We start from the raw sequence: 54,189 nt of genomic DNA, 5'->3' as shown, positions 1-54,189 counted from the left end.
CGGCGAGTTCCGTCGCCAGTACCCCGGCATCGAGCTGGAACTCAACACCGACGACCTGATCATCGACCTGCTGGAGCAGAGCACCGACGTGGCCATCCGCATCGGTGAACTGGCCGACTCCAGTCTGCATGCCCGCTCGCTCGGCTGCAGCCCGGTGCAGGTGCTGGCGAGCCCGGAGTACCTGGAGCATTACGGCACGCCGGAAAAGGTCGAAGACCTGAACAACCACTGCCTGCTCGGCTTCAGCCAACCTGAGTCGCTCAACCAGTGGCCTCTGCGTCATGCCCAGGGTGACCGCTGGGGTATCCGCCCGGCACTGATCGCCTCCAGTGGCGAGACCCTGCGTCAGCTGGCGCTGGCCGGGGAGGGCATTGTCGCCCTGTCGCACTTCATGACCCACGAAGACATCCGCGCCGGCCGCCTCAAGGTGCTGCTGAGCGAGGCCAGCAACGGCTATCGCCAGCCGATCCACGCGGTGTACTACCGCAACACGCAGCTGGCCCTGCGCATCCAGTGCTTCCTCGATTTCATCCAGCGCAAGCTGGCCATGTACGCTTGCTGAGTTGCCTGAACGCGACAGATCCTGTCCACAGGCGGCGAAACTTCCTACGTTTGATTGCACAGTCAGAGCGCTTCGGCCTTACTGACTGCTCAACAAAAACAACACCAAGGAAGTGTCATGCGTATTGTCCCGTTCCAGTACCTGGCTCTGGCAGCCGCGATCCTGAGCTGTTCCTCGGCTTATGCCGCCACGTTGGAAGGCGGCGCGGTGGCCGCACCCGATCAATATGGTGCACAGGTAGCCGCCGATATTCTCAAGAAGGGCGGCAACGCAGTGGATGCTGCGGTAGCGACGGCGTTCACCCTGGCGGTGACCTACCCCGAGGCGGGTAACATCGGTGGCGGCGGTTTCATGACCCTGTTCGTCGACGGCAAGCCGTATTTCCTCGACTACCGCGAAGTGGCGCCCAAGGCCGCCACGCGCAACATGTACCTGAACGACAAGGGCGAGGTGATCGAGAACCTGAGCCTGGTCGGCGTGCGCGCCGCCGGCGTGCCTGGCACGGTGATGGGGCTGTGGGAGGCTCATCAGAAATTCGGCAAGCTGCCCTGGAGCGAGCTGCTGACCCCGGCCATCGGCTATGCGAAGAACGGCTTCAAGGTCGCCGAAAAGCAGTACCAGTACCGCAACGATGCCCAGGGCATGTTCAAGACGGCGACCAACTTCAACGATTACTTCGGCAACATGAAGGTCGGTGAGCTGTTCAAACAGCCGGAAATGGCCCAGACCCTCGAGCGTATTGCCGACAAAGGCGTGAGCGAGTTCTACCAGGGCAAGACGGCCGACCTGCTGGTGGCGCAGATGCAGGCCGACAAGGGCCTGATCACCAAGGAAGACCTCAAGGACTACAAGGCCGTGTGGCGCGAGCCGATGGCCCTGAGCTGGCGCGGCAACGTGGTCTACACCGCGCCGCCGCCCAGCTCCGGCGGGGTAGCCCTGGCCCAGCTGCTGGGCATCAAGGAAGACCGTGCGGCAGACTTCAAGGGCGTGGCGCACAACTCGGCGCAGTACATCCACCTGCTGGCAGAGATCGAGAAGCGTGTGTTCGCCGACCGTGCCGATTACCTCGGCGACCCGGCTTTCACCCAAGTGCCAGTCGAGCAGTTGGTGGCCAAGGACTACCTGGCCAAGCGTGCCGCGCAGGTCAACCCGAAAGCCATTTCCGAGACTGACAAGGTCAAGCCAGGCCTGGAACCACACCAGACCACGCACTTCTCGATCGTCGACAAGCAGGGCAACGCGGTCAGCAACACCTACACCCTCAACCTCGATTACGGCAGCGGCGTGGTAGTCAAGGGCGCGGGCTTCCTGCTCAACGACGAGATGGACGACTTCAGCGCCAAGCCGGGCGCAGCGAATGCCTTTGGCGTGGTTGGCGGTGACGCCAACGCCATCGCGCCGGGCAAGCGCATGCTGTCGTCGATGAGCCCGAGCCTGATGACCCGCGACGGCAAGGTCGAGCTGGTGATCGGTACCCCGGGTGGTTCGCGAATCTTTACCTCGATCTTCCAGGTGATGAACAACCTGTATGACTACGGCATGCCGCTGGAGAAGGCTGTGGCGGCGCAACGTGTGCACCATCAGTTGCTGCCCAAGGACACCATCTACTTCGACAGCTACGCGCCGCTGACCGGTCCGGTGGCTGATGAACTGAAGAAGATGGGCTATGTGCTGGAGGATCAGGGCTGGGAGATGGGCGATATCCAGGCGATCCGGGTCAACGGGGCGCAGCTTGAGACCGCTTCGGATCCGCGTGGGCGTGGGGTGGGGATGATCGTTAAATAGTTCTGCATTGGCGGAGCTGACGTATTCGCGGGGCAAGCCCGCTCCCACAGGTTCACCGCTCTTCGGAAGGCAGCGGTAATCCTGTGGGAGCGGGCTTGCCCCGCGAATGCTATCTAAAGGTCAGACGCGGAACTGGCTGACCAGCATCTGCAGGTGACCACCCAGGCGCGCCAGCTCGACGCTGGACGCGGCTGTTTCATCACTGGCCGCAGCGGTCTGCTCCGACACATCTCGCACGTTCAGGATACTGCGGCTGATCTCTTCAGCCACCGCACTCTGCTGCTCGGCCGCCGCAGCGATCTGCTGGTTCATCGACTGGATGCTCGACACCGTGCCGGTGATGTTCTCCAGCGAAGCACCTGCCTTGCGCGCCAGCTCGACACTGCTGTCGGTCAGCGTGCGGCTGCCCTGCATGGCGTTGGCCACCTGCTGGGTACCGTGCTGCAGGCTGGCCACCAGCTCTTCGATCTCTTCGGTTGACTTCTGCGTGCGCTGGGCCAGGCCACGCACTTCGTCGGCAACCACGGCGAAGCCACGGCCGGCTTCACCGGCACGGGCCGCCTCGATCGCGGCGTTGAGCGCCAGCAGGTTGGTCTGCTCGGCCACCGACTTGATCACGTCCATCACGCTGCCGATCTTCTGGCTTTCCTGCTGCAGCAGGTTCATGGCCTCGGTGGAACGGTGCACTTCCGCGGCCAGGCGCTCGATCTGGCTGATTGCCTCGCCTACCACACGGTCACCGGCACGGGCCTCGTCGTCGGCACCGGTGGCCGCGTGCGAAGCCTGCTCGGCGTTGCGCGCCACTTCCTGAACGGTGGCTGCCATTTCGTGCATCGCGGTAGCCACCTGGTCGGTCTCGATCTTCTGGCTGTTGGCGCCGGCACTGGTCTGCTCGGTCACTGCCGACAGCTCTTCGGCGGCGCTGGCGATCTGGGTGACGCCGTCACGGATGCCGCTGATCAGCTCGCGCAGGGTGGTGCCCATGCGCGCGATGCCTTGTTGCAGCACGCCGATTTCGTCGCGGCGAGTGACGCGCAGCTCATGGGTCAGGTCGCCAGCGGCAATGCGTTCCACGGCTTGTAGGGTGTCGCGCAGCGGGCGGGTGATCTGCCGGGTGATGATCACGGCGGCAATCACGCCCGCCAGCAGCGCCAGCAGCGTGGCGATGGTCTGCAGGCTACGTGCCTGGGTGCTCTCGGCGTCGCGGCGTTCGAGCTGGATCTTGTACAGCGCGTCGCTGCGCTTGACGATGTCGGCACCCTGCACGGTCATTTCCGCACGGGCAACGGTGATCGCGGCGACCGCATCGCGGAATTGGCGCACGGCATCGCGGTAGGCCAGCACCGACTGCTCGAATTGCTGTACGCGGGTGGCTTCAGCGGGCAGCTGGCGCTTGAGGTTGTCGATGTCGGCCAGCGCACTGTCCAGCTGACGCAGGGCGGCCTGCTCGTTGGCGGCGGTGTTGTCGGCGATGTAGCCGCGCACATCGATGCGCACTTGCAGCAGTTGCTGGCGCGCCTTGCTGATCAGCTGGTACTGGGCCAGGCGCACGCTGTCAGCCTCGGGGCGGGACATGACGTCCTGGCTGAGGGTTTCCATGGCGTCATCGGCCTTGGCCGCCGACACGTTCATGGCGTCACGGGCGGCCAGCGAGCTCTTGTAGCCGGCACGCATCTTGTTCAGCGACACCTTGTACTCGCTGATGGTCTGCCCCAGCTCCTTGAGCAGCACGACGTTGGCCGGGCTGGTGAAGGTGGTGACCAGGTATTCCTGCTGCTTGCTGAAGGCGTCGAGCTTGGCCTGGGTGTTGGCCGCAGCGGCGTCATCGCCATTGGCGATCATGTACTGCAGGCGCGCCACGCGCAGGTCGGTCAGGTCCTTGTTGAGCTGGCCGATGTCGCCCATCCAGTTGCTGCGGTCGATCAGGCTGCCCAGGCTGGTCCAGCCAGTCAGGGCCAGCAGGCCAGTTAGAAACAGCACCAGGCCGAAGCCCAGGCCGAGTTTGAGGTTGACGCTGATGTTGGCGAACCAGCTGTTCATGCACGCTCTCCAGAAAATTCATTCGCTCACTTGATCATCGATCGCAGGGCGTTGTTGTTCTGGGAGCCCGCTGATTCGTGCTGCTGTTATCGGCACGACGAACGGAAAGCTGAATCGCTTTTTCAGCTGATTTGTAACTTAGCGAAAACGTTTGCTTTTTGCAGATCGCGGAGGCTGTTTGGCAGCCCATCGCCGGCAAGCACGGCTGCCACAGATGCTGCGCCAGTTTGTGGAAGCCGCAAAGCGGCCCAGGATCTCAAAGGCTACGTGCGCTGAAGGTATCGCAGCTGTTCACATTACCCTGGGCAAAGCCGGCCTTGAACCAGCGCACCCGCTGCGCCGAGGTGCCATGGGTGAAGGAGTCGGGCACCACGCGCCCCTGGCCCTGCTGCTGCAGCCGGTCATCACCAATGGCATTGGCCGCGTTCAGTGCCTCCTCGACATCGCCAGGCTCCAGCCAGTTCAGCCGCTTCTGCGCCTGATACGCCCACACCCCGGCCAGGCAGTCAGCTTGCAACTCCTGGCGCACCAGCAGGCCGTTGTCGCCTTCCATGCGCTGGCCGCCACGCCGCGCAGCATCGACCTTGGCCGACACACCCAGCAAGGTCTGCACGTGGTGGCCGATCTCGTGGGCGATCACGTAGGCCTGGGCGAAGTCGCCGGCCGCAGCGAAGCGGGTTTCCATCTCGCGGAAGAACGACATGTCCAGGTAGACCCGTTGGTCCGCCGGGCAGTAGAACGGCCCGACCGCCGCAGAAGCAAAGCCGCAGGCGGAGTTCACCTGGCCGCTGAACAGCACCAGTTTGGGATCGCGGTATTGCTTGCCAGCCTGAGCGAACAGGGCCTTCCAGGTATCCTCGGTGTCACCCAGGATCGAGGCAACGAACTGAGCCTGTTCGTCATTGGCCGGTGGCGCCTTGCCGCCGGCGCCATTCGGCGCAGCCTGCTGTTGCTGCTGGTCCATCTGCCCGGCGAGCTGGCCAAGGATCTGCAGCGGGTCCTGGCCGGTGAGCCAGCCGATGCCGACGATCAGCAGCACTGCGCCAAGCCCCAGGCCCTTGCCGCCGCCAAAGCGCATACCGCCGCCGCCGCCTTCGCCACGGGCATCGACCACGTTGTCGCTGCGTCGGCCTTTTCGCCATTCCATGAGGTGCTCTCCAGAGCGTGAAACATGGGGATAAATACTAGATCACCCCAGCCAAAGGCACTAATACATAACCATTAGGTTATGTATTGGGTGGCTGATTTCAATATTCATCACGCGCGACCTATCTGAAACTGCAAGTCCGCCTGCCGTGTACAGGCGTTCTCATAATTCCAAGAGAGGAATCCGGCATGCCCGCCCAGGACAACAGCCGCTTTGTGATCCGTGATCGCAACTGGCACCCGAAGGCCCTGACGCCCGACTACAAGACTTCCATTGCCCGCTCACCGCGCCAGGCACTGGTCAGCATCCCGCAGTCGATCAGCGAAACCACCGGCCCGGACTTTTCCCACCTGGGCTTCGGTGCCCATGACCATGACCTGCTGCTGAACTTCAACAACGGTGGCCTGCCGATCGGCGAGCGCATCATCGTTGCCGGCCGCGTCGTCGACCAGTACGGCAAGCCTGTGCCGAACACCCTGGTGGAGATGTGGCAAGCCAACGCCGGCGGCCGTTACCGCCACAAGAACGACCGTTACCTGGCGCCGCTTGATCCGAACTTCGGTGGTGTCGGCCGCTGCCTGACCGACCGCGACGGCTACTACAGCTTCCGCACCATCAAACCGGGCCCGTACCCATGGCGCAACGGGCCGAACGACTGGCGCCCGGCGCACATCCATTTCGCCATCAGCGGCCCTGCGATCGCCACCAAGCTGATCACCCAGCTGTACTTCGAGGGTGACCCGCTGATCCCGATGTGCCCGATCGTCAAGTCGATCGCCAATCCGCAAGCCGTGCAGCAGTTGATCGCCAAGCTCGACATGAGCAATGCCAACCCGATGGACTGCCTGGCGTATCGCTTCGACATCGTGCTGCGCGGCCAGCGCAAGACCCACTTCGAAAACTGCTGAGGACCCCGCCATGCCAATCGAACTGCTGCCGGAAACCCCCTCGCAGACCGCCGGCCCCTACGTGCACATCGGCCTGGCCCTGGAAGCGGCCGGCAACCCGACCCGCGACCAGGAAATCTGGAACCGCCTGGCCAAGCCGGACGCTGCCGGCGAGCACATCCTGCTGATCGGTCACGTGTATGACGGCAACGGGCATCTGGTGCGTGACTCGTTCCTGGAGCTGTGGCAGGCCGATGCCAACGGCCAGTATCAGGATGCCTACAACCTGGAAAACGCCTTCAACAGCTTCGGCCGCACCGCCACCACCTTCGATGCCGGCGAGTGGACCGCGCACACGGTCAAGCCAGGGGTAGTGAACAACGCTGCAGGCGTGCCGATGGCGCCGCACATCAACATCAGCCTGTTTGCCCGGGGGATCAACATCCACCTGCACACGCGTCTGTACTTCGATGACGAGGCCGAGGCCAATGCCAAGTGCCCGGTGCTCAACCTGATCGAGCAGCCGCAGCGCCGCGAGACCTTGATTGCCAAGCGTTGCGAAGTAGATGGGAAAACGGCCTATCGCTTCGATATCCGTATTCAGGGGGAAGGGGAGACGGTCTTCTTCGACTTCTGAGTGAAGCCTGGGGCTGCTTTGCAGCCCATCGCCGGCAAGCGCGGCTCCCACAGGTAGAGTGCAAACCTCGAGGTTGGCGCTGTACCTGTGGGAGCCGCGCTTGCCGGCGATGGGCCGCAAAGCGGCCCCCGCAATCTATCGGTCAACGCCGAACCAGCAGGACGCCACTTTCCATGTGGTGGGTATAGGGGAACTGGTCGAACAACGCACAACGCTCGATGCGGTGCGTGTCCTGCAACTGGGCAATGTTCGCCGCCAGTGTCTCCGGGTTGCACGAGATGTACAGGATCCGCTCGAATCGCCGGGTCAGCTCGCAGGTATCCGGGTCCATCCCCGCACGCGGTGGATCGACGAACACCGTGCCGAACTCATAGCTTTTCAGGTCGATCCCTTCCAGCCGCCGGAACGGGCGCACTTCATTCAGCGCCTGGGTCAGTTCTTCCGCCGACAGGCGCACCAGCCGCACGTTATCCACAGCGTTTTCGTCGAGGTTGCTCAGCGCGGCATTGACCGAGGTCTTGCTGATCTCGGTGGCCAGCACCTGGCGCACGCGGGTGGCCAGTGGCAGGGTGAAGTTGCCGTTGCCGCAATACAGCTCCAGCAAGTCGTCCTCACGCTCGCCGATGGCCTCGAAGGCCCAGCTCAGCATCTTCTGGTTCACCGCGCCGTTGGGCTGGGTGAACGCGCCTTCCGGTTGCCGGTAGCTGAACACGCGACCGGCGACTTCGAGCTTTTCCACCGCGTAGTCGCGGCCGATCACCAGGCGCTTGCCCTTCGAGCGGCCGACCAGGCTCACGCCCAGGTCTTCGGCCAGCTGCCGGGCCGCCACTTCCCAGGCTTCGTCCAGTGGGCGGTGATAGCACAGGGTGACCATGGCATCGCCGGCCAGGGTGGTGAGGAACTCCACCTGGAACAGGCGGTTGCTCAGCGCCTCACTGGCCTGCCAGGCGGCTTTCAGGCGCGGCATCAACTCGTTGATGCGCTGGCTGGCGATAGGGAAATCGTCGATCAGGATCGCCTTGTGCTTCTCGCCCGGGGCGAACATCGCATAGTGGCGCTGGCCGTCCTCGCGCCACAGGCGGAACTCGGCGCGTAGCCGGTAATGCTCGCGCGGCGAGTCGAAAACGGCCGGTTCCGGCGCGCCAAAGGGCGCCAGCAGCTCGCGCAGGCGAGCGACTTTGCCCTCGAGCTGGGTGTCGTAGGCGGTGGGGTCGAAGACAGCACTCATGCGTTGAACCAGCCCAGCTTGATGACGAACAGGATGGAGAGGATCACCAGGGCCGGGTTCAGGTCGCGGTGGCGGCCAGAAATCAGCTTGACGGCGGTCCAGGAGATGAAACCGAAGGCGATGCCGTTGGCGATCGAGTAGGTCAGCGGCATCGCCAGGGCGGTCACCACCACCGGGGCGGCTTCGGTGACATCGTCCCAGTTGATTTCCGCCAGGCCCGAGGCCATCAGCACGGCGACGAACAGCAGCGCCGGGGCGGTGGCGAAGGCTGGCACGCTACCGGCCAGCGGGGCGAAGAACAGGGCCAGCAGGAACAGGATGGCGACCACGATGGCGGTCAGGCCGGTGCGGCCCCCGGCGCTCACGCCAGCTGCGGATTCAATGTAGCTGGTGGTGGTCGAGGTGCCCAGCAAGGAACCGGCCATGGCCGCGGTGCTGTCGGCGATCAGGGCACGGCCCATCTTCGGCATGTGGCCGTCCTTACCCATCAGGCCGGCGCGCTTGGCGACGCCAATCAGGGTGCCGGAGTTGTCGAACAGGTCGACGAACAGGAAGGCGAAGATCACGCTGACCAGGCCCACGTCGAGGGCGCCCTTGATGTCCAGCTGGAGGAAGGTCGGCGCCAGCGACGGCGGCATCGACACTACGCCGCCGAACGGCGTCACGCCCATCAGGATCGAGGCGATGGTCACGGCCAGGATGCCGATCAGCACCGCGCCACGGACCTTCAGCGACTCGAGGCCGACGATCAGGAAGAAGCCCAGGGTGGCGAGAATTGGCGCCGGCTGCTTGAGGTCGCCCAGGCCCACCAGGGTCGCCGGGTTATCGACGACGATACCGGCGTTATGCAGGGCGATGAACGCCAGGAACAGGCCGATACCCGCGGCAATCGCCGAACGCAGCGGCAGCGGGATGCTGTTCACGATCCATTCGCGGATGCGGAAGATCGACAGCAGGAAGAACATCACCGCCGAGAGAAACACCGCGCCCAGTGCCACCTGCCAGGTGTGGCCCATGTGCAGGACCACGGTGTAGGTGAAGAACGCGTTCAGGCCCATGCCCGGCGCCAGGGCGATCGGGTAGTTGGCGATCAGGCCCATGGTGGTCGAGCCGATGGCGGCGGCCAGGCAGGTGGCGACGAAGATCGCGCCTTTGTCCATGCCGGTCTCGCCGAGGATGCTCGGGTTGACGAACAGGATGTAGGCCATGGCCAGGAAGGTGGTGACGCCCGCAAGAATCTCGGTGCGCACGTTGGTGTTGTGTGCTCTTAGTTGAAACAGCCTTTCCAGCATGCCCGCTCCCCAGGGCGCCCTCGCGCCGTGAATGTATCGACCCCATCAGCAAAGCACAGACCGTAGCGGATGCCGTGGTTTTGTGTGGGGCGGAAAAAAGCCGCGCATCATACCAGCATGCTCGGCGGGGGCCTATCGCCGTTGGGGAATGGCTTATCTTTAGCCTGTACCGGCCTCTTAGCGGGCAAGCCCGTTCCCACAGGGATTGCAGGTTTCGAGAGCTGCACCGTACCTGTGGGAGCGGGCTTGCCCGCGAAGAGGCCGGCACCGGTAAACGCATCATTCGTTGTGCAACCGGTCGCGCTTGGCCAGTGTGGGGAACAACTTTATCCACACCCCGGTCACCACCAGCGTACCGACGCCTCCCAGCACCACCGCCGGCACCGTGCCGAACCAGTGCGCCGTCACCCCGGACTCGAACTCACCCAGCTGGTTCGACGCGCCGATGAACAACCCGTTCACCGCGCTCACCCGTCCGCGCATTTCGTCCGGCGTTTCCAGTTGCACGAAGGCGCCGCGGATGACCATGCTGATCATGTCCGCCGCGCCCAGCACCACCAGCACCGCCAGGGAGAACCAGAACGAAGTCGACAGGCCAAAGGCAATGGTCGCCACGCCGAACAACCCGACGGCGGTGAACATGGTGCGGCCAACCTTGCGCTCGACCGGGAACCGCGCCAGCCACAGCGACATCAGCAGAGCCCCCACCGCCGGTGCCGAGCGCAGCAGGCCCAGGCCCCATGGGCCGGTGAGCAGGATGTCCTTGGCGAACACCGGCAGCAAGGCGGTAGCACCACCGAGCAGCACGGCGAACAGGTCCAGCGAGATGGCCCCGAGGATGTCTGGGCGGCTGCGGATGAAGCGGATCCCGGCCATCAGCGACTCGATACTGGCGCGGCCGCGCTGCGGCACCTGCTGGCGCGAGTCGAGGCTGAGCATCAACAGGCAGGCGATGGCGTACAGCGCTACGGTCGGGCCATACACCCAGATGCTGCCGAATGCGTACAGGAAGCCGCCCACGGCCGGGGCGACGATGGTGGCTGCCTGGGTCGCCGAGGCTGAAGCGGCTACCGCCCGCGGGAACAGCCCGGGAGGCACCACGTTGGGCAGCAGCGCCTGGGTCGCCGGCATCTCGAACGAGCGGGTGGCACCGAGCAGGAAGGCCAAAGCGAAGATAAGTTCGCGGCTGACGTTGTCGGTGGCGCTGCCCACGGCCAGCGCCAGGGCGATCAGCCCCTGCAAGGTCTGGCACAGTGCCGCGACCTTGCGTCGGTCATAGCGGTCGGCGACGTGCCCGGTGTGCAGCATGAACAGCACTCGCGGGGCGAATTCGACCAGGCCGACCAGGCCCAGGTCGAGCACGTTGCCGGTCAGCTGGTAGAGGTGCCAGCCAATGGCCACGGTGAGCATCTGGAAGCCGCTGGCGGTGAACACCCGAGCCAGCCAGAAGGCGATGAAGGGGCGGTGGTGACGCAACAACTGCGGTGCGGAATCGGACATCGGAAACCTGTTGGCCTCGGCGCAGTAGAGGGGCCCGCAGCGTATCATCTGTTTGTAACAAACGGTTACTGTTTGCCGTGATCGGCACTTTTAAACGCTTCGCGAAAGAGGGTGGGGCAACCGGTCACGCGGCAAACAACCACACCGCCCTGCGGGCCATTCGGGACTATGCTTCCTAAACGTCGTTGATCTGGATCAATCGTTGCTTTTGCAACGAACGGGCAACGAACGGGCAACGAATTGGCCCTTGGGCCGGAATCCCTGCGATCGAACAGAACAATTCCAACGTGCCGCACTCGACTACCGTGGGGGCAGTGGGCGACGGGGCCACAAGCCCGGACGCCGGATTATCTGAAGAGGAAGCACCATGTTCGGAATAGAGGCCTTAGAGCTCGCCCGAATGCAGTTTGCCTTTACCGTGTCGTTCCACATCCTGTTCCCGGCCATCACCATCGGCCTGGCGAGCTACCTGGCAGTCCTCGAAGGCCTCTGGCTGCGGACCAACAACCAGGTTTACCGTGACCTCTACCACTTCTGGTCGAAGATCTTCGCCGTCAACTTCGGCATGGGCGTGGTCTCTGGCCTGGTCATGGCCTACCAGTTCGGCACCAACTGGAGCCGATTCTCCGACTTCGCTGGCGCCATTACCGGCCCGTTGCTCACCTACGAGGTGCTGACAGCCTTCTTCCTCGAGGCGGGCTTCCTGGGTGTCATGCTGTTCGGCTGGAACCGTGTCGGCCGTGGGCTGCACTTCTTCTCCACGGTGATGGTGGCCCTTGGCACCCTGGTATCGACTTTCTGGATTCTGGCTTCCAACAGCTGGATGCAGACCCCGCAGGGCCACGAGATCATCGATGGCCGGGTGGTGCCAGTGGACTGGCTGGCGGTGGTGTTCAACCCATCGTTCCCTTATCGCCTCATGCATATGGCCACCGCCGCGTTCGTGTCCACGGCGTTCTTCGTCGGTGCCTCGGCAGCCTGGCATCTGCTGCGCGGGCGTGACAACCCGGCAGTGCGCAAGATGCTGTCGATGGCCATGTGGATGGCCCTGATCGTTGCCCCGATCCAGGCGGTGATCGGTGACTTCCACGGCCTCAACACGCTCAAGCACCAGCCGGTGAAGATCGCCGCGATCGAAGGCCACTGGGAGAACGTGCCCGGTGAGCCGACCCCGCTGATCCTGTTCGGCATCCCCGACATGAAGGCCGAAACCACCCGCTTCAAGGTCGAGATCCCGGCGCTTGGTAGCCTGATCCTGACCCACAGCCTGGACAAGCAGGTGCCGGCAATGAAGGAGTTCCCGCCTGAGGACCGGCCCAATTCGACCATTGTGTTCTGGTCGTTCCGGGTCATGGTCGGGCTCGGTTTCCTGATGATCTTCGTCGGCCTGTGGAGCCTGTGGCTACGCAAGCGCGGCACGCTCTACACCTCGCGGCCGTTCCTGTACCTGGCCCTGTGGATGGGCCCGTCCGGCCTGATCGCGTTGCTCGCCGGCTGGTTCACTACCGAGATCGGTCGCCAGCCGTGGGTGGTGTATGGCCTGTTGCGTACCGCCGATGGCGTGTCCAACCACAGTTATGCACAGCTTGGCTTCACCCTGGTGGCGTTCGTGGTGGTGTATTTCGCCCTGTTCGGTACCGGCCTCGGCTACATGATGCGCCTTGTGCGCAAAGGCCCGCAGACAGGCGAGGGCGACGAGCATAACCCCGGTGGCCCTGGCACCACTCGTACGCAGGCGCGGCCACTGTCCGCCGCCGATGATTCCGCCAGCCTGAGCAAGGGGAACTGAGCCATGGGTATCGACCTTCCGCTGATCTGGGCCGTGATCATCATCTTCGGCGTCATGATGTATGTGGTGATGGATGGTTTCGACCTGGGTATCGGCATGCTCTTCCCCTTCGTCAAGGGCGAGCGTGACCGCGATGTGATGATGAATACCGTCGCCCCTGTGTGGGACGGCAACGAAACCTGGCTGGTACTGGGCGGCGCCGGGCTGTTCGGGGCATTCCCGATGGCCTACGCGGTGGTGCTCGAGGCGCTGTACCTGCCACTGATCCTGATGCTGATCGGCCTGATCTTCCGGGGCGTGGCCTTCGAGTTCCGCTTCAAGGCCACGGCCGACAAGCGCCATCTGTGGGACAAGGCGTTCATCGGTGGCTCGCTGGTCGCCACGTTCTTCCAAGGTGTGGCGCTGGGGGCCTTCCTCGAAGGCTTCAAGGTGGTCGACCGGCACTTCGCCGGTGGCACCCTCGACTGGCTGACACCGTTCAGCCTGTTCTGCGGCCTGGGCCTGATCGTCGCATACACCCTGCTGGGCTGTACCTGGCTGATCATGAAGACCGAGGGCGACCTGCAATTGAAGATGCACGACCTCGCCCGGCCGCTGGCGCTGGTACTGCTGGCAGTGATCGGCATCGTCAGCCTGTGGACCCCGATCGCGTATCCACAGATTGCCGACCGCTGGTTCAGCATGCCCAACCTGTTCTGGTTCATGCCCGTGCCGCTGTTGGTGCTGGTGACCTTCTATGGCCTGCTCAAGGCGGTGGCGCGCAATGCGCACTACACGCCATTCCTGCTTACCCTGGTGCTGATCTTCCTGGGTTACAGCGGGCTGGGCATCAGCCTGTGGCCGAACATCATCCCGCCGTCGATCTCGATCTGGGATGCCGCAGCGCCGCCGCAAAGCCAGGGCTTCATGCTGGTGGGCACGTTGTTCATCCTGCCGTTCATCCTCATGTATACCTTCTGGAGCTACTATGTGTTCCGCGGCAAGGTGACCCATGAAGACGGCTATCACTAGGAGGGCCGCATGATGACCGGTAAACATGGCCTGGAAGACAAGAAACCGCTGTGGCAGCGCCTGGGCTGGCTGGTGCTGATCTGGGCAATGAGCGTGGCAGCCCTGGGCGTGGCGGCCTGGGTGATGAGGCTGTTCATGGGGGCCGCAGGCCTGACCACGCATTGAGAGAAAGGGGGCGCCTGGCGCCCCCTTTCTTTATTTGCGGGCCTTGAGGATCACGAACTTCGGCGTTGCCGCTACCTGTTCCACGCCACGGAACAACCGCGCCAGTTTGCTGTGGTAGCCCAGGTGGCGGTTGCCGACGATATACAGTGCGCCGCCCACCACCAGCGCCTCGCGCGCCTGCTGGAACATGCGCCAGGCGAGGAAGTCACCCACCACTTGCTGCTGGTGGAACGGCGGGTTGCACAGCACCACATCCAGCGACTGTTTTTCCACCCCGGCCAGGCCATCCCCCGGCATCACCACCACTGGCCGCTCACCCAGGGCAGCCTGCCAGTTCTCCTGCGCCGACTGCACCGCCATGTACGACTCGTCGACCAGGGTGAAGTGTGCGTCCGGGTTGGCCAGCGCACTGGCAATGGCCAGCACGCCGTTGCCGCAGCCCAGGTCGGCGACGCGGGCGTTGCCCAGGTTGCGCGGCAAGTGGGGCAGGAACGCACGGGTGCCGATATCCAGGCCCTCGCGGCAGAACACGTTGGCATGGTTGAGCAGTTCCAGTGCCGGCGCGTCGAGCAGGTAGCGGGTCGGGTAGGGCGACTTTGCGGCCGGCCGGTCGGCGACCGTGGCGGTCAGCAAGCGCGCCTTTTTCTGTGCCAGCGAGGCTTGTACCGGGCCGATGTACTTCTCCATCAGGTCGCCCGCCGCGCGTGGCAGGTGCTTGATCATGGCACCTGCAATCACCTGGGCGCCGGGTGCCAGGTGGCCTTGCAGGCGGATCAGTTGTTCTTCAAGCAGTGCCAGGGTCTTGGGCACGCGTACCAGCACGCGGTCGAACGGGCCTTGCCAATGCTCGCTGGCCGGCACGAAGGGCACACTGTCGTAGGCCTTGCCATTGCGTACAAGGTTCTTCTCCAGGGCCATGCGCGCCAGGTGCGAGTCGCCGCTGCTGACCACCTGCAGGTGCCCGGCCAGGCTGGTGGCCAGTGCGCCGAAGCTGTCGTTGAGCACCAGCACGCGGCTGCCGGCTTGCAGGCCTTGCGCGTGCAGTTGCTCGAGCAGGTATTCATCGGCGGCATCGAAGGCCTGCAGCGGGTCGTTGGCCTGGTCCGGCTGGCGGATCAGGTCGAGTTCGGCGTAGGGGGTGGTCAACAGGGGCATGGCGTCTGGCTCGGGTACGGATCTGCCCACGGCGGATCGCCGCAAGCTTTGCTGGGCGATTCTACAGGGCTTTGCCCGAGGCCGCAGGCCTGGCTACTGCTCGATCAGGCCGCGCATCATGGCGATGGCGATGGCACCGGCCTTGTTGGCGGCGTTGGTCTTGGTGATCACGCTGCGGATATGAAAGTTCACCGTGCTCTGCGACAGCGACAGGATGCAGGCCACATCGGCTGCGGTCTTGCCGGCTGCCGACCACTTGAGTACTTCGATTTCGCGGTTGCTCATCTTCAGCGGCACACTGAGCTTGGCCAGATGATGTTCACTGATGATCGCGTGCAGGGTATGGCACAACCATTGTACCTTGCCGGCCTTGTCATAAAGCTCGGGGATGTTCACTTCGCCCCGTGGCCTACACACGCTGACCTGGCTCTCATTGTGCTGAAGGTCATGCAGGGATTGCGTCCAGCCATGGCGCAGGCCATGTGCACAGGCTTGTTCGCGGTAATGAGGCACCTCGCGGTACAGCTCGTCGGTCCATAGCACCGGCATGGTCGACGAATGGCTACGGGTCGCGGCAGCGTCTTGCTTGTAGAAGTCGTCGCGCTGGTAGCGCTCGATCCACTCAGTTGGGTAGTTGCTGTACAGGTATTGCCGGGGAGATTGGGCAGCGAGTTGAATGCGAACCTTGAACCCGAGAAATTCCATGCCCAGGTCTTGTGCCAGATGCACTGCGAGATCGAACACCTTTTGTGGGGTGCTTTCGCTGATCAGCTTATGTAGATGCTCATAATTCCATTGAAGCATCTCTCATACTCCTTCGGTTTTCGGGATCCAACCCGTTTGCATACGGGGAAGATTGTAGGAAAAGACTGAGTGCTATGTTGGGATTTTTTGTTATAGCAATCAGGTTTTCATGTGCCGTTGGTGGGGGCGCCGTGATGTGTCCCTACACTCCGGCGGTTTTTATCCTGGCTGCTTTGCGCGACACTGGGCGCACGCCATCTTTGGAGCCCGACATGACCGCCAGCGCCGACAAATTTACCCGTCAGACCCTGCTCGACGTTCAGCCGCTGACGCCGAACCTGTTCAGCCTGCGGGTTACGCGCGATCCAGGGTTTCGTTTCCGGGCCGGCCAGTTTGCCCGGCTGGGCGTGACCAAGGCCGATGGCAGCGTGGTCTGGCGTGCCTATTCGATGGTCAGTGCCCCCCATGACGAATACCTCGACTTCTTCTCAATCGTGGTACCGGGAGGGGAGTTCACCAGCGAGCTGAGCCGCCTGGGCGTGGGCGATACCTTGTTGATCGACCGTCAGGCGTTCGGCTACCTGACCCTCGACCGCTTTGTCGGCGGCCGCGACCTGTGGCTGCTGGCCACCGGGACCGGCATTGCGCCCTTCATGTCGATCCTGCAGGATTTCGAAGCCTGGGAGCGTTTCGACAACATCAAGCTGGTGTATTCGGTCCGAGAGTCGAAAGAGCTGGCGTATGTAGACGACATTGCCGGCTTGGAGCAACGTGATTATCTGGCGGAATTCGCTGGCAAGCTGCAGTTCATTCCAGTGGTGACCCGTGAGCAGCATCCTGGGGCGTTGGGTGCGCGCATCACCACGCTGATCGAGAATGGCGAGCTGGAAAAAGCGGCGGGGCTGGAACTGTCGCCCGAGCATTCGCGAATCATGCTCTGCGGCAACCCGCAGATGATCGACGAGACACGCAAGGTGCTCAAGGCCCGTGACCTGCAGCTGAGCCTGAGCAAGCGGCCGGGACAGGTGGCGGTGGAAAACTACTGGTGATGCAAAGGGGCCGCGCTGCGGCCCCAGCTGTTTCAGGGCAAGCGGTTCTGGTTCTGCGCCTTGAGCAGGTCGCGGATCTCGGTCAGCAAGGTTTCCTGCGGTGTCGGCACGGGTGGTGTGGTCGGTGCCACGGCTTCTTCGCGCTTGAGCTTGTTGATCGCTTTCACGCCCATGAAGATGGCGAAGGCGACGATGATGAAGTCGATCACGGTCTGGATGAACTTGCCGTAGGCCAGCACTACGGCTGGTACATCACCTTCGGCAGCCTTCAAGGTAATGGCCAGGTCGCTGAAGTCGACACCGCCGATCAGCAGCCCCAGTGGTGGCATGACCACGTCGCCAACGAACGAGGAGACGATCTTGCCGAAGGCCGCGCCGATGATGATACCGACCGCCATGTCGACGACATTCCCTTTGACCGCGAAGGCCTTGAACTCACTGAGCATGCCCATGTTTGATTCCTTGTAACAAATGGTGAGGTAAACGCAGTGTAAGCCACTTGAACGCTTCATGCGTTGGCTTCAGGGGTAGGGACTGCGGTTAGAACGAATAGTTTTGTCGCATCTCGACGCGTTCGAGACACGTCGCCCTCGGCTATCATGGCGGTTTTTTCCAGGAGACCCTGCCCATGGCCAAGGCCAAGCGTTTGTATGGCTGCACCGAGTGTGGCGCGACCTTCCCCAAGTGGGCCGGCCAGTGCGCCGATTGCGGGGCCTGGAACACCCTGGTCGAAACCATGATCGAAAGCGGTGGTGCGGCGGCCCCCAGCGGCCGCGCCGGCTGGACCGGGCAACAGGCGCAGATCAAGACCCTGGCCGAAGTCAGCGTCGAAGAGATCCCGCGCTTCACCACCAGCAGTACCGAACTCGATCGCGTGCTCGGCGGTGGCCTGGTCGATGGCTCGGTGGTGCTGATCGGCGGTGACCCGGGCATTGGCAAGTCGACCATCCTGCTGCAGACACTGTGCAACATCGCCGTGGGCCTGCCGGCGTTGTATGTCACTGGTGAAGAGTCGCAGCAGCAGGTGGCCATGCGCTCGCGGCGCCTGGGCCTGCCCCAGGACCAGCTAAAGGTGATGACCGAGACCTGCATCGAAACCATCATCGCCACCGCGCGGGTGGAAAAGCCCCGGGTCATGGTGATCGACTCGATCCAGACCATCTTTACCGAGCAGTTGCAGTCCGCCCCTGGTGGCGTGGCCCAGGTGCGTGAGAGCACGGCCCTGCTGGTGCGTTATGCCAAGCAGAGTGGCACGGCGATCTTCCTGGTCGGCCACGTCACCAAGGAAGGCTCGTTGGCCGGGCCGCGGGTGCTGGAGCACATGGTCGACACCGTGCTGTACTTCGAGGGCGAATCCGACGGCCGCCTGCGGCTGTTGCGGGCCGTGAAGAACCGCTTCGGCGCGGTCAACGAGCTGGGCGTGTTCGGCATGACCGATCGTGGCCTGAAAGAGGTGTCCAACCCGTCGGCGATCTTCCTCAACCGCACCCAGGAAGAAGTGCCGGGGAGTGTGGTCATGGCCACTTGGGAAGGCACCAGGCCGATGCTGGTCGAGGTGCAGGCGCTGGTCGATGACAGCCATCTGGCCAACCCACGGCGGGTTACCCTGGGCCTGGACCAGAACCGCCTGGCCATGTTGCTGGCCGTGTTGCACCGGCATGGTGGCATTCCCACCCATGACCAGGACGTGTTCCTCAACGTGGTCGGTGGGGTTAAGGTGCTGGAAACGGCCTCGGACCTGGCGTTGTTGGCGGCGGTGATGTCCAGCCTGCGCAACCGGCCGTTGGCCCATGGGTTGCTGGTGTTTGGCGAGATCGGCTTGTCGGGCGAGGTGCGGCCTGTGCCCAGTGGCCAGGAGCGCCTGAAAGAGGCGGCCAAGCATGGCTTCAAGCGCGCCATCGTGCCCAAGGGCAATGCGCCGAAGGAGCCGCCAGCGGGGTTGCAGGTGATAGCGGTGACCCGGTTGGAGCAGGCTCTGGATGCCTTGTTCGAATAAATGAAAAAGGGGAGCCGACGATGCGCATCGGCTCCCCCCACCTCACCGCTCAGTCAGCGGTCAATGTTCGGCAACTGCACTGCGCCTGGGCGCCTGGTTGCCGTGCTCGTCCAACTCCATCACCGGCACTTCGGTGCCTTCGGCATCGAACAGCTTGCCATCCTTGAAGTAGTCACCATCGCGCAGGCAGGAGATGTCCGAGTACTGGATGGTGCGTTCGTAGGCGGCGGCGAATACCGACTGGTTCTCCGAGTTGCCCGTCTTGAAGTGGTTGAACAGCAGGTTCAGCAAGATGGCCATGATGGCCGCCGAGCTGATGCCCGAGTGGAAGATGGTCTCGAACCAGTTCGGGAACTGGTGATAGAAGGTCGGCGCGGCGATCGGGATCATGCCGAAGCCCAGCGAGGCGGCGACGATGATCAGGTTGACGTTGTTCTTGTAGTTGACCTTCGACAGGGTGCGGATCCCGCTGGCGGCCACGGTGCCGAACAGCACGATGCCTGCGCCACCCAGTACCGGGGTCGGCACGGCGGCAATCACCCGGCCCATCACCGGCAGCAGGCCGAGCACTACCAGGATCACACCACCTGTGGCCACCACATAGCGGCTCTTGACCCCGGTCACGGCCACCAGGCCGACGTTCTGGGCGAAGGCGCTCTGGGTGAACGAGCCGAAGATCGGCGCCAGGATGCTCGATGCCATGTCGGCCCGCAGGCCGTTGCCCAGGCGCTTGGAATCGACCTTGGTGTCGATGATCTCACCGACGGCGAGGATGTCGGCCGAGGTTTCCACCAGGGTCACCATGATCACGATGCACATCGACAGGATCGCGGCGATGTGGAATTCCGGCATGCCGAAGTGGAACGGGGTGGGGAAGGCAAACAGCGGGCCCTGGCCGACCTTGCTGAAGTCGGTCATGCCCAGTGCCCAGGCGATCAGCGTGCCGACCACCATGGCCAGCAGGATCGACAGGCGCGAGATGGTGGCACTACCGAGCTTGCTCAGCACCAGGACGATGGCGAAGGTCAGGGCGGCCAGGCTGATGTTGGCCACGCTGCCGAATTCCGGCGAGGCACTGTTGCCGCCCATCACCCAGCGCGCGGCGACCGGCATCAGGGTCAGGCCGATGGTGGTGATGACGATGCCGGTCACCAGTGGCGGGAAGAACTTGGTGATGCGCGAGAACACCGGGGTGATCAGCAAACCGATCAGCGAAGCCGCCATGACCGCACCGAGCACGCCCGGCAGGCCACCACCACCCTCGCTGCTGAGGATCGCGCCCATGGTCGCCACGCCGGCGAACGATACGCCCTGCACCAGCGGCAGCTGGCAACCGAAGAACGGGATGCCCAGCGTCTGCAGCAAGGTTGCCAGGCCACCGGCAAACAGCGAAGCGGCGATCAGCATGCCGATCTCGGCGCCGGTGAGGCCGGCTGCCTGGCCCAGGATCAGGGGTACCGCGACGATCCCGCCATACATGGTCAGCACATGCTGCAGACCATAGGCCAGGTTGGCACCAAGCCCGAGGTTTTCATCCTCGGGGCGTTTGGCGGGAGACGTGCTAGGGGACGTAGTCATGGAGCAGGCTCTCTGTTTATTGTTGTGGCACTACTGTAGACATTTCCTACAAATGATTGCTACATAAATTGTATACAATATTTTGATCGGAGCGCAGACAGCTGGCCTTGCAATGTGTGCAAGACGCTAATGCAGATCGCGTACCAAGTCGGCAGAGACGGTGCTAGAGGGCTGTGTACAAAGCGCCAGTTCCCGGGCAGAAAGCTGTCTGGGTAGACAAGAAACAATCGGTGGGGGTGCTGTTAGCTAGCTAAGAGATTCCATTATTCGATCAGTTCGCGCAGCTCACGCATCATTTCGGTGCTGTCGGCCACGTTCAGTTCCACAAGACGGTGCAAGTGACTCATCGATTCGACGTCGATATAGAGGCAGATGAAACCGAGGCGCGTGTCTTCTTCGTGGCGCAGTTCCACCTGCATCTGCACGCGGACATTGCTGTCGAGGTGGATGATCGCATCGAAATCCTGGGTCAGGTCCGCGTCCCAAGGGGAGGGGCGTTCGATCAGCAGGCCCTTGAGCGACAGGTCCAGCAGCTTTACCGGCCAGCGGCGATCGCCCTGGCGCAGTTCGGTAGGGGCGTCGAAATCGATGCGCTGGAAGCGGCGGCGGTCGTCGGCAGAAGTGGTCATGGCAGGCCCCTCGTCAGTTGCACTGACTATAGACCAGTCATGGGCATTTCTGCCGGGTAGAGGGCGACGAGAGGCGACTTGCCGGAAACGATGCCCATGCCGCTCTAGCGTGCCTGCTGGCGGCCTGGCGCTGATCGCAATTCGAGATGGTAAAGCTGCCAAGCAAGCCCTAGACTCAAGGGGCTGTCTATTCCAACCACTTAGCTGGAAGCATGCCATGAACAACAATAACAGCCTGCTACGCCACATCCCGTGGCTGGCGCTGGCGGTCATAGGGGCCTGCGCGCTGGGTGTCGTCGCCCTGCGTCGCGGCGAGGCGATCAATGCCTTGTGGATCGTGGTCGCCGCGGTGGCCATCTACCTGGTCGCCTACCGTTACTACAGCCTGTTCATCGCCACCAAGGTGATGCAACTCGACCCTCGCCGAGCCACCCCTGCGGTGCTCAACAACGACGGTCTGGACTATGTTCCGACCAACAAGCACATACTCTTCGGTCACCACTTCGCCGCCATCGCCGGCGCCGGCCCCTTGGTTGGCCCGGTACTCGCCGCACAGATGGGCTACCTGCCTGGTACGCTGTGGCTCATAGCCGGCGTGGTGCTGGCCGGTGCAGTGCAGGACTTCATGGTCCTGTTCCTGTCCACCCGCCGCAACGGCCGCTCGCTGGGCGACATGGTTCGCGAGGAGATGGGCCGTATTCCCGGCACCATCGCCCTGTTCGGTTGCTTCCTGATCATGATCATCATCCTTGCGGTGCTGGCGCTGATCGTGGTCAAGGCCCTGGCCGAGAGCCCATGGGGCATGTTCACGGTGATGGCGACCATCCCGATCGCGATGTTCATGGGCATCTACATGCGCTACATCCGCCCGGGCCGTATCGGCGAGATCTCGGTGGTGGGCGTGGTCCTGCTGCTGGCCTCGATCTGGCTGGGGGGCCAGATTGCTGCCGATCCGGTCTGGGGCCCGGCGTTCACCTTCACGGGCGTGCAGATCACCTGGATGCTGGTGGGTTATGGTTTCGTCGCTGCCGTGCTGCCGGTATGGCTGGTACTGGCGCCGCGTGACTACCTGTCGACCTTCCTCAAGATCGGCACCATCATCGCCCTGGCCATCGGCATCCTGGTGACCATGCCCGAGCTGAAGATGCCGGCACTGACCCAGTTCACCGACGGCACCGGCCCGGTGTGGAAGGGCACCCTGTTCCCGTTCCTGTTCATCACCATCGCTTGTGGCGCGGTGTCGGGCTTCCACGCGCTGATCTCCTCGGGGACCACGCCGAAGCTGCTGGACAACGAAGCCAACGCCCGCTACATCGGCTACGGCGGCATGCTGATGGAATCGTTCGTCGCCATCATGGCCATGGTTGCCGCCTCGGTGATCGAGCCGGGCGTGTACTTCGCCATGAACAGCCCCGCCGCCGTGGTCGGTGCCGACGTTGCTTCGGTTGCGCAAACGGTCAGCAGCTGGGGCTTCATGATCACCCCTGAGCAGCTCGAAGCGGTGGCCCGCGACATCGGCGAGCACACCGTGCTCGCCCGTGCCGGTGGAGCACCGACCCTGGCGGTGGGTATCGCGCAGATCCTGCACCAGGTGCTGCCGGGTGAAAACACCATGGCCTTCTGGTACCACTTCGCGATCCTGTTCGAGGCGCTGTTCATCCTCACCGCCGTGGACGCCGGTACCCGTGCCGGTCGTTTCATGCTGCAGGACCTGCTGGGCAGCTTCGTACCAGCCCTCAAGCGCACCGAGTCGTGGACTGCCAACCTGATCGGTACCGCCGGTTGCGTGGCGCTGTGGGGCTACCTGCTGTACCAGGGCGTGATCGACCCGCTGGGCGGTATCAACACCCTGTGGCCGTTGTTCGGTATCTCCAACCAGATGCTGGCCGGTATCGCCCTGATGCTCGGCACCGTGGTGCTGATCAAGATGAAGCGCGAGCGCTACATCTGGGTCACCCTGCTGCCAGCGGCCTGGCTGCTGATTTGCACCACCGCGGCGGGCCTGATCAAGCTGTTCGACCCGAACCCGGCTGTCGGCTTCCTGGCCCTGGCCAAGAAGTACAGCACTGCGCTGGACGCCGGCCAGGTTCTGGCCCCGGCCAAGGACATTGGGCAGATGCAGCACGTGATCTTCAACGCCTACACCAACGCCGGCCTGACCATTCTGTTCCTGCTGGTGGTGTTCAGTGTGCTGTTCTTCGCCCTCAAGGTCGGCTACGCCGCCCTCGGCCGCAAAGAGCGCACCGACAAGGAAACCCCGTTCCAGGCCCTGCCTGACGCTTGAGAGGACTGCAGCGATGTTCAACGACCTGGGTCGACTGGGTAAATACCTGGGGCAGGCAGCCCGCCTGATGGTCGGCATGCCCGACTACGACAACTATGTCGAGCACATGCAGACCAAGCACCCGGACAAGCCGGTGATGACGTACGAGGCGTTCTTCCGCGAACGCCAGGAAGCACGTTACGGCGGCAAGTCCGGGCCCAAGTGCTGTTGAATCCAATGCCGGCGCGGTCCATGTAGGAGCGGCCCCGGCACTATCTGCTGCGAAGCTGGAACCTGGGGCCGCTGTGCGGCCCTTTTCGCGACACAAGGCCGCTCCTGCAGGATTGCGGCCTTTCTTTTTCTACTGTGCAGGAGATGTTCTGCGTGCAGACGCCAATTCCCGTTACTGTCCTCACCGGCTTCCTCGGTGCAGGCAAGACCACCCTGCTCAAGCACATGCTCAAGGCTGAGCATGGGCTGAAGATCGCCGTGATCGAGAACGAATTCAGCGAGGCCGGTATCGACAGCCAGCTGCTTGGCGACGAGCCGGTACAGGTCATGACCCTGGCCAACGGCTGCGTGTGCTGCAGCATCCATGGCGACCTGACCCGAGCCCTGTACCTGCTGCTCGAACGCCTGGACGCCGGCGAGATCGCCTTCGACCGCCTGGTGATCGAATGCACCGGCCTGGCCGACCCGGCGCCTGTTGCGCAGACCTTCTTCGTCGACGAAGAATTGCGTGATCGCTACATCCTCGACGGCATCATCACCCTGGTCGATGCTGCCCACGCCGAGGTGCATCTGACCCAGACCATTGCCCAGGCCCAGGTTGGTTTTGCCGATCGCCTGCTGCTGAGCAAGACCGACCTGGTCGAGCCGGCCGCGGTGGAGGCCTTGCGCGAGCGCCTGGCGCGGATCAATGGGCGGGCGGCCATCCGGGTGGTCGAGCATGGCCGTATCGACCTGGCCGAGCTGCTCGATGTGCGCGGTTTCAACCTGAACCCGGACCTGGGCGCCAACCTCAAGCCGAGCCTGCGTCCGCTGCTCAAACCAGCTACCCCTGATCGGATTTCAACCTTGGTGCTGCGCACCGAAACCGCACTGGACATCGACCGCCTCAGCGATTTCATGAACGAGCTGCTGGAGGCCCACGGCAAGCAGTTGCTGCGCTACAAGGGCGTACTGAATATTGCCGGCGAGGACCGTCGCCTGGTGTTCCAGGGCGTACTCAAGCTCTACGGCTTCGACTGGGATGCCGAATGGGCAGCAGATGAGAACCGCGAGAGCGTGATGGTGTTCATCGCCGATGAACTGCCCGAAGCTAAGATTCGGGCTGGGTTCGAGGCGCTGGCTGCGGGCTGAGCCGGCGCGGCGGCTGGGCCTCGAACCACTGTGGCCATGAGCTGCGGTGGCGTGTTTCGACGTCGATGCACGGGATCAGTCGCTCGCTGAGCACGGCGGTTTGCCGCACGGCCTTGGCGGTGCGGTATTTGACGCTGTGGATGCATTCGCGGTCGCCAAACTCGCAGCGGTTGAGCGCGGTGCCACCGCAAGGGCCGTTGGCCAGGCCTTTGGGGCAGGTTTCCGGGCAGGTGTAGAGGGTATCTTCCAGACGGCAGCGGCCGCAGGTGTCGCAGCCAACCAGCGGGCGTTTTACCAGCCGTTCCAGCCCATGCAGTACACCGGCCCCACGTGGTGTTGCCCAGAGTGGCTGGCGCACGGCCCAACCGAACGCCTTGCTGAGCCAGTTGGTACGGCTGAACAGCAGCGAATGGGCGGTGTGCAACACGTGGTAGCGGATTTTTTCCTTGCCCGAGGCACTGACGCTCGATTCGCCCTGGCGCCAGTTGCCCTGCGGCGGATGGAACGCAACGATGGGCAGGCCTGGCATTTGCCAGCTATCGGCCCAGGCGGGCGCCCATTGTTCCAGTGAGTGGATCTGCGTCTGCCAGTGCTGCAAGCGTTGCTCCAGCGCCAGCAGCTGCTTGAGCTCGTGAATACCCGACAGGTGAACCCCCGCGTAACCCATCAGCTTTACACCGATGATCTGCAAGGCCAGGCGGTCGACGCTGCGCGCCAGGGCAAAGGCCTTGGACACCTTGCTTTCGGCTTCGAGCATGTCGCGCATCGAGGGCGACACCGTTACCCCCGCCACGTGCTCGAGCATCGTCGCGCGGCCTTGGGTCAGGCTCATCAGGCAGGCCAGCATCGGTTTGGGTGAAGCCTGGCGCTGCATCCAGCGCATGGCTTCCTGGTGCTTGCTGGCATCGAAGCCCAGTTGCAGGGTGAGGAAGTCGGCGCCGGCGGCGAGCTTTTTCTCCGCCTTGAAGTATTGTGCGCCGCCTTCTTCCTCGTGGTACTTGAACGGGTTAAGTGCCGCACCGAGCAACCAGTGCGGGCAAGCCTGGCGCGCAATCAGCAAGGCCGCGACCGACTCCAGGTAGCGCACCGGGCGTTCACCGGGCTGGTGGCCGGGCAGGCGGTCGCCGGTCAGCAGCAGCAACTGGTCGAGGCCGGCGGCATCCATGCGCTGCAATTGAGCCAGAAGATGATGGCGCTCGCGATCCTTGCCGGAGAAGTGCGGCAAGGCCGGCAGCGGGGTGCTGAAAGAGGCCAGGGCGTCCAGTGGCGACATGTCCAGCGGGCTGCCCACGCGGTCGCCGATGGCGACGGTCATGGGCCAGCCGCACAAGTGCCCGCGGGCCATGATCGCCTCCATCGCGGCGAAGCGTTCCGCCGAGGTCTTGGGGACGAATTCCATGACGCAGACGAAGTGTTTTTCGCGCAGCGCGGCTTTCAGCAGGCTCATGGCTCGAGGGCACCTGGAGTATTCAGGTTGGCATTGTGCGCCAGGTTGTCGGTTGGGCTCATGTCTGTATACGTAGGGTGCTGCTCTGATCAAGACATTCAGTTTCACCGGCATCATGAGCAATTCTTGAGTTCATCTCAAATTTAATGAGTTTGTCTCAGCAAATCGCTGACCGGAAAATGCCCTCATTCATTTCGGTACTTTTTCGGAACTCTGAGGGACAAGACATGGCACTGGCACACAACCTGGGGTTCCCCCGTTTCGGCCGCGACCGCGAGCTGCGTGCCCGCCATTGGCAAGTGCAGAAAGACGCCGGCATCGAGCTGCTGCCAGTCGGCGATTTTGCCGGGTACGATCAGGTGTCGCCGCTCAGCACTGATGACCAGCCTTTTGCCCAGGCCTGGGAACAACTGTTCGAAGAGGTGATAGAAGCCAAGGCGCTGGGCCATGCGGTCAAACCGGTGGTGATCGGCCCGTTGACCTGCCTGTGGCTGAGCAAGAACCCCGAGGGTGACCTCGACGAACTGGCGCTGGAGCGCCTGCTGCCGCTGTATGACCAGGCCCTCAACCGTTTGGCTGCCCTGGGGGTCGAATGGGTACAGATCGATGAGCCGATCCTGGCTCAGGAACTGCCGCAGGACTGGAAAAACGCCTACGAGCGCGTCTACAACATCCTTCAGCGTGCGCCGCTGAAGAAGCTGATCGCCACCTGTTCCGGTGCCCTGGAAGGCAACCTCGGCCTGGCCGTCAACCTGCCGGTCGATGGCCTGCACATCGACTTGGTGCAGGCCCCCGACCAATACTCGACCATGCTCGATCGTCTGCCGGCCTACAAAGTGCTGTCGCTTGGCCTGGTCGACGGCCGCAACGCCTCGCCTTGCGACCTGGAAAAGACCCTGGACCTGCTGCGCGATGCTCACGACCGTCTGGGTGAGCGGCTGTGGGTGGCGACTTCCTGCTCTTTGCTGCACAGCCCGGTGGACCAGGCCGTGCAGAAGTGTCAGGAAGTAGCGCTGCTGGCCAGGGCCATCAATGAGGCAGCTGCCTGCGAGTTGCGCGCCACTGCCTGAAGCTTGCGCAAGCAGCAGCCGATCAGCGCTCGATCGCCAGGGCGACGCCCTGGCCACCACCGATGCACAAGGTGGCCAGCCCCTTCCTGGCATCACGCTTGATCATTTCGTGCAGCAAGGTCACCAGCACCCGGCACCCGGAGGCGCCAATCGGATGCCCCAGGGCAATCGCGCCGCCATTGACGTTGACCTTGCTGGCATCCCATTCCAGCGCCTTGCCCACTGCCAGTGCCTGCGCGGCGAAGGCTTCGTTGGCTTCGATCAGGTCAAGGTCAGCCAGCTGCCAGCCGGCCTTGTCCAGGCAGCGCTGGGTCGCCGACACCGGGCCGATGCCCATGATTGCCGGGTCCACCCCCGCGCTGGCATAACTGGCAATCTTCGCCAGCACCGGCAGCCCCAGGGCGTGGGCCTTGCTGGCGCTCATCAGCAGCACTGCGGCGGCGCCGTCGTTGAGGCTGGAGGCGTTGCCGGCGGTGACGCTGCCGTCTTTCTTGAACGCCGGGCGCAGTTTGGCCAGCGATTCGGCGGTGGTGTCCGGGCGCGGTTGTTCATCACGGTCGAAGACTTTCGGCTCGCCTTTTTTCTGTGGCATCACGATCGGAGTGATCTCGTCCTTGAAGCGGCCTGCTTCGATCGCAGCAACGGCCTTGCGCTGCGACTCGGCGGCGAAGGCGTCCTGTTGCTCGCGGCTGAGGCCGTACTTGTCCACCAGGTTCTCGGCGGTGATGCCCATGTGGTAGTCGTTGAAGGCATCCCACAGGCCGTCGCTGATCATGCTGTCGATCAACTGGCCATGGCCCATGCGCTGGCCGGTACGTGCCGAAGGCATCACGTACGGGGCCAGGCTCATGTTCTCCTGGCCACCGGCGATCACCACCTCGGCGTCACCGCAGCGGATCGCCTGGGCCGCCAGGTGCAGGGCCTTCAGGCCCGAGCCGCAGACCTTGTTCAGGGTCAGCGCCGGTACGCTATAGGGCAGGCCAGCCTTGATCGCAGCCTGGCGCGCCGGGTTCTGCCCGGCACCGGCGGTGAGCACCTGGCCGAGGATCACTTCATCGACCAGGGCCGGGTCCAGCTGGGTCTGTTCCAGCAGCTGTTTGATCACCGCTGCACCCAGGTCGACGGCAGGCACGCTGGCCAGGGCTCCCTGGAAGCTGCCGATGGCGGTACGGGTTGCGGCGACGATGACCACGTCGTTCATGTTGTTGTTCTCCGGGCAATGGGCATAGTGCTGCCAGCATCGGCGGGTTTGGTTGATTTGTTAAGTTTGTTTTTCTTTGTGATTGATGTGAAAAGCAAATCAATGGGGTTGCTAGAGGGTATGTCGTCGGATATTCCGCGCCTATGAGATCGAGCGCCGCCCGCGCGGCGCATCGCGAGCTGCGCTCGCTCCTACGTTTGTTTCGGGCCAGTAACGCCTGTGACAGGCGCGCGCGACCGCCTTGTTGGCACGACGCGATATAGCGCCATGCGCCCAGGCATTCGCGCGCAAATCCCCCAGGAATCATTGGCCCGAAACAAACGTAGGAGCGAGCGCAGCTCGCGATGCGCCGCGCGGGCGGTGCTCGATCTCACAGGCGCCGAACTTCTGTCGACATGCACCTGGCGGCCTTCACACAGCCGGGCACTGGTGGGTGACGCAATGAATCCCCCCACCCCCGGCCGCAATCGCATCGATATCCAATTGCACGATATCCCGCCCCGGGTACAACACGGCCAACAACGTCCGCGTCTTTTCATCGGCCTGCGCATCACCGAACTGCGGTGCGATGATCGCGCCGTTGATCACGAAGTAGTTGATATAACCTGCTGCGAAGTCGTTGTTGCCCTGGCTGAACCTGTTGCGCCGCCCCTGCATGGGCGGTGATACCACATGCACCTGCAATCGCCTGCCTTCGGCATCGGTGGCTTGCTTGAGTATCGCCAGGTGCTTGCGGGTCACCGCGTGATCGTAGGACTCCGGGTCGTTGTCCAGGTTGGCGATCACCACCCCCGGGCGTACGAAGCGGGCATAGAAATCCACATGCCCGTCTGTGATGTCTTCCCCGGCGATTCCCGGCAGCCAGATGATCTTGCTCAAGCCCAGGCGTGCCTTGAGCTCGGCCTCGATGTCGGCCTTGCTCCAGCCCGGGTTGCGGTTGGCATTGATCCAGCTGCTCTCGGTCATGATGCCGGTGCCATGGCCGTCCACCTCGATGGCACCGCCTTCGCCCACCAGCTCGCTGCGCTGGTAGCGGGCGCCTGCCAGGGTGGCGACGCGCTTGGCCAGCTGCGCGTCGTTGCGGTGGCGTTGCTTGCTGCCCCAGCCGTTGAAGTTGAAGTCGAGCGCAGCGAGGGCGCCGTCATCGTCGACGACGAAGTTGGCAGCGATGTCGCGCATCCAGATGTCATCCAGGTTGCATTCGACGAACTGGCTGTTGTGGCTGGCGCAGTGCCGCTCGGCCAGTTCGCGTTCGCTGGGCCGGCAGAAGACGGTCACTGGCTGGTAGCGGGCGATGGCCTGGGCGATACGGCCCAGGGCGGCTTGCACGTCGACGGTGAAGTCTTCCCAGATGGCCTTCTGGGCACCAAAGGCAATGAACGCGCGCTGCTGCGGTTCGCCTTCATCGGGCATGAACCAGCGCCCGGGCTCCTCGGCACGGGCCAGGCCCAGCGGCAGGCCAAGGCCGGTACCCAGGCCTGTGACCAGTGACAGTTGCAGGAAGGTTCTACGGCTGGGCATGGCTTAGTCCTGTGCAGTCTTGAAGCGGGTCCACACACGCATGCGCGCACGCATGTCGGCCTGTGGAATGTCGCGGCCCGGGATCAGCCGGGCGTAGGTGGCTTCGTCGAGGTAGATGTCGGGGTTGTCGCGCATGCGCGGGTCCACAGCCTGGCGCGCCTTGGCGCTGGCCGTGGGGTAGCCGGTGAAGTTGCTGATGGCGGCCATGTTTGCCGGGCGCATGACGAAGTTGATGAAACGATAGGCGTATTCCGGATGCTGGGCATCGGCCGGGATGGCCATGGTGTCCATCCATACCGTGGTGCCCTGGCGCGGTACCCGGTACTGGAAATCGAGGTGCTTGCCGGCAGAGTCGGCGGCGCGCTGGGCCTGGATCACGTCGCCGCTGTAGCCCAGCGACAGGCACAGGTTCTCGTTGACCAGCTCGGTCACCGGTTGCGACTGGAACTTGCGGATGTACGGGCGCACCGCCTTCAGCAGCTCGCTGGCGGCGGCCAGGTCTTCACGCTTGGCGCTGCGCGGTTCGCGGCCCAGATAATTGAGCACCACGGCCAGCACTTCGTCAGGCGAGTCGATGATCGAGATGCCGCAATCGGCGAACTTGGCCGCCAGCTCCGGTTTGAACAGCAGGTCGAGGTTGTCCAGTTGCGCATCGGGCATGCGCTGGCGGACTTTCTCGGCATTCGCGGTCAGGCCGATGGTGCCCCAGGTGTAGGGCACGGTCGCCTGGCTGGCCTTGGGGTATTGCGCGTGCAGCCTGCGCAGGCCGGGTTCGACATCGTCGAGTGCCTCCAGGCGGCTGGGGTCGAGTGGCTGCAGGCTGCCGGCACGCATCAGCCGTTCAGCCACGGTGTCACCGGGGAACACCAGGTCGTAGCCGCTGCGCCCGGACATCAGCTTGGCTTCGAGTACTTCGCTGCCGTCCATCACGTCATAGATCACCTGGATACCGGTTTCGGCGGTGAACTGCCTGAGGGTGTCCTCGGCGAAGTAATCGGCCCAGTTGTACAGGCGCAGGGTGGGCTGGTCGGCCTGGGCCTGGCTGGCGCAGATGGCCAGGGCCAGTGCAGCGATAACGTGGCGTTTCATGCTCAGGCCCTCGAATTGTGTGGGTGCTTGCCGTCCAGGGTCAGCAGCGGGGCGTACATTTCCGGGCGGCGGTCGCGGTAGATGCCCCAGCTCAAGCGGTCTTCGCGCATGCGTGCCAGGTCCAGGTCGTGCAGCCAGATGCCGCTGCTGTCGCGGTCGGCTTCGGCGAGCAGGGCGCCCTTGTGGTCGCAGATGAACGATGAGCCGTAGAAGCGCATGCGCAGTGATTCATCGCTATCGGCCACTTCCACACCGACGCGGTTGGCCGCCACCACGGGCAACAGGTTGGCGGCGGCATGACCGCGCATGGCGACCTGCCAATGGTCGCGCGAGTCCAGCTCGGCGCAGCCGGGCTCGGAGCCGATGGCGGTGGGGAACAACAGCACCTCGGCGCCCATCAGCGCCAGGCAGCGCGCTGTTTCGGGGAACCACTGGTCCCAGCAGATGCCGATGCCCAGGCGGCCAAAGGCGGTGTCCCAGACCTTGAAGCCGGTGTCGCCGGGGCTGAAGTACTCCTTCTCCTGGTAGCCGATGGCATTGGGGATATGGGTCTTGCGGTACACCCCTAGCAACTGGCCGTCGGCATCGGCCACGGTCAGCGAGTTGAAGAAGGCGTTGCCGGCCCGTTCGTACCAGCTCAGCGGCAGTACCACGCCCAGCTCACCGGCCAGGGCGGCGAAACGTCGGAGGATCGGGCTGTTCGGGTAAGGTTCGGCCAGCGCTTGGTGCCTGTGGTCCTGCTCGATGCAGAAGTAGGGCGTGGCGAACAGCTCTTGCAGCAGGATCACCTGCGCGCCAGCGGCGGCGGCCTGGCGTACCAGTTGCTCGGCGCGGTCCAGGTTGTCGGGCAGGTTCCAGCTGCAGGGCATCTGGGTGGTGGCGATACGCAGCAGGCTCATGCTTGCACCTGCGGCTGCTGCTGGGTGATGCAGTGGATGCCGCCGCCGCCGTGGGCGATGGCATCGATGCGCACCGGTACGATTTCGCGGCCCGGGAAGGCATGGGCGAGTTGTTCGGCGGCGTCCTGGTCGGCGGCGATGCCGTAGGCCGGCATGATGATCGCGCCGTTGGCGATGTAGAAGTTGGTGTAGGACGCGCAGAACACTTCAGCGTCCTGATCGACGGCGGCGCTGGCCTCGAACAGGTCGAGCAGTTCGAAGTGCCGGCCTTGGGCGTCGGTGGCGAGCTCCAGCGCGCGGCGGTTCTCGCGGACCACTTCGGCGTAGACCGAGCCATGCTCGTGGGTGGCATCGACCAGCAGCACACCTGGGCGGGCGAAGGCGCATACGCCGTCGACGTGGCCGTCGGTCATGTCGCCCGTGACGTATTGCGGGTCGCCGGGCAGCCAGATGGTCTTGCTGATGCCCAGATGGCGGGCGAAGCAGGCTTCGAAGTCTGCCTTGTCGATACCCGGGTTGCGGTTGGGGTTGAGCAGCACCGATTCGGTGGTGATCAGCGTGCCTTCGCCATCCACATGAATCGCGCCGCCTTCGTTGCACAACGGGGTGCTGAAACCGCCCAGGCCCAGGTGGTCGAGGATGCGTCGGCCGAGGCTGCGGTCCTGGCTGTGTTGCGATTTCCCGCCCCAGGCATTGAAGCGCCAGCTGAGCCCGGCCAGGCCGTGCTGTGGGTGGCAGATGAAGCTCGGGCCACTGTCTCGGCACCAGCTGTCGTCCACGGCCAGCTCGATCAGTTCGATGTTGGCGCCGCACAGGGCGCGGGCACTGTGCAGCGCCGATGGATCGACGACCATCTTCACCGGCTCGAAGCGAGCGATGGCGGCTGCCACGCGAGCATAATCGCGCTGCACATCGGCCAGGCTGACGCCCCAGCCGCTTTCCCACAGCGCCTGGTTGTGTGGCCAGACCATCCAGGTTGCCGCGTGGCGGGCCCATTCGGCAGGCATACGCCAGCCGCTGTCGAGGGACAGGTGCATAGTGAACTCCGATCTATTAAGGATTTTTATCAACGAAGCCCGCCGTCGCGGGTGTTGGTGTCCATGCTATGGCTATGAAGAGGTGTCGACAAACGATAGATTTAGTCGATATCTGATTAGCAGGACTTATCGATCATGCTCAAACACTGGCCACCGCTCAATGCCCTCAGGGGCTTTGAAGCCGCCGCACGGCTTGGCAGTTTCCACAAGGCCGCCGAGGCCCTGAACCTCACCCAGTCGGCGATCAGCCAGCAGGTCCGCAGCCTGGAAACCTACCTCGAACAGCCACTGTTCCACCGCAGTGGCCGCAGCGTCAGCCTGACCGATGCCGGGCATGATCTGCTCAGCACCACGCAGTCGCTGCTGCAGCATCTGGCTGTCGGCATTCGTCGCCTGGACCAGTACCGCAAGCCGAATCAACTGGTGGTCAACACCAGCCCGGCTTTCGCCCGGCACTGGTTGCTGCCGCGCCTGGCCGATTTCCATGAGCGCTGCCCGCAGGTCGATCTGTGGCTGTTCACCAGCTTCGAGGTCCCGGACATGGCCAGCGAAACCATCGACCTGGCCATTCGAGACGACCTCAGTGCCCAGGCCGAATGCAGCTTTACCGTACTGCACCAGGACACGCTTTACCCCGCCTGCCACCCTTCGTTGCTGCACGCACCTGAGCAACAGCGCACCACCTTGCATGGCGAGCGCGAAATGGACTGGAGCCATTGGCAGCTGGAAGGCGGCGAGGATGTGGGGCAGCAGGGCAAGGGGCTGAATTTTTCCGACCCTGGGCTGTTGCTGGATGCCGCGAGCGAGGGGCTGGGCGTTGCCCTGGTCAGCCAGTTGCTGGCGCAGCGGGCGGTGGGCGAGGGGCGCCTGCAGGCCCTGTCTTCACAGCGGGTACGGGGGCCGGTCTGGGCCTGCCTGGTGCACCGGGACAGCCAGGATGATCCGCTGGCCCGGCAGTTTCTGGGGTGGTTGAAAGGGGCTTTGGCTGCAGAATAGGACTGTCCAACTTTTGCAGGCCAGTCCAGGTGCTGTGCAGCATTGAGGATTTGCGCGGTCCTTGTGGGGGCGGGCTTGCCCGCGAAGAGGCCGGAGCAGGTGAACTCCGGTTTTGAATCCCTGGGCTCAGCCCTTAATATGTGTCGGATAACCTGCGGGGGTAGTCTCACCCTCTGATCAATCGGAATCGCCCCAGTGGCGCTTCCCCGGCATAAACCTGACGAGGTACAGACATTGGCCATCATTCATCCTAAGGTTCGCGGTTTCATCTGCACCACGACTCACCCGAAGGGCTGCGAGCTCAACGTCCGTGACCAGATCGAAGCCACCCGCAAGCTGGGCGTGCGCGAGGATGGCCCGAAGAAGGTCCTGGTCATCGGCGCCTCCAGCGGCTACGGCCTGGCAGCCCGCATTACTGCCGCCTTCGGCTTCAAGGCCGACACCCTGGGCGTGTTCTTCGAAAAGCCTGGTACCGAGACCAAGGCCGGTACCGCTGGCTGGTACAACGCTGCTGCCTTCGACAAGTTCGCCAAGGCCGAGGGCCTGTACAGCAAGTCGATCAATGGTGATGCCTTCTCCGACGAAGCCCGCGCCAAGGTCATCGAACTGATCAAGAACGAAATGGGCGGCAAGGTCGACCTGGTCATCTACTCGCTGGCTTCGCCGGTGCGCAAGCTGCCGCAGACCGGTGAACTGGTGCGTTCCGCGCTGAAGCCGATCGGCCAGCCGTACAAGTCGACCGCCATCGACACCAACAAAGACACCATCATCGAGGCCAGCATCGAGCCGGCCACCGAGCAGGAAATCCAGGACACCGTCACCGTCATGGGCGGCCAGGACTGGCAGCTGTGGATCGATGCCCTGGCTGGCGCCGACGTGCTGGCCGAAGGCGCGCGCACCGTGGCCTTCAGCTACATCGGCACCGAGATCACCTGGCCGATCTACTGGCACGGCGCCCTGGGCCAGGCCAAGCAGGACCTGGACGAAACCGCGCTGCGCCTGGACAAGAAACTGGCCGGTGAAGTGAAGGGCGGCGCCAACGTGGCGGTGCTGAAGTCGGTGGTCACCCAGGCCAGCTCGGCCATCCCGGTGATGCCGCTGTACCTGTCGATGGTCTTCAAGATCATGCAGGAAAAAGGCGTTCACGAAGGCACCCAGGACCAACTGGACCGCATGTTCCGCGATCGCATGTACCGCGCCGATGGCGCCCCGGCCGAAGTGGACGAAAAAGCCCGCCTGCGCCTGGACGACTGGGAACTGCGCGACGACGTACAGGACGCGTGCAAGGCCATGTGGCCACAAGTGACCACCGAGAACCTGTTCGAGCTGACCGACTACGCCGGTTACAAGAAGCAGTTCCTCAACCTGTTCGGCTTCGAGCGTGCTGACGTCAACTACGACGAAGACGTGGCGACCGATGTGAAGTTCGACTGCATCGAGCTGTAAGTCGAGCTGACATCTGAGGGGGCTGTACCGTCCTCTTCGCGGGTAAACCCGCTCCCACAAGTGCCCCACTGAGCCAGAGAGCCATGGAGTGCCTGTGGGAGCGGGTTTGCCCGCGAAGAGTACGGTACTGCCCCATTTTTTTGCTAGTTTTGGCGCACAACAACAGGAAAGCGCGCCATGAGCAGCCTCACCCAACCCGCCACCGCCTTTCGCCAGGCCACAGCCGACGGCTACAGCCTCGGCGGCTTCTGCTGGCGTCACGCCCAAGCCGACCCTCGGCGCCCGCTGGTGATCATCAATGCGGCCACTTCGGTCCGCTGCCGCTACTACTCGCGCTTTGCCGACTACCTGTTCGCCCAAGGTTGCGATGTACTGACCTACGACTATCGCGGTATCGGCGAATCACGCCCGCGTTCGCTGCGCGGCTTTCAGGCTTCATGGAGCGATTGGGGCCGGCTGGATTTCGAAGCCATGCTGGCGCACGCCGCCGTGCATTTCCCCGGTCAGCCGGTGGACGTGGTGGGCCACAGTTTTGGTGGCTGCGCCGTGGGCCTGGCACCCTCGGCCGGGCAGGTGCGGCGGGTGGTGATGGTCGGCGCGCAGTTCGCCTACTGGCGCGACTATGCCGCCGATCAGCGCTGGCGGTTGTTTGGCAAGTGGCATGTGGTGATGCCACTGCTGACCCGCGCCTTTGGCTACTTCCCCGGCAAGCGCCTGGGTTGGCTGGAAGATACCCCGGCGGGTGTAGTGCTTGACTGGACCACGCGCACGCCGCGCTATGAACAGCGCCCGAGCGCGCGCGGCCTGGCTGCGCAGCCTTTCACCCAGGTACGGGCTGCGACCTTGGCCATCAGCCTGACGGACGATCCGTTCGGCACGGTGGCCGCGACCGAGCGGTTGTTGGGGTACCTGCCAGCGGCGCAGCGGCTGCATTTGCGTATTGCGCCTGTGGATATCTCGGTCGATGAGATTGGGCATTTCGCATTCTTCCACGACCGGTTTCGCGAAAGCCTGTGGCCGATTGCGTTGCAGTGGTTGCAGGAGGGCGGGCTGGCAGACGGAGTGCCGGGGACGACTGTCCGTTGAAAAACTGGGGCTGCTTCGCAGCCCCGGCATTCTCAAGCCTTGCGCGAAAGCGGCAGCTCGGCGAACTTCACGCCGGCCAGCCCATGCTTGATCAGCGCACGGATATTGCCATGGTCACTGCCCTCCGGCGTGGCCAGCACATCACGGTAATGCTCGCCGAAAGCCAGCAGCGCTTCCTGATCGCTCAGGCCTTCCAGCAGGGCCAGGCCCAAGGTCTTGCACGAGCCTTCGTTCTGTCCGGCGGCATTCTCCACGCCGCCATTGTTGAAGGCCTGGGGCTGGTAGCTGTAGTTGCCGGCGATGAATGCCAGGGTGTCGGCGAAGACGTGTTGGCCGCTGGCCAGGCTGCTGCGCAGGGTGTTCAGATCAGTCACGAGGTTTTCCTTGTTCAAACGCCGCTTGCTGCTCGGCGCTGGCTTCTTTCTGGTATTGGGCTTTCCACTCGGCGTAGGGCATGCCGTACACCGCTTCGCGGGCGTCATCCAGGCTGATGTCGACCTGGCGCTCGTCGGCGGCGGCCTTGTACCACTTGGACAGGCAGTTGCGGCAGAAGCCGGAGAGGTTCATCAGGTCGATGTTCTGCACGTCGGTGCGTTTCTGCAGGTGTTCGACCAGGCGCCGGAATGCGGCGGCTTCAAGTTCGAGCTGTTGTTGCTCAGTCATGGCAGTCTCTCAGATCATGCGGTTCTTCAGGTGGCGGCCACCGTTGATGACCACCTGGCTGCCGGTGCTGTACTGGCTGGCAAGCAGGTACTTCACCGTCTCGATCAGTGGCCCGGCGCCGGGTTCGAATTCCAGCAGGGCCTTTTTCAGGGTCTGCTGGCGGTAGGCCTCGTCACCGCCTTCCTTGAGGATCAGCAGGCCCGGCAGGATACCGTTGACGTGCACCGTGGGCGCGTATTTTTCGGCGAATGACAGCACCATGTTCTGCAGCGCGGCCTTGGTCGCGGCGTAGCCGATGTGGCCTTTGCTGCCGCGCGAGGAGGTCTCGTCGCAGATGTGGATGATGTCGGCCTTGTCGACCTTGTTCAGCAACTCGCCGAGGGCCAGGTTGAGGTGGTACGGCGCTTCGACGTGCAGGCGGAACATGGTGTCGAGGTTGTCGAGGTCGTCGTCGAGCCACAGCGAGGCGTTGTGGATGATAGCGCGCAGGCCGTCGTAGTTGCGCTGCAGGTGGTCGATCAACGCTTCACGGTCGGCCTTGCGGCAGAGGTCGGCCTGGAACTGCACGATGTTCGGGTGCGCGGACTGCGGCTGGAGGCTACGGCTGGCACTGACCACCGTATGGCCGGCCTGAGCCAGTTCGAGGGCCAGGGCCAGCCCGACGCGCTGGCTGGCGCCGGTGACGAGAATTGGGCTGTTCATGTGCGGGCGGTCAACTTGTCTGTCCTGTCGTTGCCGCCCAGCATACCTTAAGATTTTTCCGATTGTACGGCTCGCCTCAGCGGCTGCGCAGTGCCGGGCTGGCGGATGGCGTGGCGTGCAACCAGTTGGCCAGCAGGCGGGTGGACAGCGGGATGAACAGATAGACCATTACCGGGGTCAGGGCCAGCGTGCTGAGCATGACCCGGGGCAGCAGTTCGAGCGTTGAGAGCCACTGCCCGAACACCACGTTGAACAGCAGCGAGACCGGGAAGAAGGCCAGCCAGATAGCCACAGCCTGCTTCCAGCGCGGTGGTTTTTGCACCATGTTGGTGCCAAACCAGTCGTCAATACCGCTGACGCGCCTCTCTTTGGGGCGTTCGAACAGGCCATTGCCGCGAGCCAGCCAGGCCCGGCGCGAAGCGGAATGCTCCCAGGCGTGCAGGGTGGGCTCGTCGCTGAAACGGAAAATGATCTGGAATTCGTCGCTGTCGCGGGGTGGGGCGAGGATGCCCGAGCCGAGGTAGCCGGGGAAGTCGGTGGCCAGTTGCTCGCCTTCGTGCAGCCAGGCCAGCAGGTCCTGGTAACGGCCGTGGGCGGCGCGGCGTGACACCATCAGGGTGACGGGTGGGGTAGACATCGTGTATCTCCTGGCGACGGGCTGGCGGGTAGCCGGCCCCTTGGCTGCGTGGCCCGGGGTGGTGGGCAACGCCTGCGGGCATGCAAGAATCGGGCGCGAAGCGACAACCTGATGACAATGCAGCCTTAACAATTGTTCGCAAACGGTTGCTGGCTTGCGGCCTATAGTGTCGTAGTAGAATGACTGTTCAACTTCCGCACACAGGTTACTCAGTGCAGATGACCAAACAGGGACGTAACCCGGCCATCGAGGCGGGCCTGCAACATCAGGATTTGTTCCCGATCCGTGAGGTTTCCCGCCTGACCGGCGTCAACGCCGTGACCTTGCGCGCCTGGGAGCGCCGCTACGGGCTGATCCAGCCCACGCGCACCGACAGCGGCCACCGGCTGTATTCCCAGGCGGATATCGACGACATCCGGCGCATTCTCGGTTGGCTTGAGCGCGGCGTGGCCGTAAGCAAGGTCGGCAGCATCCTGGCCCGTGGCCAGATGCTCACCCACGGTGCGGTTCTGGCTGATTGCACGGCACGCTGGCAAGCCCAGGTGCGCGAGGCGGTGCATCGCTTCGATGCCCTGGCCCTGGATAGCCTGTTCGACCAGGTGTTTGCGGCACTCAGCCAGGACCAGGTATTCAGTGAAGTGTTCATGCCCGTCTGGCACGACCTGGCGGCGGGGCAGGGGGTGTTTGGCCTGGCCAGTGAGTGGTTGTTACTCGACCAGTTCCTGCGCGGTCGGGTGTTCGCTCGCTTGCAGCTCGCTCGTCTGCCGCGTGGCCACAACGTGGTGCTGGCGCCGTTGCCCGGGCCATGCCTGGAGCTGGAGCTATTGGTGACCGGCTTGCTGTTGGCCAGCGATGAAGTGGGTGTGTGCTTGCTCATGCCTGGGCAGGTACTGGACGAGTTGCCGCTGGTGTGCGAGCGGCTCAAGCCGGATGCGCTGGTGCTGTTCGCCAATCACCCACCCGGTGGCGGCCTGGGCAAGCGCCTGACGCGCATGGCAGCAGGGCTGCAGTGCCCGTTGCTGCTGGCCGGCGAAGCGGCTGAAGGTGCCCAGGATGGCCTGGCGGGAAGCCCGGTGGCATGCCTTGGCGCAGAGGTTGAGCTGATGCGGCGGCGCTTGCGCCAGTACCTTGCCGGTCAGCTCGATACCTGATCGTGCAGCTCTGGATGGGCCTGGCGATGGGCCTGGAGGATGTACTCACGCAGCCGGTCGATTTCGCCTGAGGGGCTGCGGCTCAGGTCGTAGGCAGCCAGGTCCGGGCCAATGCGCCGGCGCAGCCGACCATGCAGACCGATCGGGCTGATGCCGTCCGGGGCGAAATACAGATCGAAGCGCGAAGGCGCCTTGGCCTGGCCTCGCACCTCAAGCAACGCGCCCTTGAACGAAATGTCCCTGACCAGCAGGCCGCTGGCCTTGCCCTGGGCATCCAGCAGTGGGCTGGGTTGCTCCATCGACAAGCGCCACGGGCGCAGCGTCGGGCCGTCGTCTTCGTAGATTTCCGGTGAACCGATCTGCAGGTGCACGGCGTGGAACTCGTCCTCCACCAGTTGCAGCGGGAAGCTGATCTGCTGGTTGTTGAACTGCGCCTGCAGGGTCACTTGCTCGTTGGCCACCAGGCGGGCGAGTAGCGACTGGATACGGCGGTCGCCATTGACCAGCAGGCTCGACATGGGGTCGGCCAGGTTCAATTGCGGGGAATGCTGCATGTCCTGGATGAAATCCAGTTCGTCCTGAGTCAGGAGCGCGTCTGCTTGCATGATCGAACTCGGTGATGACGATTTCTTCAACGGGAATTGACCGTGCTCAGGGCGCTTGGTTCAGGTACGTTCGTCGGGATTCCGACGAACGTGCATTTCTGCCAGTTCGCGCTCAAGTTCGACCTGGCGGCTGACATCTTTCTGGATGCCGATGAAATAGGTGCGCCGATCGGCATCGTGCTTCACCGGGGTGATCGACAGCTCGTTCCAGAACGCGCTGCCATCCTTGCGGTAGTTGCGCAGCACTTCACGGCAGGGACGCCCTTCGGCCAGGGCCTTGCGAATGCGTGCCCGGCCCAGCTGATCGCGATCATCGGCCTGCAGGAAGCGGCAATCCTGGTACAGGATCTCGTCACGGCTGTAGCCGGTCAGGCGTTCGAAGGCCGCATTCACGTAGATCAGGATGGTGTCGTCACCTTCCTGCTCGGCGACCACGATTCCGTCGTTGGATGCGTCGACCATCGATTGCAACAGCTGCGCGTTGATCATGTGCGGACCATGGAGGTAATGAGGGGACTTTGTTAGAGACGGCCTTTTGCCATCGCCGGATGCTAGTATCCTACGTTTTCACTCAGTTTCGGAATCCTCTTCCTGATGAAAGTCGCCATTATTTCCGGCTCGGTGTACGGCACCGCCGAAGAAGTCGCCCGGCATGCCGAGTCGTTGCTCAAGGCTGCAGGCCTAGAAGCCTGGCATGCTGCCCGCGCTACCCAGCAGGATCTCGAAGGTTTTGCCCCTGAAGCGTTGCTCGCCGTGACCTCGACCACCGGCATGGGTGAGTTGCCGGATAACCTGATGCCGCTGTACAGCAGCATTCGCGACACCCTGCCTGCGGCCTGGCGTGGGCTGCCGGGCGCGGTGATCGCCCTGGGGGATTCGAGCTATGGCGATACGTATTGTGGCGGTGGTGAGCAGATGCGCGAGCTGTTCGCCGAACTGGGGGTACGGGAAGTGCTGCCGATGCTGAAGCTCGATGCCAGTGAGACCGTGACCCCTGAGGCTGATGCCGAGCCTTGGCTGGCAGAGCTTGCTCAAGCACTGAAAGCCTGAGGTACTGCTTCAGGCTGTACTGGCCTCTTCGCGGGCACGCCCGCTTCCACAGGGGTATCACTGCCCTCAAGCCCGGTGTGGGAGCGGGCTTGCCCGCGAAGAGGCCGGTGCAGGTCAGTTCATTTCCCGCAGCAATTCGAGCCAGGCCTGCGCCGCTCGCGACAGGTAGGCTCCACGCCGCCAGATGAAGGCGATATCCCAGCGTAGATACGTCGGCGCCTTCAGCGGCAGCCGCACCACCCCGGGGCGTTCCAGTGCTTTTGCCACCACACGGGGCAGCAGCACCACGCCCTGGCCGGCCGCGACCAGCGCCACCAGGAAGTCCGCCTGGCCGCTGCGGCCACCTTCTTTCGGGGTAAAACCCTGCTGCTGGCAAGCCTTGAGCAAGCGGTCGTTGAGCACGAAGCTGCGCTGGTAGAGCAGGAACGGCGTATCCGCCAGCTGCTTCAGGTTCACCTGGTCCAGGCCGGCCAGCGCATGCCCGGCGGGTAGCAAGGCATCCAGCGGTTCATTGCAGAACGGCTGGTATTCGAACGCCGGGTCGCTCGGCGTGAGGCTGCCGCCCAGTTCCAGCTCGCCACTTCTTACCGCCTGCTCGATGCTGCGGCTGCCGCCTTCAAGCAGCTGAATGGCGATGTTCGGATGACGCCTGCGGTATTCGGCGAACAACCCGGCGAACAAGGCATCGCTGCCCAGCAGCGGCAAACCCAGGCGCAGTTCGCCGCGCGCCATCTGGCTGAGGTCGTCGAGCTCGCTGAGCAACGCTTGACGCTGGCGCAGCAGCGCCTCGCCGCGATCCAGCACGATGCGCCCGGCCGCTGTCAGATGCAGCTGCGAGGCCTGGCGCTCGAGCAGCGGCTGGCCCACATCTTGCTCGAGCTGGGCGACCTGCTTGCTCACGGCTGACTGGCTGATATGCAAGGTCTGCGCGGCTTGGGTAAAGCCGCCGCGATGGACCACTTCGATGAAGCTGCGCAGCTGTTTGAATTCCATGGTTGCGATTCCATTGTGGAATGGCGGCAAGTCTAACAATTCGCTTTTGGCCTAGGCAGCCGAATCTTAAAATGAGGGCCTATCGAGGAACCCTGGCCATGAAACCTGCGTTACTGAAAAAGCCCCTGCGCCTGCTCGCCGAGCTGACGGTTCTGCTTGCCCTGTTCCTGTTCGGTGGCCAGCTGGCCGCCTGGCTGGGCTGGCCGATCCCCGGCGGGGTGATGGGCCTGGGCCTGCTGTTGCTGCTGTTCGCCTGCGGCATAGTCAAGCCGGCCACCTTGCAACTGGGTGCAGGCTGGCTGATGGCGGAAATGCTGCTGTTCTTCATCCCGGCACTGATGAGCCTGCTCGATTACGGCAGCCTGGTGCGCAGCGAAGGCTGGCGCATCTTGCTGGTCATCGCCGTGAGTACCCTGATGGTCATGGTGGTGACCGCCGTGACCGTGGAGCTGGTGTGCCGCTGGAGGTTGCGCCATGAGTCTTGAACCCATGCCGCTGTTCTGGCTGGCACTGACCTTGGCGGCCTACCTGGCCAGCCGCTGGTTGTATCGGCGCACCGGGCGCTACCTGATGTCGCCACTGATCCTGGTCCCGGCCTTGCTGCTTGCAGTGGCGGTGCCGCTGCACACCGCCTATGCCGAGTACTCGCGCAACACGCATTGGCTGATGGGTGTGCTGGGCCCGGTGACCGTGGCCTTCGCCGTGCCGATCTGGCAGCAGCGGGCGATGCTTGCACGGCATTGGCCGGCGTTGCTGGTGGGCATGGTGGCGGGCAGTGCGGCATCGATCGCCAGCTCATGGAGCCTGGCGCACCTGCTGGCGCTGGACGACGCGATCAGCCTGTCGCTGGTGCCGCGTTCGATCACCACGCCGTTCGCCATGCCGTTGGCCCATGACCTGGGCGGCGTACCGGAGCTGACGGCCGTGTTCGTGATGTTCACCGGGGTGCTGGGGGCCATGTTCGGCGGCGTGCTGCTGCGCTGGTTGCCGCTGCGTACACCGCTGGCGCGGGGGGCACTGTTCGGGGTTGGCGCGCATGGTGCCGGGGTCAGCCGGGCCCAGGAGGTGGGCCGTGAAGAAGGCTCGGTTGCCGGCCTGGTGATGGTGCTCACCGGCCTGCTCAACCTGTTCGCCGCACCGTTGCTGACGATGCTGCTGTGACCATTCGTGCCACTGACTCGCTCAGTCATCAAGCTGGCTGGTAACGCAAGTTTCATCTGGCGGGCTGCTGATTACACTCAACCTCGACATAGAGAGCACATGTAAGTGCCGAGGTAACATGCAATGACCGCAGCCTTGCCCTATTCCGACAACACCCTTGCACCGGGACAATTCTGATGCCTATGGCCGAGATTCCATTGCGCGTCTGGCGTACCCGGGGGCAGAGTTTTTCATTCCGGGGCCAGAGCATCCGCTACTGGACCGCAGGGCAAGGAGAGCCCCTGCTTCTGTTGCATGGATTTCCCACCGCCAGTTGGGACTGGCACTACCTGTGGGCACCCCTGGCCCAGCGCTACCGGGTGGTTGCCTGCGACATGCTCGGCTTTGGCGATTCCGCCAAGCCGCTCAATCACCGTTACAGCCTGATGGAACAAGCGGACCTGCAACAGGCGTTGCTGGCCCACCTGCAGATTGACCAGCCCGTGCATCTGCTGGCGCACGACTACGGTGGCAGCGTGGCTCAGGAGCTGCTGTCGCGGCACCACGAGCAGCGTGCCGAAGTCGCCAGTTGCGTGTTTCTCAACAGCGGCCTGTTCCCGGAAAGCTGCCAGGTGCTGCTGGTCCAGAAACTGCTGCTCAGCCGCCTCGGCTGGCTGGTGGGGCGATCGTTCAGGCGCGAAGACCTGGTGCGCAACGTCACCCAGATCTACGGCCCATGTACCCACCCCAGCGAAAGCGCACTGGATGACTGCTGGAGCCTGATCGCCGCCAATTCCGGCACGCGTATCCTGCACAAGCTGGTGGGTTACCTGCCCGAGCGCAGGCTGCATCGCGAGCGCTGGGTGGGTGCGTTGCAACGTGAAGGGGTGCCGCTGCGCTTTATCAACGGCGTGGTCGACCCGGTATCCGGTGCACGCATGGTCGAACGTTACCGGCAACTGGTGCCAAACCCCGACACCGTGCAGTTGCAGGGCATCGGCCATTATCCGCATACCGAAGCGCCCGTGCAGGTGTTGCGCCACTACCTGGCCTTTCGCGAACAGCTGCTGAGCTACCTGCCGCAGAGCGTCGCCTGGTCCTGAGCCAGCGATATCGCCCGCCGTTATCGCCTGGCATTCACCCAGGGTGAGCTTGATTGTCCGCCTGTACGGGCTGGCGGACACTCGATGCATTCAACCTGACCTGGAGCCATGCGCATGAGCGAGCCGGTAAGTCTGCAAGACCGTGTAGTGATCGTCACCGGAGCCGGTGGCGGCCTGGGCCGCGCCCACGCCCTGCTGTTCGCCGCACGTGGCGCCCAGGTCGTGGTCAACGACCTGGGCGGTTCGACCCAGGGTGAGGGGGCCAATGCATCGGCTGCCGACAAGGTGGTGGCCGAAATCCGCGCAGCCGGAGGCACGGCGGTGGCCAACCACGACTCGGTGGGTGATGGTGCGCGCATCGTCGAACAGGCACTGGACAGTTTCGGCAGGGTCGATGTGCTGGTGAACAACGCCGGCATCCTGCGCGACAAAGCCTTTCACAAGATGGACGACAGCGATTGGGAGCTGGTCTACAAGGTCCACGTCGAAGGCGCCTTCAAGGTCACCCGGGCTGCCTGGCCACACCTGCGCGAGCAGAACTGGGGGCGGGTGATCTTCACCGCATCGACCTCGGGTATCTACGGCAACTTTGGCCAGGCCAACTATGGCATGGCCAAGCTGGGGCTGTATGGCCTGACCCGGACCCTGGCCATTGAGGGTCGCAAGCATGGCGTGCTGGTCAATGCCATCGCGCCGACCGGCGGCACGCGCATGACCGAGGGGTTGATACCACCGCAGGTGTTCGAGCGGCTCAGGCCCGAGTTGATCAGCCCACTGGTGGTGTACCTGTGCAGCGACCAGTGCCAGGACAGCGGCGAATTGTTCGAGGTGGGCGGTGGCTGGGTGGGCAAGGTGCGCTGGGAGCGCAGCCTGGGTGTCGGCTTCGATCCTGGCCAAGGGTTCACCCCCGAGCAGGTCGCGCAAAACTGGGCGCAGATCGGTGATTTCGCCGGGGCGGTGCACCCGCGCGACAACCTGCAGGCGTTGCAGCAGATGATGGCCAACCTGCAGAAATAAAAAAAGGCCGCTGCATACGCAGCGGCCAATCGAGACGTTAGATCAAGGAGCTTCAAAATCAACGTCGGTGAACCTCGCGGGCCTGAAAGGCGGGGGGTAGAGCCCTTCATGCCGGCCAGTGAGGTAAGAATAAGCGCTTGATCCGGTTGGAAAAATAGCCGCTTATGACATTCACCTTTACGTTTCGGGCAACAGTGCCCGGCAGGCATTTCAGGCCGCCGGCGAGTAGCCCATGCGCCAGCTGGTGTCCCGCGTTGCAGCCAGCAGACGCTGAGCTGCCGGGCCGTGTTCATCAGCATGGAAGATCGAGGTCGGGCCGACCACGGTCATCACCGCCGCGATCTGCCCCATGGCGTTGAACACGGGCGCGGACAACGCATCCACCCCAGGCATCAACAGGCCGTGTACGTGGTGCAAGCCCTGTTCGCGGATCCCTGCCAGCAAGCCGTCATAGTCGCTGGCGCTCTGTTGCAGCGCGGCCAGCTCGCGGTCACGCAGCTCCCCGGTTTCACGCTCGGGCAAATGGGCTGCAAACACCAGGCCGGTGGAGGAGCTGAGCAGCGGCAGCACCGAGCCGATCTGGGTCACCACCGTGACCGCGCGCACGGCGGGCTCGATGCTCACCACGGTGGCGCCCTGGTTGCCCCAGACCGCAAGGAAGCAACTCTCGTTGAGCTCATCGCGCAGTTGCGACAGCGGCAGCGCCGCGACTTTCAGCACATCGATGCTGCCCAGCGCCGCCAGCCCCACACGCAATGCTTCACGCCCCAGTCCATAGTGGTTGGTGGCGGCATCCTGTTCGGCAAAACCGCTGGCAATCAGCGCCTGCAGGTAGCGGTGCACTTTGCTCGCCGGCATCTGCACATGCTCGGCCAGGCGTGACAGTGAGGTGGACGGGGACAGTTCGGCGAGGGCCTTGAGGATATCGGTGCCGACTTCCGCCGAACGGACCTTCTGCTTGCCGTTGTCGGCGGGGGAGCTGGCTTTGGCCATGGGTTTCGTGGTTCCGGATTATTCGCGTCGGGCCTTTATAGCTTGACGCCTTGCCCTGAGCAAATTACGTTATTCGTAATCTGATTACGATAAAAACAATGCAGACCCGCTGCCACTCCAGCAGCCAGCTGCCCGCAATGGCTCGGCAAGAGCCCGGAGGCATCGATGAACCGCGACACGTCCCCCGACCTTCAGTACCTGAGCGGCTTCGGCAACGAATTCGCCAGCGAAGCATTGCCCGGTGCCCTGCCGGTCGGGCAGAACTCGCCACAGAAAGCCCCCTATGGCCTGTATGCCGAACTGCTGTCGGGCACGGCGTTCACCATGGCCCGCAGCGAACTGCGCCGCACCTGGCTGTACCGCATCCGCCCGTCGGCCCTGCACCCACGCTTCGAGCGCCTGCAGCGCCAGCCATTGAACGGCCCGTCGGGCGCGGTCACGCCCAACCGCCTGCGCTGGAACCCGCAGCCAATCCCCAGTGAGCCAACCGATTTCATCGAAGGCTGGCTGCCGATGGTGGCCAACTCGGCCGCCGAAAAGCCGGCCGGGGTCAGTATCTATATCTACCGCGCCAACCGTTCCATGGAGCGGGTGTTCTTCAATGCTGACGGTGAGCTGCTGCTGGTGCCGGAGCAAGGCCGCCTGCGCATCGCCAGCGAGCTGGGCGTGATGGACGTCGAACCACTGGAAATCGCCGTGATTCCGCGCGGCATGAAGTTCCGCGTCGAGCTGCCCGATGGCCAGGCCCGCGGCTACATCGCCGAAAACCACGGCGCGCCGCTGCGCCTGCCTGACCTGGGGCCGATCGGCAGCAATGGCCTGGCCAACCCGCGTGATTTCCTCACCCCGGTGGCACACTACGAAGAAGCCGAAGGGCCGGTGCAACTGGTGCAGAAGTTCCTCGGTGAGCACTGGGCCTGCGAGCTGCAGCACTCGCCACTGGACGTGGTCGCCTGGCATGGCAGCAACGTGCCCTACAAGTACGACCTGCGCCGCTTCAACACCCTCGGCACGGTCAGCTTCGACCATCCAGACCCGTCGATCTTCACCGTGCTGACGTCACCGACCAGCGTGCACGGCATGGCCAACATGGATTTCGTGATCTTCCCGCCGCGCTGGATGGTGGCCGAGAACACCTTCCGGCCCCCATGGTTCCATCGCAACCTGATGAACGAGTTCATGGGCCTGATCAGCGGTGCCTACGATGCCAAGGCCGAAGGCTTCCTGCCTGGCGGTGCCTCGCTGCACGGGGTGATGAGCGCCCACGGGCCGGATGCCGAGACCTGCGAGAAGGCCATCGCCGCCGAGCTGGCACCGCACAAGATCGACAACACCATGGCTTTCATGTTCGAGACCAGCCAGGTGCTGCGCCCGAGCCTGCAGGCACTCGACAGCCCGCAATTGCAGGCCGACTACGATAGTTGCTGGGCCACCTTGCCGAGCACCTTCAACCCGAACCGGAGATAACCCATGAACCAGACCGCCATTGCCCGTAGCTGGGTCGAGCACGCCAACGGGCACCGCGACTTCCCGCTGCAGAACCTGCCGCTGGGCATCTTCAGCCGCCCCGGTGAAGCGCAGCGCTGTGGCGTCGCCATCGGCGATGCCATCCTTGACCTGGAAGCGGTACTGGCCGCTGGGCTGTTCTCTGGCCAGGCCAAGGCTGCGGTGGAGGCCACCCGTGGCGGTGCGCTGAATGCCTTCTTCGCGCTGGGGCGTGGCGCCCGGGTAGCGTTGCGTGAGCGCCTGCAGGTGCTGTTGGGCGAACACAGCGATCAGCAGGCCGCGCTCAAGGCTGCGCTGTATCCGGCCAGCGAGTGCCAACTGCACCTGCCGGCCAAGGTCGGTGACTACACCGACTTCTACGTCGGCATTCAGCACGCCACCAACGTCGGCAAGCTGTTCCGCCCTGACAACCCGTTGCTGCCCAACTACAAGTACGTACCCATCGGCTACCACGGCCGCGCTTCGACCTTGCGCCCTTCGGGTACCGAGGTCCGCCGCCCGAAAGGCCAGACCCTGCCCGCCGGCCACACCGAGCCGAGCTTCGGCCCCTGCGCGCGCCTGGACTACGAGCTGGAACTGGGCATCTGGATCGGCCAGGGCAACGACATTGGCCAGGCCATTCCGATTGCCGAGGCCGACCAGCACCTGGCCGGCCTGTGCCTGCTCAACGACTGGTCGGCGCGGGATATCCAGGCCTGGGAATACCAGCCGCTGGGCCCGTTCCTGTCGAAGAGCTTCATCACCTCCATTTCGCCCTGGGTCGTCACCGCCGAAGCGCTGGAGCCTTTCCGCTGCGCCCAGCCGGCCCGCCCGGACGGCGACCCGCAGCCGCTGCCTTATCTGCTCGACCCGCGTGACCAGGCCCGTGGCGCCTTCGACATCGAACTGGAAGTGCTGCTGCTCACAGAGCGCATGCGCGAGCAGGGCTTGCCGGCTCATCGTCTGGCATTGAGCAACACCTTGAACATGTACTGGACCGTGGCCCAGCTGATTGCCCACCACAGCGTCAACGGTTGCCAGCTGCAGCCCGGCGACCTGTTCGGGTCGGGCACCCTGTCCGGCACCACGCCAGATGCCTACGGCAGCCTGCTGGAGACCACCGTGGGCGGCAAGCAACCGGTGGAGCTGGCCAGCGGCGAGGTACGCAAATTCCTCGAAGACGGCGACGAGATCATCCTGCGCGCCCGCTGCAAGCGCGATGGCGTGGCCAGCATCGGCTTCGGTGAATGCCGCGGCAAGATCATCGCAGCCAACTGAGGGGGCCGGCCATGGAGCTGTATACCTATTACCGTTCCACGTCTTCCTACCGCGTGCGCATCGCCCTGGCACTCAAGGGCCTGGACTACCAGGCCGTGCCGGTCAACCTGCTAAAGGGTGACCAGCGCGGTGCTGCCTACCTTGCGCTGAATCCGCAAGGTCGGGTGCCGGCCTTGCGCAGCGATGACGGTGAACTGCTGGTGCAGTCGCCAGCGATCATCGAATACCTGGAAGAGGCGTATCCACAGCCGGCACTGTTGCCAGCGGGGGCTGCACTGCGCGCCAAGGTGCGTGGCGTGGCGGCGATCATCGGTTGCGATGTGCACCCGCTGCACAACGTCAGCGTACTCAACCAGTTGCGCCAGCTGGGCCATGACGAGGCGCAGGTCAGTGAGTGGATCGCACTCTGGATCGGCCAGGGGCTGGCGGCCGTGGAGCAGTTGATTGGTGATCACGGTTATTGCTTTGGCGATGAGCCGGGGCTGGCGGATGTCTACCTGATTGCGCAGTTGTATGCGGCCGAGCGCTTCAACATCGACCTCGGCGGCTATCCGCGCATTGCCCGGGTCGCCGCCTTGGCCAAAGGGCATCCGGCGTTCGCCAAGGCGCATCCGTCCTGCCAGGTGGACACGCCGGCTCAGTGAATCGAGCGGTTCACCGTCGGTAGCTTGCCGATGCGTTCGGACAGCTTCAGGCGCTGGACCGGGTCGTCGGTCAGCAGCAGGGCATGCTCCAGGTCGAAACGTTCGGCCTGGGGGCAGTCCAGGTGCTGATACAGCGTCGCGCGGGTCATGTAGTCGCTGACCTGCGCCGGGCCCAGTTGCATTACCCGTTCGGCGTCGATCAGCGCGGCCAGGTGGTTGTCGTTGCTGATATGCAACTGGCGCAGGTTGCGTGAAAGGCGCTGCAGCATCTGCGTGGCGCTGGCACTGCGCAGGTGTTCGGCAGTCAGCGGCACATGCGGGCCGAACTGGCGCGCCAGCAGCTCGCGGCAATCATTGGGGTACAGGCGCCGCCCGCCACAAGGGTCGAGCAGGTGATCGGCACCGGGCACGCGCAGCAGGAAGTGCCCAGGAAAGGCCACGCCCTCCAGTGGTATGGACAAGCGCCTGGCCAGTTCCAGGGTAATGATGGCCAGTGCCAGGGGCTGGCCACGCCGGCGCTGCAGTACCTTGTCCAGCAGCGCCGCCTGTGGCCGCAGTGGGTGGTACTCGTCCTGCTGGAAACCGAGGGCATTGAGCTGGCGCAGTAGCGGCTGGGCCAGTTCGGCTAACGGCAGCATCGGCAGGCTGGCGCTGATCTGGCCTTGCAGGTTGTTCAGTGTGGTGAGGCAGGCAGCAGGTTCGACCAGTCGATCATGCTCGACGGCGATCCACAATGCTGCTTCCAGCAGGGCGACCGGCTCGCGTTCCAGGCAGGCCAGGCAGGCTTGACGTGGCTTCATGGGGGTTCTCCAGTCAAGCTTGAGTATTAGCCGGGGCGCGTGGATTCGTCCAGTGGTCCGCCCGCAGTACTGGCGTCTGGCGCGTGCCTATACTGATAGGAGCACCTCGTTGGGGAGCCCGCCGATGTTCGCGTTGATGCAAAGCACCCGTACCCAGTCGCTGCACCTGTTCATTGACCCGCCCACCGGCCTCAAGGCCGTCGTGGTGATTCACAGCGAGAAGTTGGGCCCTGCGGTGGGCGGTTGCCGCTACCTGCCCTATGCCGATGACGAGAGCGCCATGACCGACGCCATTCGCCTGGCCCAAGGCATGAGCTACAAGGCGGCGCTGGCGGGCTTGCCGTTGGGCGGCGGCAAGGCGGTGATCATGCGCAACCCCCATGTGGAAAACCGCGCGGCGCTGTTCGAGGCGTTCGGCCGCTTCATCGATACCCTGCAAGGGCGTTTCATCATCGCCGTGGACAGCGGTACCTCGACCCTTGACATGGACTGCATCGCCCAGAGCACACCGCATGTCACCAGTACCACGGCGTCCGGCGACCCGTCGCCGCATGCCGCCATGGGCGTGTTCGCCGGCATCCGTGCCACTTCGCAGGCACGCCTGGGCAGCAGCAACCTCGAAGGGCTGCGCGTGGCTGTGCAGGGGCTGGGCAATGTCGGCTACGCCCTGGCCGAGCAACTGCATGCGGCGGGCGCGGAGTTGCTGGTCAGCGACCTTGACCCAGGCCGGGTACGCCTGGCGGTGGAACAGTTCAATGCTCACCCGGTGACCAATGACGCCTTGATCAGCACGCCCTGCGATATCTTCGCGCCCTGTGGCGTAGGGCCGGTGCTCAATGGCCAGACGGTGATGCAGCTGCGCTGCGCGGCGGTGGCAGGGGCGGCGAACAATCAGCTCACCACGCTGCAGGTAGCAGACCAGCTGGAGGCGCGCGGCATCCTCTATGCCCCGGACTATGTGATCAATGCCGGTGGCCTGATCTACGTGGCGCTCAAACATCGCGGCGGTGACCAGGGCAGCATAACCGCGCACCTGGCGCGGATACCGACGCGGCTGACCGAGGTGTTCGGCCACGCCCAGGCAGAAAAACGCTCGCCGGCCAGGGTGGCGCAGATGCTGGCCGAGCGCTTGCTTTACGGTTGAGGCCGGGCGCTGGGTGCAACAGCCTTGGCTATACCGTCTCCGATGATACGCCGCTGTTTAGCGCCGAAGCGTTGCTACTTATTCGCCGCTTTTTTCCTGTGCATCCAGATCTGCCAATGCCGCTGCATTGTTCTTGAACGCCGCCGCGAACACCGCCCTGTTCTTGGCCATGAAGATGCTTGCCTCTTCGGCCATGTTTTCATCCAGCCCAGGTACATGTTTCACCAGAACCTGAGTAAGCACCTCGGCCAGTTCCAGCATCTGGTCATGGGCGTCTGCGAGTTTGCGGTCCAAGAACGTGGTCTCCAAATCGCGCGTGCTGCGGTAAAGAATCTCAACAGCCATACGAGGCCTCTCGGTCAGTGGTAGCAGGGGAGCGGTCGTGCGCCTTCTGCTTTGCGGTTCAGTTGCTATCCAGGCAGCCAGGCAGATTGCCGTTACCGAATACTGTATCGATGTACAGTAATGGCAGTGAGCTCATTTCGCAACCAGAAATTGTAGCCGTGCTGAAATCGCGCGCCGCCCGTGCCTTGCGGCAATCGGTCGCCTTCCAAGGCAAGGGCCTGGCCCTTTAACTGCATGGCACAAGCGTCACAGGGGTGACGCATCATCCTTCATGTCGTATCGGGGAATCGCACATCGTGGACATCAAATGGGCAGAAAAACTGCGCAAGGGCCTGCACGGCTCGGCCGACTCGCTGGGCAACCTGTGTGTGGAAGCGTTCCACTACCTGGCGCTGTTCGGCATTGGCGCGATTACCGCCTATGCGGCGGTGGTCACCTTCCTGGATATGCTCGGCAAGGGCGGGGTCAGCGTCGATGACATCCTGCTGCTGTTCATCTACCTGGAGCTCGGGGCGATGGTCGGTATCTACTTCAAGACCAACCACATGCCGATCCGCTTCCTGCTGTATGTCGCGATTACCGCGCTGACGCGCCTGCTGATCGGCGATGTATCGCACCACAAGGCGCCGGACGCCGGGCTGCTGTACGTGTGCGGCGGCATCCTGCTGCTGGCGTTCTCGATCCTGGTGGTGCGCTACGCCTCGTACCGTTACCCCTCGACCAAGGCGCTCGATGCCAGCGGCAAGGAAGTGGAGGAGGGCAAGTAGCCCTCAGTTGGCCAGGCCGACTGCGCTCAGATGCCGTGGTGCGTGGCCGGTGTCGCGGGTCAGGGCGGCGAGGACCTGCAACGGGTTTTGCCCCAGCTCGATGGCCAGGCCCAGGCGGATGCTGTCGATGACCCGTTGCAGGCGCACCGGGTCGTTGCGCTGGGCCTGGCTGATGAGGCGCTTGGCGACCACGCCGGCGTCGTCGGAAAGGGTCAGCATGATGCTGCCGTCCAGCCGTTCGATACTCAGGTTGACCCGGTATTCGGGGGCGAAGGCGGCGCTGATCTGTTCGAAGGGGTTGTGCATGGTCGGGGCCTGCAATGGAATGACTGCAGAAGTTGACCGGGTAACAGGCCGGTTGGTTCAGGCCCATTGATCGCTGCAAACGAAAACGCCCGGCACAGGCCGGGCGTTGTTGTTCAGGGTGCCGATCAGGCGTCGGGGTCGCTCAGTTCCAGTACGCCGCGCTTGCTGCGCAGTTTGCCGTAGAAGTGTTCCAGCGCATTGTTCAGCTTGCTGGCGGCACCGTCGACTGCCTGGTCCAGCGAGGTGGCGGTGTGGGTCACGGAAATCGGCTGATGGCCTTTCGGGCGAGCCTCCAACTGGCAGCGTTTGTCATGTGGGCCGGGCTTGGCGCCGTTCTCGTCGCGCAGGTGGACCTCGATGCGGGTGAGGTCGTCGTCATAGCGTTCGAGGGTGGCTTCCAGCGTACTGCGGACCCACTCGTTCAGACGGATGTTGCCTTCGATATGGTTGCTGCTGTTGACCTGGATTTGCATGATTCCAATCCTTATTCAGCTTGCTCGCATGGAGGCGTGCCTAGGCCCTTGAGGGCCTTGGAAATTCTGCGCCTCTTGACTCTAAGGTCAGGCAACGGCGCAGCGAATACAACCCCTTTTTGAAAATAAATTTTCTGTTGCAAATCTGTTGAAGGGGACTGCGTCGCAGTCCATCGCTGGCAAGCCCCGCCCCCACCGTTACGGTGCGTGCATGTTCCTTGTCGTACGGGTGTCGGGATCATGTGAAGATCGGTTGATGGCGACCACGGGTTCGCCACGACC

At 63.8% G+C, this 54,189-nt stretch carries 55 protein-coding genes (1 of these 55 cut by a window edge); 27 read left to right on the top strand and 28 right to left on the bottom strand.

Going from position 1 to position 54,189, the window contains the following annotated elements; translation table 11 throughout:
- Together OCX61_RS23335 and ggt are read left to right on the top strand one after the other, a co-directional pair.
- Window positions 1–562, top strand: the 3' portion of a protein-coding gene (locus OCX61_RS23335; RefSeq protein ID WP_261941582.1) for a LysR family transcriptional regulator. The gene continues 335 nt to the left of window position 1, outside the view; only the last 562 of its 897 coding nucleotides appear in the window; its start codon lies off the left edge, out of view; the stop codon is at window positions 560–562.
- A 117-nt stretch (window positions 563–679) separates the two neighbouring features.
- Window positions 680–2,347, top strand: a complete 1,668-nt coding sequence (ggt, locus tag OCX61_RS23330; protein WP_261941581.1) for a gamma-glutamyltransferase — start codon at window positions 680–682, stop codon at window positions 2,345–2,347.
- Window positions 2,348–2,467: 120 nt separating this feature from the next.
- Here the strand turns inward: ggt and OCX61_RS23325 are convergent, their stop codons facing one another.
- Both OCX61_RS23325 and ypfJ read right to left on the bottom strand, forming a co-directional pair.
- On the bottom strand, window positions 2,468–4,387 hold the full coding sequence (locus OCX61_RS23325; RefSeq protein WP_261941580.1) for a methyl-accepting chemotaxis protein: 1,920 nt from the start codon (window positions 4,385–4,387) through the stop codon (window positions 2,468–2,470).
- 256 nt (window positions 4,388–4,643) lie between these two features.
- Window positions 4,644–5,534 carry a KPN_02809 family neutral zinc metallopeptidase gene (ypfJ, locus tag OCX61_RS23320; protein WP_261941579.1) on the bottom strand — a complete coding sequence of 297 codons (891 nt, stop codon included), beginning with the start codon at window positions 5,532–5,534 and terminating at the stop codon, window positions 4,644–4,646.
- 188 nt (window positions 5,535–5,722) lie between these two features.
- Between ypfJ and pcaH the strand changes: the two genes are divergently transcribed.
- Together pcaH and pcaG are read left to right on the top strand one after the other, a co-directional pair.
- Window positions 5,723–6,442: a protocatechuate 3,4-dioxygenase subunit beta gene (gene pcaH, locus OCX61_RS23315; RefSeq protein WP_261941578.1), complete on the top strand. Its 720-nt coding sequence runs from the start codon at window positions 5,723–5,725 to the stop codon at window positions 6,440–6,442.
- Between the two features lie 10 nt (window positions 6,443–6,452).
- Window positions 6,453–7,058 (top strand): protocatechuate 3,4-dioxygenase subunit alpha, encoded by a 606-nt coding sequence (pcaG, locus tag OCX61_RS23310; protein ID WP_261941577.1) that lies wholly within the window; start codon window positions 6,453–6,455, stop codon window positions 7,056–7,058.
- Window positions 7,059–7,200: 142 nt separating this feature from the next.
- On the opposite strand, the gene trmA is transcribed toward pcaG, so the two are convergent.
- The 3 genes from trmA to OCX61_RS23295 form a co-directional block, all read right to left on the bottom strand.
- Window positions 7,201–8,286 carry a tRNA (uridine(54)-C5)-methyltransferase TrmA gene (trmA, locus tag OCX61_RS23305; RefSeq protein WP_261941576.1) on the bottom strand — a complete coding sequence of 362 codons (1,086 nt, stop codon included), beginning with the start codon at window positions 8,284–8,286 and terminating at the stop codon, window positions 7,201–7,203.
- Window positions 8,283–9,578 (bottom strand): NCS2 family permease, encoded by a 1,296-nt coding sequence (locus OCX61_RS23300; RefSeq protein WP_261941575.1) that lies wholly within the window; start codon window positions 9,576–9,578, stop codon window positions 8,283–8,285. The genes trmA and OCX61_RS23300 overlap by 4 nt, the downstream gene beginning before the upstream one ends.
- A gap of 279 nt (window positions 9,579–9,857) precedes the next feature.
- The gene (locus OCX61_RS23295) at window positions 9,858–11,078 is read right to left on the bottom strand and encodes an MFS transporter (protein ID WP_261941574.1); all 1,221 of its coding nucleotides are present in this window, start codon (window positions 11,076–11,078) and stop codon (window positions 9,858–9,860) included.
- Between the two features lie 367 nt (window positions 11,079–11,445).
- Here OCX61_RS23295 and OCX61_RS23290 point away from each other — a divergent pair, with 367 nt between their 5' ends.
- From OCX61_RS23290 to OCX61_RS23280, 3 genes are read left to right on the top strand one after another with little or no spacing between them, the layout of a single operon-like run.
- Entirely contained in the window at window positions 11,446–12,867 is a 1,422-nt protein-coding gene (locus tag OCX61_RS23290; RefSeq protein ID WP_261941573.1) for a cytochrome ubiquinol oxidase subunit I, read from the top strand.
- A gap of 3 nt (window positions 12,868–12,870) precedes the next feature.
- The gene (cydB, locus tag OCX61_RS23285; RefSeq protein ID WP_261941572.1) at window positions 12,871–13,878 is read left to right on the top strand and encodes a cytochrome d ubiquinol oxidase subunit II; all 1,008 of its coding nucleotides are present in this window, start codon (window positions 12,871–12,873) and stop codon (window positions 13,876–13,878) included.
- Between the two features lie 9 nt (window positions 13,879–13,887).
- A complete protein-coding gene (locus OCX61_RS23280) occupies window positions 13,888–14,043 on the top strand; it encodes a DUF2474 domain-containing protein (protein ID WP_060508707.1) in 156 nt (51 codons plus the stop codon).
- A 30-nt stretch (window positions 14,044–14,073) separates the two neighbouring features.
- Here the strand turns inward: OCX61_RS23280 and OCX61_RS23275 are convergent, their stop codons facing one another.
- Both OCX61_RS23275 and OCX61_RS23270 read right to left on the bottom strand, forming a co-directional pair.
- Window positions 14,074–15,198 (bottom strand): methyltransferase, encoded by a 1,125-nt coding sequence (locus OCX61_RS23275; protein WP_261941571.1) that lies wholly within the window; start codon window positions 15,196–15,198, stop codon window positions 14,074–14,076.
- A gap of 93 nt (window positions 15,199–15,291) precedes the next feature.
- Complete coding sequence (locus OCX61_RS23270; protein WP_261941570.1) at window positions 15,292–16,002, bottom strand: autoinducer binding domain-containing protein; 711 nt, start codon at window positions 16,000–16,002, stop codon at window positions 15,292–15,294.
- A 212-nt stretch (window positions 16,003–16,214) separates the two neighbouring features.
- Between OCX61_RS23270 and OCX61_RS23265 the strand changes: the two genes are divergently transcribed.
- Window positions 16,215–16,991 (top strand): ferredoxin--NADP reductase, encoded by a 777-nt coding sequence (locus tag OCX61_RS23265; protein WP_261941569.1) that lies wholly within the window; start codon window positions 16,215–16,217, stop codon window positions 16,989–16,991.
- Between the two features lie 32 nt (window positions 16,992–17,023).
- On the opposite strand, the gene mscL is transcribed toward OCX61_RS23265, so the two are convergent.
- Window positions 17,024–17,443: a large-conductance mechanosensitive channel protein MscL gene (gene mscL / locus OCX61_RS23260; RefSeq protein WP_261941568.1), complete on the bottom strand. Its 420-nt coding sequence runs from the start codon at window positions 17,441–17,443 to the stop codon at window positions 17,024–17,026.
- Window positions 17,444–17,619: 176 nt separating this feature from the next.
- Here mscL and radA point away from each other — a divergent pair, with 176 nt between their 5' ends.
- A complete protein-coding gene (radA, locus tag OCX61_RS23255; RefSeq protein ID WP_060485566.1) occupies window positions 17,620–18,987 on the top strand; it encodes a DNA repair protein RadA in 1,368 nt (455 codons plus the stop codon).
- Between the two features lie 60 nt (window positions 18,988–19,047).
- On the opposite strand, the gene OCX61_RS23250 is transcribed toward radA, so the two are convergent.
- Both OCX61_RS23250 and OCX61_RS23245 read right to left on the bottom strand, forming a co-directional pair.
- Window positions 19,048–20,565: a nucleobase:cation symporter-2 family protein gene (locus OCX61_RS23250; RefSeq protein WP_261941567.1), complete on the bottom strand. Its 1,518-nt coding sequence runs from the start codon at window positions 20,563–20,565 to the stop codon at window positions 19,048–19,050.
- 263 nt (window positions 20,566–20,828) lie between these two features.
- The gene (locus OCX61_RS23245; RefSeq protein WP_261941566.1) at window positions 20,829–21,194 is read right to left on the bottom strand and encodes a PilZ domain-containing protein; all 366 of its coding nucleotides are present in this window, start codon (window positions 21,192–21,194) and stop codon (window positions 20,829–20,831) included.
- A 217-nt stretch (window positions 21,195–21,411) separates the two neighbouring features.
- Between OCX61_RS23245 and OCX61_RS23240 the strand changes: the two genes are divergently transcribed.
- From OCX61_RS23240 to yjiA, 3 genes are all read left to right on the top strand, one after another.
- On the top strand, window positions 21,412–23,478 hold the full coding sequence (locus OCX61_RS23240) for a carbon starvation CstA family protein (protein WP_085674976.1): 2,067 nt from the start codon (window positions 21,412–21,414) through the stop codon (window positions 23,476–23,478).
- Between the two features lie 13 nt (window positions 23,479–23,491).
- The gene (locus tag OCX61_RS23235; protein WP_085674977.1) at window positions 23,492–23,689 is read left to right on the top strand and encodes a YbdD/YjiX family protein; all 198 of its coding nucleotides are present in this window, start codon (window positions 23,492–23,494) and stop codon (window positions 23,687–23,689) included.
- Window positions 23,690–23,841: 152 nt separating this feature from the next.
- Window positions 23,842–24,819 (top strand): GTPase, encoded by a 978-nt coding sequence (gene yjiA, locus OCX61_RS23230; RefSeq protein WP_261941565.1) that lies wholly within the window; start codon window positions 23,842–23,844, stop codon window positions 24,817–24,819.
- Here the strand turns inward: yjiA and OCX61_RS23225 are convergent.
- Window positions 24,779–26,266 (bottom strand): methylenetetrahydrofolate reductase C-terminal domain-containing protein, encoded by a 1,488-nt coding sequence (locus OCX61_RS23225; protein ID WP_261941564.1) that lies wholly within the window; start codon window positions 26,264–26,266, stop codon window positions 24,779–24,781. The genes yjiA and OCX61_RS23225 overlap by 41 nt on opposite strands.
- Window positions 26,267–26,493: 227 nt before the next feature.
- On the opposite strand from OCX61_RS23225, the gene OCX61_RS23220 reads away from it, so the two are divergent.
- Window positions 26,494–27,336, top strand: coding sequence for a 5-methyltetrahydropteroyltriglutamate--homocysteine methyltransferase (locus OCX61_RS23220; RefSeq protein WP_409260715.1), 843 nt, complete (start codon window positions 26,494–26,496; stop codon window positions 27,334–27,336).
- A 22-nt stretch (window positions 27,337–27,358) separates the two neighbouring features.
- Here OCX61_RS23220 and OCX61_RS23215 read toward each other — a convergent pair whose 3' ends face one another.
- From OCX61_RS23215 to OCX61_RS23195, 5 genes are all read right to left on the bottom strand, one after another.
- Window positions 27,359–28,537 (bottom strand): acetyl-CoA C-acetyltransferase, encoded by a 1,179-nt coding sequence (locus OCX61_RS23215; protein WP_261941563.1) that lies wholly within the window; start codon window positions 28,535–28,537, stop codon window positions 27,359–27,361.
- Between the two features lie 411 nt (window positions 28,538–28,948).
- Window positions 28,949–30,058, bottom strand: a complete 1,110-nt coding sequence (locus OCX61_RS23210) for an agmatine deiminase family protein (RefSeq protein WP_261941562.1) — start codon at window positions 30,056–30,058, stop codon at window positions 28,949–28,951.
- A 3-nt stretch (window positions 30,059–30,061) separates the two neighbouring features.
- Entirely contained in the window at window positions 30,062–31,147 is a 1,086-nt protein-coding gene (locus OCX61_RS23205; protein ID WP_261941561.1) for an extracellular solute-binding protein, read from the bottom strand.
- A gap of 2 nt (window positions 31,148–31,149) precedes the next feature.
- Window positions 31,150–32,046: an N-carbamoylputrescine amidase gene (aguB, locus tag OCX61_RS23200; RefSeq protein WP_261941560.1), complete on the bottom strand. Its 897-nt coding sequence runs from the start codon at window positions 32,044–32,046 to the stop codon at window positions 31,150–31,152.
- Window positions 32,043–33,083 carry an agmatine deiminase family protein gene (locus OCX61_RS23195; RefSeq protein WP_261941559.1) on the bottom strand — a complete coding sequence of 347 codons (1,041 nt, stop codon included), beginning with the start codon at window positions 33,081–33,083 and terminating at the stop codon, window positions 32,043–32,045. The genes aguB and OCX61_RS23195 overlap by 4 nt, the downstream gene beginning before the upstream one ends.
- 135 nt (window positions 33,084–33,218) lie before the next feature.
- On the opposite strand from OCX61_RS23195, the gene OCX61_RS23190 reads away from it, so the two are divergent.
- The 3 genes from OCX61_RS23190 (at window position 33,219) to OCX61_RS23180 (ending at window position 36,611) form a co-directional block, all read left to right on the top strand.
- Window positions 33,219–34,079 carry a LysR substrate-binding domain-containing protein gene (locus OCX61_RS23190; protein WP_261941558.1) on the top strand — a complete coding sequence of 287 codons (861 nt, stop codon included), beginning with the start codon at window positions 33,219–33,221 and terminating at the stop codon, window positions 34,077–34,079.
- Between the two features lie 234 nt (window positions 34,080–34,313).
- Window positions 34,314–35,525: an enoyl-ACP reductase FabV gene (fabV, locus tag OCX61_RS23185; protein WP_261941557.1), complete on the top strand. Its 1,212-nt coding sequence runs from the start codon at window positions 34,314–34,316 to the stop codon at window positions 35,523–35,525.
- A 177-nt stretch (window positions 35,526–35,702) separates the two neighbouring features.
- Window positions 35,703–36,611: an alpha/beta hydrolase family protein gene (locus OCX61_RS23180; RefSeq protein WP_261941556.1), complete on the top strand. Its 909-nt coding sequence runs from the start codon at window positions 35,703–35,705 to the stop codon at window positions 36,609–36,611.
- A 32-nt stretch (window positions 36,612–36,643) separates the two neighbouring features.
- Here the strand turns inward: OCX61_RS23180 and OCX61_RS23175 are convergent, their stop codons facing one another.
- From OCX61_RS23175 to OCX61_RS23160, 4 genes are all read right to left on the bottom strand, one after another.
- Window positions 36,644–36,985, bottom strand: a complete 342-nt coding sequence (locus OCX61_RS23175; RefSeq protein ID WP_261941555.1) for a HopJ type III effector protein — start codon at window positions 36,983–36,985, stop codon at window positions 36,644–36,646.
- The gene (locus tag OCX61_RS23170; RefSeq protein ID WP_054884724.1) at window positions 36,978–37,274 is read right to left on the bottom strand and encodes a DUF1244 domain-containing protein; all 297 of its coding nucleotides are present in this window, start codon (window positions 37,272–37,274) and stop codon (window positions 36,978–36,980) included. Before OCX61_RS23170 ends, OCX61_RS23175 begins: the two co-directional genes overlap by 8 nt.
- Before the next feature lie 9 nt (window positions 37,275–37,283).
- A complete protein-coding gene (folM, locus tag OCX61_RS23165) occupies window positions 37,284–37,976 on the bottom strand; it encodes a dihydromonapterin reductase (RefSeq protein ID WP_261941554.1) in 693 nt (230 codons plus the stop codon).
- Between the two features lie 76 nt (window positions 37,977–38,052).
- Entirely contained in the window at window positions 38,053–38,613 is a 561-nt protein-coding gene (locus tag OCX61_RS23160) for a putative antibiotic biosynthesis monooxygenase (RefSeq protein WP_261941553.1), read from the bottom strand.
- 218 nt (window positions 38,614–38,831) lie between these two features.
- On the opposite strand from OCX61_RS23160, the gene OCX61_RS23155 reads away from it, so the two are divergent.
- Entirely contained in the window at window positions 38,832–39,764 is a 933-nt protein-coding gene (locus OCX61_RS23155) for a MerR family transcriptional regulator (RefSeq protein ID WP_261941552.1), read from the top strand.
- Here OCX61_RS23155 and OCX61_RS23150 read toward each other — a convergent pair.
- Window positions 39,749–40,369, bottom strand: coding sequence for a hypothetical protein (locus tag OCX61_RS23150; protein WP_261941551.1), 621 nt, complete (start codon window positions 40,367–40,369; stop codon window positions 39,749–39,751). The genes OCX61_RS23155 and OCX61_RS23150 overlap by 16 nt on opposite strands.
- A gap of 60 nt (window positions 40,370–40,429) precedes the next feature.
- Window positions 40,430–40,858: a PAS domain S-box protein gene (locus OCX61_RS23145; protein WP_261941550.1), complete on the bottom strand. Its 429-nt coding sequence runs from the start codon at window positions 40,856–40,858 to the stop codon at window positions 40,430–40,432.
- A 105-nt stretch (window positions 40,859–40,963) separates the two neighbouring features.
- Here OCX61_RS23145 and OCX61_RS23140 point away from each other — a divergent pair, with 105 nt between their 5' ends.
- Window positions 40,964–41,419 (top strand): flavodoxin, encoded by a 456-nt coding sequence (locus tag OCX61_RS23140; RefSeq protein WP_261941549.1) that lies wholly within the window; start codon window positions 40,964–40,966, stop codon window positions 41,417–41,419.
- Window positions 41,420–41,533: 114 nt separating this feature from the next.
- Here the strand turns inward: OCX61_RS23140 and OCX61_RS23135 are convergent, their stop codons facing one another.
- A complete protein-coding gene (locus OCX61_RS23135; protein ID WP_261941548.1) occupies window positions 41,534–42,412 on the bottom strand; it encodes a LysR family transcriptional regulator in 879 nt (292 codons plus the stop codon).
- 98 nt (window positions 42,413–42,510) lie between these two features.
- Between OCX61_RS23135 and OCX61_RS23130 the strand changes: the two genes are divergently transcribed.
- The 4 genes from OCX61_RS23130 (at window position 42,511) to OCX61_RS23115 (ending at window position 45,672) form a co-directional block, all read left to right on the top strand.
- Window positions 42,511–42,897: a CidA/LrgA family protein gene (locus OCX61_RS23130; protein ID WP_261941547.1), complete on the top strand. Its 387-nt coding sequence runs from the start codon at window positions 42,511–42,513 to the stop codon at window positions 42,895–42,897.
- On the top strand, window positions 42,887–43,573 hold the full coding sequence (locus OCX61_RS23125; RefSeq protein WP_261941546.1) for an LrgB family protein: 687 nt from the start codon (window positions 42,887–42,889) through the stop codon (window positions 43,571–43,573). Before OCX61_RS23130 ends, OCX61_RS23125 begins: the two co-directional genes overlap by 11 nt.
- 176 nt (window positions 43,574–43,749) lie before the next feature.
- Complete coding sequence (locus OCX61_RS23120) at window positions 43,750–44,655, top strand: alpha/beta fold hydrolase (protein ID WP_261941545.1); 906 nt, start codon at window positions 43,750–43,752, stop codon at window positions 44,653–44,655.
- Between the two features lie 114 nt (window positions 44,656–44,769).
- Complete coding sequence (locus tag OCX61_RS23115) at window positions 44,770–45,672, top strand: SDR family oxidoreductase (RefSeq protein ID WP_261941544.1); 903 nt, start codon at window positions 44,770–44,772, stop codon at window positions 45,670–45,672.
- Between the two features lie 210 nt (window positions 45,673–45,882).
- Here the strand turns inward: OCX61_RS23115 and OCX61_RS23110 are convergent, their stop codons facing one another.
- Window positions 45,883–46,665 carry an IclR family transcriptional regulator gene (locus OCX61_RS23110; RefSeq protein ID WP_261941543.1) on the bottom strand — a complete coding sequence of 261 codons (783 nt, stop codon included), beginning with the start codon at window positions 46,663–46,665 and terminating at the stop codon, window positions 45,883–45,885.
- A 165-nt stretch (window positions 46,666–46,830) separates the two neighbouring features.
- Here OCX61_RS23110 and hmgA point away from each other — a divergent pair, with 165 nt between their 5' ends.
- The 3 genes from hmgA to maiA are packed head-to-tail and all read left to right on the top strand — an operon-like array spanning window position 46,831 to window position 50,072.
- Window positions 46,831–48,132: a homogentisate 1,2-dioxygenase gene (gene hmgA, locus OCX61_RS23105; RefSeq protein ID WP_261941542.1), complete on the top strand. Its 1,302-nt coding sequence runs from the start codon at window positions 46,831–46,833 to the stop codon at window positions 48,130–48,132.
- Between the two features lie 3 nt (window positions 48,133–48,135).
- A complete protein-coding gene (fahA, locus tag OCX61_RS23100; RefSeq protein ID WP_261941541.1) occupies window positions 48,136–49,428 on the top strand; it encodes a fumarylacetoacetase in 1,293 nt (430 codons plus the stop codon).
- Window positions 49,429–49,439: 11 nt separating this feature from the next.
- The gene (maiA, locus tag OCX61_RS23095; protein ID WP_261941540.1) at window positions 49,440–50,072 is read left to right on the top strand and encodes a maleylacetoacetate isomerase; all 633 of its coding nucleotides are present in this window, start codon (window positions 49,440–49,442) and stop codon (window positions 50,070–50,072) included.
- On the opposite strand, the gene OCX61_RS23090 is transcribed toward maiA, so the two are convergent.
- Window positions 50,066–50,872, bottom strand: coding sequence for a SirB1 family protein (locus tag OCX61_RS23090; protein ID WP_261941539.1), 807 nt, complete (start codon window positions 50,870–50,872; stop codon window positions 50,066–50,068). The genes maiA and OCX61_RS23090 overlap by 7 nt on opposite strands.
- Window positions 50,873–50,996: 124 nt before the next feature.
- Between OCX61_RS23090 and OCX61_RS23085 the strand changes: the two genes are divergently transcribed.
- Window positions 50,997–52,016 (top strand): Leu/Phe/Val dehydrogenase, encoded by a 1,020-nt coding sequence (locus OCX61_RS23085; RefSeq protein WP_261941538.1) that lies wholly within the window; start codon window positions 50,997–50,999, stop codon window positions 52,014–52,016.
- Window positions 52,017–52,094: 78 nt separating this feature from the next.
- On the opposite strand, the gene OCX61_RS23080 is transcribed toward OCX61_RS23085, so the two are convergent.
- Complete coding sequence (locus OCX61_RS23080) at window positions 52,095–52,361, bottom strand: YebG family protein (protein WP_261941537.1); 267 nt, start codon at window positions 52,359–52,361, stop codon at window positions 52,095–52,097.
- Window positions 52,362–52,657: 296 nt separating this feature from the next.
- On the opposite strand from OCX61_RS23080, the gene OCX61_RS23075 reads away from it, so the two are divergent.
- Window positions 52,658–53,128 (top strand): phosphate-starvation-inducible protein PsiE, encoded by a 471-nt coding sequence (locus tag OCX61_RS23075; RefSeq protein WP_261941536.1) that lies wholly within the window; start codon window positions 52,658–52,660, stop codon window positions 53,126–53,128.
- A 3-nt stretch (window positions 53,129–53,131) separates the two neighbouring features.
- Here OCX61_RS23075 and OCX61_RS23070 read toward each other — a convergent pair whose 3' ends face one another.
- Together OCX61_RS23070 and OCX61_RS23065 are read right to left on the bottom strand one after the other, a co-directional pair.
- Window positions 53,132–53,434, bottom strand: coding sequence for a DUF3509 domain-containing protein (locus OCX61_RS23070; RefSeq protein WP_261941535.1), 303 nt, complete (start codon window positions 53,432–53,434; stop codon window positions 53,132–53,134).
- Window positions 53,435–53,559: 125 nt separating this feature from the next.
- Window positions 53,560–53,907 (bottom strand): HPF/RaiA family ribosome-associated protein, encoded by a 348-nt coding sequence (locus OCX61_RS23065; RefSeq protein ID WP_167065769.1) that lies wholly within the window; start codon window positions 53,905–53,907, stop codon window positions 53,560–53,562.
- Window positions 53,908–54,189 lie beyond the last annotated feature (282 nt).

Origin of the sequence: Pseudomonas sp. LRP2-20 (genome assembly GCF_024349685.1) — a bacterium.
Classification (GTDB): Bacteria; Pseudomonadota; Gammaproteobacteria; order Pseudomonadales; family Pseudomonadaceae; genus Aquipseudomonas.
This window is presented reverse-complemented; position numbering and strand designations above follow the sequence as displayed.

What these genes read in the sequence shown, in the direction of transcription:
- ggt (WP_261941581.1), top strand. Translation starts at nt 680, where the DNA reads ATGCGTATTGTCCCGTTCCAGTACCTGGCTCTGGCAGCCGCGATCCTG.
- OCX61_RS23325 (WP_261941580.1), bottom strand. Translation starts at nt 4,387, where the DNA reads ATGAACAGCTGGTTCGCCAACATCAGCGTCAACCTCAAACTCGGCCTG.
- ypfJ (WP_261941579.1), bottom strand. Translation starts at nt 5,534, where the DNA reads ATGGAATGGCGAAAAGGCCGACGCAGCGACAACGTGGTCGATGCCCGT.
- pcaH (WP_261941578.1), top strand. Translation starts at nt 5,723, where the DNA reads ATGCCCGCCCAGGACAACAGCCGCTTTGTGATCCGTGATCGCAACTGG.
- pcaG (WP_261941577.1), top strand. Translation starts at nt 6,453, where the DNA reads ATGCCAATCGAACTGCTGCCGGAAACCCCCTCGCAGACCGCCGGCCCC.
- trmA (WP_261941576.1), bottom strand. Translation starts at nt 8,286, where the DNA reads ATGAGTGCTGTCTTCGACCCCACCGCCTACGACACCCAGCTCGAGGGC.
- OCX61_RS23300 (WP_261941575.1), bottom strand. Translation starts at nt 9,578, where the DNA reads ATGCTGGAAAGGCTGTTTCAACTAAGAGCACACAACACCAACGTGCGC.
- OCX61_RS23295 (WP_261941574.1), bottom strand. Translation starts at nt 11,078, where the DNA reads ATGTCCGATTCCGCACCGCAGTTGTTGCGTCACCACCGCCCCTTCATC.
- OCX61_RS23290 (WP_261941573.1), top strand. Translation starts at nt 11,446, where the DNA reads ATGTTCGGAATAGAGGCCTTAGAGCTCGCCCGAATGCAGTTTGCCTTT.
- cydB (WP_261941572.1), top strand. Translation starts at nt 12,871, where the DNA reads ATGGGTATCGACCTTCCGCTGATCTGGGCCGTGATCATCATCTTCGGC.
- OCX61_RS23280 (WP_060508707.1), top strand. Translation starts at nt 13,888, where the DNA reads ATGATGACCGGTAAACATGGCCTGGAAGACAAGAAACCGCTGTGGCAG.
- OCX61_RS23275 (WP_261941571.1), bottom strand. Translation starts at nt 15,198, where the DNA reads ATGCCCCTGTTGACCACCCCCTACGCCGAACTCGACCTGATCCGCCAG.
- OCX61_RS23270 (WP_261941570.1), bottom strand. Translation starts at nt 16,002, where the DNA reads ATGCTTCAATGGAATTATGAGCATCTACATAAGCTGATCAGCGAAAGC.
- OCX61_RS23265 (WP_261941569.1), top strand. Translation starts at nt 16,215, where the DNA reads ATGACCGCCAGCGCCGACAAATTTACCCGTCAGACCCTGCTCGACGTT.
- mscL (WP_261941568.1), bottom strand. Translation starts at nt 17,443, where the DNA reads ATGGGCATGCTCAGTGAGTTCAAGGCCTTCGCGGTCAAAGGGAATGTC.
- radA (WP_060485566.1), top strand. Translation starts at nt 17,620, where the DNA reads ATGGCCAAGGCCAAGCGTTTGTATGGCTGCACCGAGTGTGGCGCGACC.
- OCX61_RS23250 (WP_261941567.1), bottom strand. Translation starts at nt 20,565, where the DNA reads ATGACTACGTCCCCTAGCACGTCTCCCGCCAAACGCCCCGAGGATGAA.
- OCX61_RS23245 (WP_261941566.1), bottom strand. Translation starts at nt 21,194, where the DNA reads ATGACCACTTCTGCCGACGACCGCCGCCGCTTCCAGCGCATCGATTTC.
- OCX61_RS23240 (WP_085674976.1), top strand. Translation starts at nt 21,412, where the DNA reads ATGAACAACAATAACAGCCTGCTACGCCACATCCCGTGGCTGGCGCTG.
- OCX61_RS23235 (WP_085674977.1), top strand. Translation starts at nt 23,492, where the DNA reads ATGTTCAACGACCTGGGTCGACTGGGTAAATACCTGGGGCAGGCAGCC.
- OCX61_RS23225 (WP_261941564.1), bottom strand. Translation starts at nt 26,266, where the DNA reads ATGAGCCTGCTGAAAGCCGCGCTGCGCGAAAAACACTTCGTCTGCGTC.
- OCX61_RS23220 (WP_409260715.1), top strand. Translation starts at nt 26,494, where the DNA reads ATGGCACTGGCACACAACCTGGGGTTCCCCCGTTTCGGCCGCGACCGC.
- OCX61_RS23215 (WP_261941563.1), bottom strand. Translation starts at nt 28,537, where the DNA reads ATGAACGACGTGGTCATCGTCGCCGCAACCCGTACCGCCATCGGCAGC.
- OCX61_RS23210 (WP_261941562.1), bottom strand. Translation starts at nt 30,058, where the DNA reads ATGCCCAGCCGTAGAACCTTCCTGCAACTGTCACTGGTCACAGGCCTG.
- OCX61_RS23205 (WP_261941561.1), bottom strand. Translation starts at nt 31,147, where the DNA reads ATGAAACGCCACGTTATCGCTGCACTGGCCCTGGCCATCTGCGCCAGC.
- aguB (WP_261941560.1), bottom strand. Translation starts at nt 32,046, where the DNA reads ATGAGCCTGCTGCGTATCGCCACCACCCAGATGCCCTGCAGCTGGAAC.
- OCX61_RS23195 (WP_261941559.1), bottom strand. Translation starts at nt 33,083, where the DNA reads ATGCACCTGTCCCTCGACAGCGGCTGGCGTATGCCTGCCGAATGGGCC.
- OCX61_RS23190 (WP_261941558.1), top strand. Translation starts at nt 33,219, where the DNA reads ATGCTCAAACACTGGCCACCGCTCAATGCCCTCAGGGGCTTTGAAGCC.
- OCX61_RS23180 (WP_261941556.1), top strand. Translation starts at nt 35,703, where the DNA reads ATGAGCAGCCTCACCCAACCCGCCACCGCCTTTCGCCAGGCCACAGCC.
- OCX61_RS23170 (WP_054884724.1), bottom strand. Translation starts at nt 37,274, where the DNA reads ATGACTGAGCAACAACAGCTCGAACTTGAAGCCGCCGCATTCCGGCGC.
- folM (WP_261941554.1), bottom strand. Translation starts at nt 37,976, where the DNA reads ATGAACAGCCCAATTCTCGTCACCGGCGCCAGCCAGCGCGTCGGGCTG.
- OCX61_RS23160 (WP_261941553.1), bottom strand. Translation starts at nt 38,613, where the DNA reads ATGTCTACCCCACCCGTCACCCTGATGGTGTCACGCCGCGCCGCCCAC.
- OCX61_RS23155 (WP_261941552.1), top strand. Translation starts at nt 38,832, where the DNA reads ATGACCAAACAGGGACGTAACCCGGCCATCGAGGCGGGCCTGCAACAT.
- OCX61_RS23150 (WP_261941551.1), bottom strand. Translation starts at nt 40,369, where the DNA reads ATGCAAGCAGACGCGCTCCTGACTCAGGACGAACTGGATTTCATCCAG.
- OCX61_RS23145 (WP_261941550.1), bottom strand. Translation starts at nt 40,858, where the DNA reads ATGATCAACGCGCAGCTGTTGCAATCGATGGTCGACGCATCCAACGAC.
- OCX61_RS23140 (WP_261941549.1), top strand. Translation starts at nt 40,964, where the DNA reads ATGAAAGTCGCCATTATTTCCGGCTCGGTGTACGGCACCGCCGAAGAA.
- OCX61_RS23135 (WP_261941548.1), bottom strand. Translation starts at nt 42,412, where the DNA reads ATGGAATTCAAACAGCTGCGCAGCTTCATCGAAGTGGTCCATCGCGGC.
- OCX61_RS23130 (WP_261941547.1), top strand. Translation starts at nt 42,511, where the DNA reads ATGAAACCTGCGTTACTGAAAAAGCCCCTGCGCCTGCTCGCCGAGCTG.
- OCX61_RS23125 (WP_261941546.1), top strand. Translation starts at nt 42,887, where the DNA reads ATGAGTCTTGAACCCATGCCGCTGTTCTGGCTGGCACTGACCTTGGCG.
- OCX61_RS23120 (WP_261941545.1), top strand. Translation starts at nt 43,750, where the DNA reads ATGCCTATGGCCGAGATTCCATTGCGCGTCTGGCGTACCCGGGGGCAG.
- OCX61_RS23115 (WP_261941544.1), top strand. Translation starts at nt 44,770, where the DNA reads ATGAGCGAGCCGGTAAGTCTGCAAGACCGTGTAGTGATCGTCACCGGA.
- OCX61_RS23110 (WP_261941543.1), bottom strand. Translation starts at nt 46,665, where the DNA reads ATGGCCAAAGCCAGCTCCCCCGCCGACAACGGCAAGCAGAAGGTCCGT.
- hmgA (WP_261941542.1), top strand. Translation starts at nt 46,831, where the DNA reads ATGAACCGCGACACGTCCCCCGACCTTCAGTACCTGAGCGGCTTCGGC.
- fahA (WP_261941541.1), top strand. Translation starts at nt 48,136, where the DNA reads ATGAACCAGACCGCCATTGCCCGTAGCTGGGTCGAGCACGCCAACGGG.
- maiA (WP_261941540.1), top strand. Translation starts at nt 49,440, where the DNA reads ATGGAGCTGTATACCTATTACCGTTCCACGTCTTCCTACCGCGTGCGC.
- OCX61_RS23090 (WP_261941539.1), bottom strand. Translation starts at nt 50,872, where the DNA reads ATGAAGCCACGTCAAGCCTGCCTGGCCTGCCTGGAACGCGAGCCGGTC.
- OCX61_RS23085 (WP_261941538.1), top strand. Translation starts at nt 50,997, where the DNA reads ATGTTCGCGTTGATGCAAAGCACCCGTACCCAGTCGCTGCACCTGTTC.
- OCX61_RS23080 (WP_261941537.1), bottom strand. Translation starts at nt 52,361, where the DNA reads ATGGCTGTTGAGATTCTTTACCGCAGCACGCGCGATTTGGAGACCACG.
- OCX61_RS23070 (WP_261941535.1), bottom strand. Translation starts at nt 53,434, where the DNA reads ATGCACAACCCCTTCGAACAGATCAGCGCCGCCTTCGCCCCCGAATAC.
- OCX61_RS23065 (WP_167065769.1), bottom strand. Translation starts at nt 53,907, where the DNA reads ATGCAAATCCAGGTCAACAGCAGCAACCATATCGAAGGCAACATCCGT.